This is a genomic window from Acidicapsa ligni, from assembly GCF_025685655.1.
Lineage (GTDB): Bacteria > Acidobacteriota > Terriglobia > Terriglobales > Acidobacteriaceae > Acidicapsa > Acidicapsa ligni.
In genome coordinates, this window is sequence record NZ_JAGSYG010000006.1 from 115,343 (window position 1) to 173,013 (window position 57,671).

A 57,671-nucleotide genomic window follows, 5' to 3' on the forward strand; every position below is an offset into this window, starting at 1 on the left:
ATCAAGCTACAACCGCATGACCCCAAATCGCGGCTTAGTGTTGTAACAGGTGCTGGAATTCAGATTGCCACGAGCCATTTTCACCCGTATAACCACGAGCTTTGTGTAACTGGGCGATTCGTATTCTAGGTAGGAACGGTAACTGATTTTTAGATATCTATATATTCGGCAGGTTGGTCACTCTCTTGAAGAGAGTGACCAACCTGCTCTGGAATAACTAGGCAATACGCTCGATAACAACCGACTCAAGTACGACCGGCTTGATCGGCTTGTCCTGCGAGCTACGCGGAACAGCGGTGATCTTCTCTGCGATCTCCTGGCCTTCAACAACTTCGCCAAAGATGGTGTGGTTGCCCGTCAGCCACAGCGTCGGCGCAGTCGTGATGAAGAACTGGCTGCCGTTGGTGCCTGGTCCGGCATTGGCCATAGCCAGCTTGCCCGGCTTGTCAAACTTGTGTGGCGAACCCTTGGTCTCGTCCTGAAAGCGATAGCCAGGTCCACCCATGCCAGTGCCGGCCGGATCGCCGCCCTGCACCATGAACTGCGGAATCACGCGATGAAAAATTGTTCCGTCATAGAGCTTGTCGGTGGACTTCTTCCCGGTGACCGGGTGAGTCCATTCACGCTTGCCTTCAGCGAGCTCGACAAAGTTAGACACCGTGATCGGAGCTATCTCAGGAAAAAGGCGAACAGTAATCTTGCCCTCTGTTGTGTTGAAGATCGCATAAGTTCCAACTGTCAATGCCATGAAAACTCCTCTTTGGTGCTTGCGGACATCTAAGTCCGGTTAAAGTGCAGGATACCCTGATCTATCTCCGGTATCTGGCTCTGGTATCTTGCTCTGCTATCTGCGCCTAGCTAGTTACCTTGTTGAACTACTGCTTGGGCGCTGCTGTTGCGCCTGTTGCCGCTCTCGGTTCAGCTTCTGCTGTCTTAGGTGCAGGTGGAAGCGGCTGGCCTTCGCGGACAATCGTGACCTTGCGCAGAACAACGGGTGTGAGCGGCTTATCGTCTGCATCGCGTTGAACACGCGCAATTGCCTTCACGACTTCTACGCCGTCTGCATCGCATTGTCCAAAAAGCGTGTAGTGCTGGTTGAGCGAATCGTACGGTGCCTCAGTGATGAAGAACTGGCTGCCGTCGGTATTCGGCCCGCTATTGGCCATAGCAAGGCGGCCGGGGACATCGTAGTTGAGATTGGGATCGAATTCATCCTCGAAGGTAAAGCCTGGATCACCCATTCCAGAACCCGCCGGATCGCCGCCCTGGATCATAAATCCCGGAATAATACGGTGAAACACGGTGCCGTCATACAGCGGTTTGTGGCGCATCTTCTTCTTTGAAACGGGATCGATCCAGTCCTTGGTGCCTTCCGCCAGCCCGATAAAATTCGCGACCGTGTTGGGAGCCTGCTGCTGATAAAACTGGCAGGTAATCCGGCCCATCGAGGTGTCGAAAACTACCGACGGTCCATTGGGATGGATCAGTGCGGAGGCCTGTGGTGCGGGCCCATCGGGAAGCTCCTCTTCGGCAGGCTTCGCCTGCTCTGCCGGAGCTGGCGCTGTGGTCTGCTGGGCAAACGCAACTGAGGCGGTGAAGCCCATTGCGATAGCCAACGTCATGCGAATGCGGAATCCAGCGTTCATACTGGTTGTAAGGGTAAACCAGCATGGTTGCTCCGGGCTAGTCGAGCCGCTCGCAGCGAAGATTATTTCGTGATCTGCTCGATTGATCAGCCGATCTACCCGATAATCGAATACTGTTCTTTTCGTGAACGATATATCTGGAAATTAAATTTGGATTTAGGTGGCCGATGATCACGATCCGTAGAGTAATCGCTCCTGGGTGCCTTGGCGCATCCCTGCTTTGTGTTCCGCTGCTTTGCACTCCTATGCTGCGCGCACAGGACGCGAACCCTGCGGTGCAACAGCCAACGGTGCTGAGTGCGCAATCCACCGTTGTCCTGGTGCCTGCGCTGGTGCGGGATCGGGCAGGCAGGCTCATCTTCACACTCAAGGCCAGCGACTTCACCATTACGGACGATGGAGTCGCGCAGAAAGTACGGCTCGATGAGGACTCCGACAATCAACCGCTGGCGTTGGTGGTAGTGATTGAGACGGGCGGCTCGGGCGGACGCAGGTTAGCCAGCTATCGCGACCTGGGACCAACGATTGAGGCCGTGGTCGGCGACGTGAAACATACCGCGGCTGTGGTTACTTTTGATAGCAACCCCAAAGTTGCACAGGAGTTCACCTCCGATATGAACGTGATTCAAGACACGGTGCAGGGGCTGCGGCCTGGCGATGATGGAGCCGCCATGCTGGATGGTCTGGGACTTGCCGTCGACATTTTAGCCGAACAGCCGCCCGTGTATCGGCGCGCAATTCTGCTGATCAGTGAGACGATCGATCGCGGCAGCCGTGTGCCTTTACAAGAGGCTGTGCGCAAGATCAGCGATACGAATACCGCCATTTACAGCGTGGCATTTTCAAGTACGCGTGCAGACCTTAAGCATGATGGGCCGCGTGTACTCAACAACGATACGCCCGGTCCCAAGGGCGGATGCATGAGCAAGGACAGTCCGCAGGATGGAGACACGGCAGAGCCTGGCGATACAGTTGCCGATAGTTCACAACCCGATAGCGCGGACGCTGACAATAAAACCAAGTCTGCACCGAAAGAATCGTCCAAAAAGAGAGCGGGCCAGGCGTATGACTGCCTGAGTCTGCTGGTGCCTCCGCTGGGATTTGCGAAGGTGGCCTTGATGGCGAGCATGTCTGCGATGAGGCAAAATACATCTGAGACGGTAGCGCGGTTGACGGGCGGCGAGTACTTTCAGTTCAAAGATCCACGCGGACTGGAGCAGGATTTGGTAACGATCTCGAACCATGTTCCGAACCGCTATGTATTGAGCTTTCAGCCATCTTCGCCGCACTCTGGATTACATGTGCTGCAGTTGAAATTGAAGGATTATCCAAACCTGGTTGTGACGGCAAGAAGTCATTATTGGGCCGATGGAGAAGAGGCTGCGCAGCCACATCCTTGATCCTGATCCTTACATCTGTTCTATCTGTTAACTCCACATTTGCGGCGTGGATAAGGCGCGATACGCACCTCATCTATAATCGGTTTTTGCTCGTACATGTAGCAGATCCCTATGAAACGGGGCTCAAACTCCCACATTATGCAGACCCATCATAAGCGTTTTAGTGTTATCGGCGGATTCATTCTCCTGTTGATTGTGCTGGTTGCCGCCACGCTGATGAACAAGCGCCAGTTTGAAATTCAAGCAAGTGATCGTGAAGCGCTGGCACACACCAAAGAAGTATTGCTGGAGTTGGAACGCACCGAATCTTTGCTGAAGGATGCAGAGACGGGCCAGCGTGGCTTTCTTTATACGGGTGATCCCAAGTATCTCGCCCCTTATAACACCGCTGTTTCGCAGGTCGAAGCACAGCTTGACGCTCTTGCGCAGGCGACCAGCCAAAGCCCCCATCAACAGGCGCGGATAGCGGATCTGAGGACTGTGGCGGGCCTCAAACTCAAGGAACTTGAGCAGACCATCTCCCTCTACAAATCGGGGAAGATGGACGATGCCAAGAAGCTGGTCCTGTCCGATGCGGGTCTCCGATATATGAACAAGATCCGCGCACAACTGGACACGATGGAGGCTGATGAGAATTCTCTGGCAGAGGTACGGGGAGAGGTCTTTCATCATAGCCAGCGTGTCACGCTTGCGTGTATCTACCTGTCCAGCCTGCTGGCGGTTCTGGGCTTGATTGCTTTGGGCTACTACATTCTGCGGGAGATGGATCTTCGCGAACGACATGCGCGGCAGATGGGCGAACGCGAAGAGTGGTTCCGTGTGACGTTGACCAGCCTGGGAGATGCGGTGATTGCAACCGATCAAAATGGGCTGGTGACGTTTGTGAATCCAGTGGCGGAAGAGCTGACTGGATGGAGCCTAGCAGAGGCCCAGGGAAAGACTATCTATGAAGTCTTCCCGATTTTCAACGAGTATACGCATCAGCCTGTAGACAATCCGGTGAGGAAGGTGATGGAGCTGGGTGGAATTGTTGGCCTGGCGAATCATACGGTTCTGCGCAATGCAAAAGGAGAACTGATTCCGATTGAGGACAGTGCTGCGCCTATCCGGGATGACCGGGAGAGGTTGGTCGGGGTAGTGCTGGTGTTCCGCGATGCGACTCAGGAGCGCAAGTCGCAGGAGATCTTGCGCAAGACGGAAAAGCTGGCTGCAGCGGCGCGACTCTCGGCAACCTTTGCGCATGAGATCAACAATCCGCTGGAAGCTGTGGTGAACCTGATTTACATCGTCAAGAGCATTGAAGATATGCCCGCTGCTGCTGTTCAGCCGCTGGAAATGGCGGAGCAGGAGTTGGAGCGCGTTTCGCATATTACGCGGCAGACGCTGGGATTCTATCGTGAGTCCACGATACGCGGACCGGTGGAATTGCCGGTGGTGATCGAGAATGTGATCAAGCTTTACAGCAATAAATTCAGTACGAAAAGTATTCAAGTGGAGCGAAACTTCAGCGATTGTCCGCCGGTTCATGGGCTGGCGGGCGAGTTGACCCAGGCTGTTTCCAACTTGATGTCGAATGCCGCGGATGCTGTTTCTTTAAAAGGAATCATTCGGCTGCATTTGTCTGTTGCGGAAGATGTTGGCCGCGATGGGAGGTGGATTCGACTGATCGTTGAGGATGATGGACCAGGGATTCCGAAGGAGTTGGCGGAGCGGATTTTCGAGCCGTTTTTTACGACGAAATCGGATATCGGCAATGGGCTGGGGCTTTGGGTTACCAAGGAAATTGTCGAGCGGCATGGCGGGCGAATCGATGTTGTGCAGGGTGCTGGCGCGGGTTCCTCCGGTGCTCGGTTTGCGGTGCTGCTGCCTTGCGATTTTGGCGTTTAGGGCTGCCTCGCTGACGGCTTAGTCTCGCAGCAGCATAGTCTCGCAGCACATAGATTAGAGCGAATAAAGAGCGAATTTTACCCCCCCAGGGGGCTATGTAGATTTTTGGGCGGGTGCGAGCGGCCCGGTTCTTCTCCTGCATTACGGATGGGCATTACAGATGGAAGGGCATGGGGGGAGCTGGATCGCATCTGCTGATTGTGCGCTTTGGGAGGGTAATTCTCTGCAGGTTTAGTTGCTGCGCGGGAGAATCATCTGCCTGGGGAGGATGATCAGGAGCCAGACGAAGATGCCTCCGAGCAGGGTGGCGGCTATGTCGTTCCAGTCGAAGACTCGATGGGGCATCCAGATCTGGGCGACTTCGTAGAGGGTGAGGCCGACTACGACTGCGAGGATGGTGCGGATGATTTCTCTGTTGCGTTGGGGAAATTTTACGACCATGACTGCCAGCGAGAGGATTACGACTGCCAGGAAGTTTGGCAGTGAGCCGGCGAGGACGGAGCTACTGCCGTACTTGTGGAAGAGCCAGCGGCGGAGATGCAGTTCTTCATAAAGGGTGAAGATCAGGGTTGCTGCCAGGAGGATGGCGTAGGTGGCTCTTAGTTTGGTGCTGGTTGGCATGGTTGATTTTATGGTTTTTGCTGGGTTTGGGGTGTTGGGTGGGAGAAGCAGATTCCCTGCGGGAATGACAGCCAGAAAAGCAAGTGCAACTGCAAGAGCAGGAACAAGTGCAATGGCAATGTTGCTTTTTCGTTAGCTGGTTGAGGGGCCCAGGGCTGCGAAGACTGCTGCGCTTACGGCTTTGGTTACGAGGCCGTAGCCTGCTGTGCTGGCCAGGGTTGCGAGGATGCCGGGGTTGGCGCGGCGGCCGTAGAAAACCAGGCTTGCGCCGATTAGTCCGAAGGCTAGTGTGGAGACTATGGATTGTTCCTGTTTGTCTGCCATTGGTTTCTCCTTTTTGGTTCTTTGGGACTTGCTTTAAAGGTTGGATGCATGCCTTTGGTGTTGGTGCTGTGGGAGAAGCAGATTCCCTGCGGGAATGACAGCCAGAGAGGCAACGGCAACTGCAAGAACAATTGCAACGGCAAGGGCAGCTAGAAAAGCAAGGGCAACTGCAGTTGCAGTTGCCCTTGCTTTTGCAACGATAGATGCAAATGCTGGGAGTGGTTACTTTTCGGTCTCGTTATTCTTCGGTTTCTCGGAGTTTGGCGAGGCCTTGGAAGTCTTCGAGGGTGGTGGTGTCGCCTTTGATTTCGCCGTTGGTGGCTAGTTCGCGAAGTAGTCTGCGCATGATTTTGCCGCTTCTGGTTTTGGGCAGGGTGTCGGTGAATCTTATGTCTTCAGGGCGGGCGAGGCTGCCTATCTCTTTGGCTACCCACTTCTTCAGTTCATCTTTGAGAGCAGCCAGGGCTTCGGGGGTGGTGTTGGCTGCGGCGTGAGCCAGGTCCAGACTTACGAAGGCTACGATGGCCTGACCTTTTAGATCGTCGGGGCGGCCTACTACGGCTGCTTCGGCGACTTTGGGGTGGGCTACGAGAGCGGATTCAACTTCCATAGTGCCGAGGCGGTGTCCGCTGACGTTCAGGACGTCGTCGACGCGGCCCATCAGCCAGTAGTAGCCGTCGGCATCGCAGCGGGCTCCGTCGCCGGTGAAGTAGCAGCCTTCGACATCGGACCAGTAGGTTTTCTTGTAGCGTTCGGCGTCGCCGTAGATGGTGCGGGCCATCGAGGGCCAGGGTTTGCGGACTACGAGAAGTCCGCCGTGGCCGGGCTCTACGGGGTGACCCTCTTTGTTGACCACTTCGGGCTGGATGCCGAAGAAGGGGCGGGTGGCTGAGCCGGGTTTGGTGGGGACGGCGCCGGGGATAGGGGCGATGAGGATGGCTCCGGTTTCGGTTTGCCACCAGGTATCAACAATGGGGCAGCGGCCCTGACCGACGCGGTCCCGATACCACATCCACGACTCGGGATTGATGGGTTCGCCGACGGTGCCGAGGAGGCGGAGGGAATCCAGACCATGCTTTTCTACGTGGTGGTCGCCCCACTTGATGAAGGCGCGGATGGCGGTGGGGGCGGTGTAGAAGATGGAGACTTTGTGGTCGTCGATGATCTGCCAGAAGCGGTCGAAGTCGGGATAGTTGGGCGCGCCCTCGTACATGAGGACGGTGGCGCCGTTCTGAAGTGGGCCGTAGACGACGTAGCTGTGTCCGGTGACCCAGCCGATGTCGGCGGTACACCAGTAGACGTCGTTGGGGTGGTTGGGATTGCTGAGGTCGAAGACGTACTTCGTCGTGAGATAGGTACCGACGGCGTAGCCTCCGGTGGTATGGACGAGGCCTTTGGGGGTGCCGGTGGTGCCGCTGGTGTAGAGGATGTAGAGCGGGTCTTCGCTGTCGAGAGGCTCGGCGGGGCAGGTGGCGTCGGCTTTGGCGACTAGTTCATGCCACCAGTGATCGCGGCCTTCTTTCATTTGAACGGCTGAGCCTGAGCGCTTGAGAACGACGACGTTTTTAACGCTGGGGGTTTGGGCTAGTGCTTCGTCTACGGTGCGCTTGAGTTGGATCTCGGTGCCGCGGCGGTAGCTGGTGTCCTGGGTGAGGATGGCTACGCACTGGCTGTCGTTGACGCGGTCGGCGATGGCGTGGGCGGCGAAGCCTCCGAAGATGACGGAGTGGATGGCGCCGATGCGGGCGCAGGCGAGAAGGGCGATGGCCAGTTCGGGGGTCATGCCCATGTAGATGGCTACGCGGTCGCCTTTCTGAATGCCGAGGGACTTGAGGACGTTGGCGAATTTTTGGACTTCAACATGGAGCTGGGCGTAGGTGAGGGTGCGGACTTCGGCCTTGCCGTTCGCAACGGGCTCTGCTTCCCAGATGAGGGCGGTCTTGCCGGCCTTGTCGCCGAGGGCGTGGCGGTCTACGCAGTTGTAGCTGAGATTGATTTTGCCACCTACGAACCATTTGGCTACAGGGAGCTGCCAGTCGAGGACTTTGGTCCACTTTTGGAACCAGTGCAATTCTGACGCTGCTTCGGCCCAGAAGCTTTCGGGATCGGCGATGCTACGGGCGTAGAGGGTTTCGTATTCTTCGAGGGACTTGATGTTGGCGGTGGCCGCGAACTCGGGCGGCGGGGGAAAGACGCGGTCTTCGCGGAGGGTGGATTGCAGGTCTTGACTAGCGGGCATGGAGCGGGAGGACATGGACGATCCTTTATTGTGCATATTGTGCAGCCTGTCAGCAGGCTGATCGTGACGAATTTTAGCGGGAGTCTGCGACGAAGTACACGCGCTTTTGTGGCTTGTCCCTGTTGAAGCAACGATATCTGGTGGCGCTCCGGATGGGCAAGTGGGACAAAAGCCCTAGATGACCAAGTGGAATCATTGTTTTGCGAGTGGAGCAGGAGAACTGCGCTGAATCTGATAGCCGATGTAGTCAATTTTGAGGACGGAATCTCCCAGGAGGAAGCTGTGCGAGTGAGCCTCGGCGTGGGTGGCCATAGCGAGGCCGTCGATGGTGGTGTAGTCGCGGCTGATGGTGATGTCTCCGGAGAAGATTGAGGCGCTGGCGGCGGGTTTGCCCTCGGCATGGACGATGCTTGCGTTGTCGGCGTCTACCCAGATCTTGCCGTTAAGGAGATGCGAATCCTTGCGCCTGGCCTGGAGATCGACGATGACGCAGTTGCGGTTGTTGAGGGAGACTTTGCCGGGCTCAGGCTGCATGTTGTAGTTGGCCGAGGTGAGCAGGACTCCCTCCAGCTTGGCGGGTTTGCTCATCTCTGTTTCGCTGGCGAGGACTTTGTCGATCACGGCGGCGCGGAAGAAGGCTGAGCCGCTTTTGGAGATGGTGGTGTAGGTTTTGCCGGAGTGCTGCTCGGAGACCTGCACTGTTACTTCGGTGGAGGGATTGGGATCGCCGTTGCGATAGAGGGTGTAATGCTCCTGCACGGTGTAGCCGGTGAGCGCGTCGATGCGGGCGTGGACGGCGGCGTCTACGCGTTGAACAACATCGTTCTGCTGGAAGGCGAAGGTGGTGATGGCCACACAGGCCAGGGTGCTGAGGGTTAGAAGCTTTCGAACAGGTTTTCGAATCGTCTTTCGAATCGTCATGGAGTCGGCACCGGGGTCACCTTTGTATAAGTCGCTGATTGGACTGTATCTGAATTGGATGCGGTAGCCGGGAAAGATTTCAAGAGCGCCAGATTGGATTGGGTCTTCTTCCACTTGCGTTTGTTTTTGGCGGCGAAGGCGGGCGTTTGCGGGTTCTGATAGAAGGCGAGGATGTTGGTCTGCAACTGGGGTGTGAGCCGGGCGAATTTTTCGCTGGCGAGTTTGTTCACCAGATTTGCGTAGGTTTCGTCAGTCAGAGAGTACTCACCTGCCCTGGTTTCCTTCCCGGTATCGAAGTCGCGGTTATCCAGTGCCAGGTCGTTGGATTGGACGAGTTTCAGATCCTGCTCGTAGTGATCCCTGGAGTCGTTGACGCTCTGCATGTAGAGAGTCTCTGTGGAAGTAGTGGGCATTTTGAAGTCGAGGGCCTTCAAAGGGCCGATCTTGGGCAGGATTTTGATGAGGATGGCCAGCAGGCGCGTGCCGAGGCCCGGTCCCTTGTAGTTGGTGCCAAAGTCGCGGCGGTACTGGCTGCGCTTGAGGTGATAGATGAATTTTTCGCGGGTCATGCTGGGGTCTTCCTGGAGAATCTCGTCCTTTTTCATGGCGAGGGCGACGTGGGTCATGTTGGGAATCAGAGTGCTGACCGAGTAGCGGAAGCTGCCGATGGAGAGGTCGAGATTGGGGAAGACGTCGGTGAGGGGAAGGCCGTAGGTTTGCTGGAAGGCGCGTTCGAGGAGCGGCCTGGAGACTTCAAAGCCGATGAAGTCATGAAAGGCCTGGGAGGTGAATCGGTCGCGGGCTACCTGAACGACGTCGAACCCGAATTCGGTACGGATGTGGGCGGTGGGGTTGTCGGCGTAGGTGACGATTCCACCATACTTCGCCCTGAGCTTGGGGAAGGTTTCGCCGACAGCAATGTTGACGGCGGGATGTCCGGCGAGATCGGAGGCGTAGTGCGCGAGGGAGCCGAGGGCGAAGGCGTATTCGTTGATGTCGTTGGACTCAGCCAGCATGGTCGAGACGAAATCGCCGCTGCGGACGTAATGCACCAGATCCGAGAAGAAATGGTTGCCGAAGGGGTAGTAGCCGATGTCCTGGATGAGGCAGCCGCCGTAGGCGTAGGCGTGGGCGGTGCGAATTTGATCGTCCGTCGCGTTGGGATAGCGGGCGAGGAGCATGGGGCGAAGCTCGGCCTTCCAGAGGAGATCGACGATCTGCTCGTGGGTGAGAACGGAGTAGGCCTGGGAGCTTGGGCTATTGAAAAAGAGCAGTCCGAGGATGACGGTGCAGACGAGCCATCCGCGACGGCTAAGGCTGCGCGTGAAATTCAATTCGGTCTTACGATTTGGCATCCGCAGGGAACCTTCGCTGCAAGGATACCTTGGGCGGGTGGGGCTTCGCGTGCCGCATTGCTCAGGCTGGCAGGTTGAACGTCTCTGCTTTGCCTGAATCGCTGCTGCGGCTGCGGTGCCAGGTGCGCTGATAGGCTGGTGATTGGAACAACTTATGAGCGAAACCATTTTGATTCACTACTCGGGCGCGGATCGCCCTGGGTTGACGACGCAACTTACGGGGATTCTGGCGGAGTTTGGCGCGGGCGTGTTGGATATTCACCAGGCATCTGTGCAGGGCATGCTGGTGCTGGGGCTGTTGATCGAACTGCCTGCGGGGCAAGGCTCCGAATCGCTGTGGGACCGGCTTACTCCGCATGCGGATGCGCTGAAGCTGAAGGTGATGTTTACGCGGATGGATCCGGAGGCTGTTGAGGCCTGGGTGCGGGAGCGTGACGGAGAGAGCTACGTGGCGACGGTCATGGGCCGGGAGATTTCGGCGCTGGTGTTGTCGCGGGTGGCGGGGATTCTGGCTGAGCATGGGCTGAATATCGGCAGGATCGATGAGCTTTCCGGGCCACGATCGCTGCGGCAAAAGGCATCCGAGACGGCCCAGGTCGGTTCGATCGGATATGCGTGCGTGGAGTTTCATGCGCGTGGGCAGGTGCGGGCGGAGGCTGCGCTGCGCGCGGAGTTGCTGGCGCTGGCGGACGAGCTGGCGACGGATATGGTTTTTCAGCGGGAGGACGTGTTTCGGCGCAACCGAAGGATGTTTGTCTTCGATATGGATTCGACGCTGATCCAGGGCGAGGTCATCGACGAGTTGGCAAAGATGCTGGGCGTTGGCGAGCAAGTTTCGCTGGTGACGGCGGCGGCGATGCGCGGAGAGATCGAGTTTCAGGAGAGCTTTCGGCGGCGGGTTGCGCTGCTGAAGGGGTTGCCGGAGACGCGGGTTTTTGAGCTGCTGGAGCGGATTCCTCTGATGGAGGGCGCGGAGCGGCTGTTCACTACGCTCAAACGGCTGGGATACAAGACGGCGGTGCTTTCGGGGGGATTTACGTTCTTTGGCGCTTACTTGAAGGAGCGGCTCGGGGTAGATTATGTTTTTGCCAACGAGCTGGACATTGCCGACGGCGTGGTGACGGGCGAGGTTCGCGGCGAGATTGTCGATGGGGCTCGCAAGGCCGCGCTGCTGGTGGAACTGGCGGAGCGGGAAGGGATTTCGCTGGAGCAGGTGGTGGCGGTGGGCGATGGGGCGAACGATCTTCCGATGCTGAAGCTGGCGGGGATGGGGGTTGCTTTCCATGCCAAACCAGTGGTGCGGGCCGGGGCGGCGCATTCGCTTTCGTACCTGGGGCTGGATAGTTTGTTGTACCTGGTTGGGGTTCGGGATGGGGATTTCTAATATTCGTTTCAGAATTGAGCCCGGTCTGTCCAGTCGTAAGGCATTGAAACAGGAGCTCTTTCGCTACGTTCTGGACTACAGAACCTTGGCTGACAAAACAGCGCGAATTTCTGACTCAGAATCCTAGCGGGATTTAATTTCCGTGCTGTGGGAGTTCATGTATTCGCGCAAGGCGGCGTTGATGCGGCTCTGATAACGCTTGCCCGTGCTCTTGAAGAAAGCCAAGACTTCGGCGTCAAGACGCAGGGTGATTTGTTGCTTGTTTTCTTCAGGGATAAGGGCCATCACAGGCTGGGAGGCACGCCGCCAACCAGTCTTGCCGCTCTGATCGGGGATGTCACTCAGGTCTATATCTTCGTCACGGAGATCACGCAGGGCTTGAAGCTGCTCTTCAGCCATTGTGGGAGGATTTTCTGGATCGAGCCTGAATTTAGTCATTCCAATATTGGTTGTGCTCATGTCGTGTCGCCCTCCTTGCTGAGATGATGCGGATAACTGCCTGCCGCATGGTATAGATGACGACGAGGATAAACTCGCCATGCCGTCCAATGACTGATTCTCGAATCTCGCCATAGTTCTCTGCATCTTCGATTCGCTCGATGCGATGCGGATCTAAAAAGACATTTGTGGCAAATGCGAAACTCACACTGTGTTTGCGCAGGTTGGCTTCGGCTTTCTGGGGATCCCACTCGAAGTCCACGAGCCTAATTTACTACATTTGCAGTTATGTTTGTAGCTACATTTAATCTTCGATAACGGGTCCATTTGCAGGAATCCACTTTCAAATTACTTTGGATGTAACGAGGGGCAGATGGAAATACATGAGCGGCAACTGGTGCTGGATCAGTTGGATTCGAGTGAGGCGCGGCTGCTGGAGCTGGTGCGGGAACTGACTCCTGAGCAGTGGAGCTTTCGGGAAGCGCCGGAGCGGTGGTCCATTGCGGAGAATATCGAGCATGTCATTGCGTTTGAGAACTTCATCATGGGAGTGATCGCGGATGTGATGGCAAGACCGGCGGAGTTGGATAAGAAGGCGTTTGCGGCGGAGAAAGAGCCGCTGGTGCTGGGGCTGGCGAATGCTCGCGATGTGAAGTTCAATGCCCGGGAGGTTGTTCGGCCGGTGAGGCGATGGCTGGATACGGAGGAAATGGTCGCCGAGCTGCGAAAGACGCGGGCGCGGACTGTGGCTTTTGTGGCGGAGACACAGGCGCCTCTTCGCGATCACTTCTTTCCGCATGTCGCGTTTGGAGATCTTGATTGCTACCAGTGGCTGGTGGTGATGGCGCAGCATGGGGCGCGTCATGCTGCGCAGATTGAGGAGATCAAGGCCGATCCGGTGTATCCGGTTTGGCATCTGGCTCGGCATCCGGATTGATTTTCGAGATTGAGGGGGCTTCGGGATTTGTGCCGAAGCCCGCTTTGCGGATTATTTGCTGTGGCGGATCTGGTGCCAGAGCCAGGCGGTGCGGATGATGTCGTCGATCTGGGTGTAATTCGGCTTCCAGTTGAGTTCGGCTATGGCTTTTTCTGAGGTGGCGATCAGGAAGGCTGGGTCGCCTGCGCGGCGGGGGCAGAGCTCGACTGGAATGGGGTGGCCGGTGACGCGGCGGGCGGACTCGACAACTTCCTTGACGGTAAATCCGGCGCCGTTGCCGAGGTTATAGATGAGGCGCTGCTCGGCGGCGAGGGGTGTTTCGAGGGCGGCGAGAGCGAGCAGGTGGGCGTCCGCCAGGTCGGCTACGTGAACATAGTCGCGGACACAGGTGCCGTCCTTGGTGGGATAGTCGTCGCCGAAGATTTTAATGGAGCTACGACGGCCGAGCGCTACGTCCAACACAAGCGGGATGATGTGGGACTCGGGTTCGTGGGCTTCGCCGCGGATGATTTTGCCGGTTCCGTGACCGCCTACTTCGGGTGCTCCGGCGACGTTGAAATAGCGCAGGGAGGCAGAGCGAAGGCCATGGATCCGGTGGAACCACTCCAGCATGTATTCGACGAGGAGCTTGGATTCGCCATAGGGATTGGTGGGCTTGAGCTTGGCGGTTTCGGGAATGGGAACGGCTTCTGGCTCGCCGTAAACGGCGGCGGTGGAGCTGAAGACGATGCGTTTTGGACCGCAGGCGAGGATAGCTTCCAGCAATGCCAGGGTGGAGGCGGTGTTATTGCGAAAGTAGATTTCTGGCTTCTGCATGGATTCGCCTGCTTCGATGAGGGCGGCGAAGTGAAGCACGCCGTCGAAGGAAGCGTTTACAGCCGTTGCATCGCGAAAGAGGCCTTCGATGCGGGCGCGGTCGGCGATATCTGCTTCGACGAATTCCACGCCTGCAGGTACTTGATTCCGTTGGGCATGGCAAAGGTTATCCACGACGACAACACTGTGGCCCTGCTGCGCGAGTAGTCCCGCAACGGTACCGCCTACGTATCCTGCTCCACCGGTGACCATGATCTTCATAAAAAAATGCCCTTTGTTTCCTTATCTGGTTTAAGTTTAGTTTATTACACAGGCAGAACAGGTTACCGGCGTTACTATACACTGTTCTTAGACCGTCAATACAGGCGGCGAGCCGCAGCAGGTGTAATGAATGGATCACATTTGAGAGTTAATCGAATCATTGATTTGTATTGCTCTTGATTGTGAAAGCAGGCGATATATTCTTTGGACTCATTTGAGTCGATTTTTTGGGACTGGAAGAAATTCGGAAAGTCTCGGGTCAGCGGTGCGAACGAATCCTCTTGTAATCCGTCTCTTCCAGATAGCGATTTTGTTGATCTGGACGGGGTGGATGCGAGATTTAGGACAGGCCTTTATGCACGGATTTTCCTCCCCCAGAAGGTATCCGTATAGGTTAATGCAACTCAGCCCGGCTTTCGCCGGTCATACCGCGGTTCAATTCTTCGCGATCGAGGACTGAGGACATGCAAACAAATTCCTATGCTGGACGGGCACGCTTTGGATTACTTCCGGAACCGGAACGTAACCCTGCGTCGATCGTTACTAGTTTCATCATTAACGGCGCGATACTGATTCTTCTGCTTGTGTTCGGCACGGTTGCACACCACGAACTTGAGGCGCGGAAGCTGGAGAAGACGGAGATTGTATTTCCGACTACTCCTCCGCCGGAGATCAAGGTGAAGATACCTCCTCCGCCGAAGATGCCTGCGCCGCCCAAGCCGCAGATCGTGAAGCTCGAACCGCCCAAGATTATCATGCCCAAGCTGGAAGCTAAGCCAGACGTGAAGTTGCCAATGGTGAAGGAAGCGGTCAACCTTCCGAAGGTGGCTGCGGCCAAGCCTGCGGTGGTGCTTGCTCCTCAACCGAAGGCGGCGCTATCGGCGGCGGCAGCTCCAGCATTGACTCCGCAACAGCATCCCTCGACGCAGCCTGTGCATTTCGGTGATTTGAATGGCGTTACGCCAAACCCGAATGCCAACAAGCCGGCGACGGTGGCCGCGCTGGGCAATCCTTATGGTGGTTCGCAGGGTAAGGCAGAGGCACCTCGTGGCGTTGTTGGTTCCACCGGCTTCGGAAACGGCACTCGATCCGGATCGAGTGCAGGTACGATGGGCAAGGTAGCTTCGGCAGGACTTCCAGGGGGAACAGGCACGGCTTCCAATGGCGGTTCCGGCAGTCAGGGCAAGGTAGCTTCGGCAGGAATTCCGGGGTTGTCGGCTGCTTCAAATACCCCAGCTGCTGCGGCGGTGGCAGAGGCCAAGACGACTCCTCCAGTGCTGTTGAGCCATGCGGCTCCACAGTATACGGATGAGGCCCGCCAACTCAAGATTCAAGGGGATGTTGTTCTTCGGGTCACAATTACGACGACGGGACAGATGCTGGTGCACAACGTGATTCGCGGTCTTGGGCACGGGTTGGATGAGGCCGCAACGCGGTCTGCGACGAGCTATAAATTCCAGCCGGCAACCAAGAATGGACAACCCGTGGACTACACGACGAACATCATCATCAAGTTCCAGACCGCTTAGCGATTGCCGTGTGTTTTAATCCTGGAGACAATCTCCAGCCGCAAGCCCCCAAGCCCCACAAAGGTCAGGTGAAGGCGGCCAGAACAGTAATGAGAAGACTTCACCTTAGGAGCCTGAAATGAAGTTTCGGAAGATCTCCCTCCCCATCCTGATGTTTACTCTGGGTCTCAATCTGGCATATGCCAAGAAGGAGCCCAAGTATCAACAGGCGCATGAGCTTACGCCCGAACAGTCCGCATTGGTCGAAAAGGCAATAGGCCGCGAGAAGGTCGTTATCAAGAACATCCAGGAGCGGACTCCGCTGGTGGAGACCTACATCCAGGAAATGAAGCCGGATGTGCATCTTTACCAGGTGCCGACCGGGGATACTTATATGCTGAGCCGGGTCGACTTCCGCAAGGCGTTTGTCGACAAGACTTATGCAACCCGTGCGACGAAGGGATCCGGATTTTTCAAGGGGTCGCTTGGCGCGCTGGGAAATATCGGCAAGGCGCTGCGTTTGAGCGGTGGTGAAACGTTCAATACACAGGGCTTCATGCAGATGATGTTCCTGGACCCGACCGGATTCGATCAGCAGCACTATGTGTTCAGCTATGTTCGCCGCGAGTTTCTGGGCAGCGTCCGCACATGGGAATTTGACGTTCATCCCAAGGTTGGCGGAACGGGCCGCTTTACGGGTCGCGTCTGGATTGAGGATCAGGACGGCAACGTTGTCCGCTTCAACGGAACCTATACAGAGAGCACGCGCGAAGATAGCTCCAAGGAATATTTTCACTTCGATAGCTGGCGCATGAATATGCAGCCCGATCTCTGGCTGCCAGTGGCTATCTACGTGGAAGAGTCGCAGCGCGTTGAAGGCGGCAAGACGGTTGGATTGCGCGCACAGACTCACTTCTGGGGCTATTCGCTGACACTGCCGACGCGTGAAAGCGAGAACGTTTCGGTGCAGGTGGAAGGCGCCGTGGATCAGAGCGCGGATTCGCAGGATATGACTCCGCTGCAGGCTTCGCGTGCGTGGGTTTCGCAGGCGGAGAATAACGTGATCGACCGGTTGGTGCAGGCTGGATTGCTGGCTCCGCCGAGCGACTTTGACAAGACGTTGGAGCAGATTGTCGTGAACCTCGCGGTGCCGAACAATCTCAACTTCCCTGACCCGGTTCACTGCCGTATTTTGCTGACGACTACGGTGGAAGCAACGACGGTGGGCAACACCATCCTGCTGAGCAAGGGCTTGATCGACACGCTGCCGAATGAAGAGTCGATTGCTGCGGTCGTTGCATTCCAACTGGCGCACGTTGCGCTCGGCCACCACATCGATACGCGTTATGCGTTCAATGACCGGCTGCTCTTCCCGGATGAGTCTTCTTTCCAGCGCATCAAGATGTATCACACGGATGCAGATAACGCTGAAGCGGCGAAGAAGGCAAACGAGTACATGCAGGCTTCGATGTACAAGGACCGGATTCCCAATGCGGGCCTCTACCTGACGCAGTTGGCGACATTGGGCAAGGAGCTGAAGCAGTTGAACTCGCCGAAGCTGGGCGACTCGATGCTGAAGGCCGATGGCACTCCCTGGCTGTATGAGATCGAAAAAACTGCTCCGAAGCTGAACCAGGATGACTTGACGCAGGTTGCGGCATTCCCCCTGGGTAGCTGGCTCAAGACGGATCCGTGGGACGACAAGCAGCATATGCTGAACGCGAAGCGGTATGCGCCGATGAATGCCCGCGACAAGATGCCGCTGGAAGTGACCCCGATCTACTACAAGCTGCAGCGATACGAGGATGCGCAGAAGGCTCCGGCGGGAACTGCTCCGACTGGCGCACCAGCACCCACGGGCGCTCCGGCTCCGGCGGATGCTCCGGCGCCGGCGGGAACGCCTGCTCCGACTGCACAAAACTAACTACACAGAACTCACTGCGACGCAAAACCAGTTCGCTGGGAAAACTTAACGTTTGCAGTACAAAAGCCGGGAAGGGTCAGATCGCAGGATCTAACTCTTCCCGGCTATACTTTTTAAGACAGAAATTGTGACGATCGGGCCTGGGATGCGTCCTACTCACATCCTATCTCTGAAAGACTGATTGGTATTTGCACCTGAATCTGAAACTGACTCCAAAACTCGCTGGGATGAATCGACTTTTCCGAATGAATAAAAACAAACTCTCCATTGCTCTTTTGCTTCTCATTCTGTTGAGCGCGGGTTCGGCTTCTGCTCATGCACAGGTTGTCCCATCGGCTTTTCATAACCCCATATCCTTGAATGTGGGCGCGATCGGTTCGGTGTTTTCACCCGACTACGGTCCGAATAAGCTGGCCGGATTTGGCGCTTTTGTGGATTTGAATGTCTTCCACGGCATTGGCGTCGAGGGCGAAGGGCGCTGGCTGCGTTTTAACCAGTTCGAGAATATCAACCAGGACAACTACCTGGTTGGACCGCGGGTGAAGCTGCATCCGCTCTGGCGACTACAGCCCTATGGGAAAGTGCTGGGCGGTACTTCGCATATGATTTTTCAGGATCATGTATTCAGCGGACACTTTACTACGGTTGCGTTCGGCGGCGGGGTGGATATTCATGTGCGGCGCAAGTGGACGCTGCGCGCGATCGATTATGAATACCAGTACTGGCCTAACTTTTTTGGAACGCACCTGTCTCCCAATGGGGTGAGCGCGGGCGTCAGTTATCGAATCTTCTAAATTATCTTTTAAAACAAATGGGGCGCATGGATGCGCCCCATTTGTTTTAGCTGGCTTGAAGATATCCGGCCAGCTATATTCAGCCCAACTATATCTTTGCTACTTTGCGATCACGTCGATTACTACTGGGATGGAGTGCGGGGGCATGCAGGCGTTGTTGTCGCAGGCCTGATACCGGAGCGTGGCCTCGACCAGGTGTTCGCCGCGGGTTGCGTTCAACTCGGCGTGGATGGTGAATTCGCCGGTGTAGACGCTTAGCTTCTCTTTGGGGCTGATGGGGAAGGCGAAGTCATGACCTTCTGGAAAGTTTGCGTTTGCGAGCAGTACGCCGGAGTTCTCAGGCAGCTTGAACGTGGTGGGAATCAGATCGTCGGTGTGTGGGTTGTGCGAGTTGATATGCAGACCGGCCGCGACGTTGAAATGTAGATCGACTGCGGTTGGCTTGCCTGCGGCGACGGTTACCTGTTCCGGAAAAAGATAGGTGACAACGGAAGATTTGGTTTTGCCCGCCTGTGGCTGGAGATCGCCGAAGGGATTCCTGGACTGACCGGCTGCGGACAAGGTGGAGGACAGGGCTGAGAACAAGGCTGCGCAGACGGTCAGAAGAGCGACAAGGGGAATCCGCGCCATCTACTTCCCTTCTCCGAGAGCTTTCAGGATGTTGTTTTCGAGATCAGCCTTTGAGGTGAGGCCCATTGAGGCAGAGGTGATGGTTCCGGTGCGATCGATGAAGAACGAGGTGGGAAATACTTCCACATCGCCGTAGGCTTTGCTGATGCTGTCGCCGTCGATCAGGACGGGATAGCTGATGTGGAGCTGCTCGGCGCCGTGAACGATTCCGGCTTTGTCTTTGGCGAGGATCTTGGGGTCGTCCTTATCCAGATCGTCGAAAGAAACGGCGAGGATTTCAAAGCCCTTGGGGGCGTACTGCTTTTCCAGCTCGATGAGCCAGGGAGTCTCTATCTGGCATGGCCCGCACCAGGTGGCCCAGAAGTTGAGTTGGACGGCTTTACCTTTGTAGTCGGATAGAGAAACCTTCTGTCCTTTAATATTGGTAAGAGTGAAGCCGGGGGCTTTTTTGCCGACCAGCGGCGAGGAGAAGTGCGCTGGATCGTCGGAGGTAGCGGGGACGAGTTTGGCCTCAGCCTGCTGGGCGGCGATGTGTGCGGCGGCCTGCTTGCGGTTTTGCCAGTTGGCCCAGCCAGCCAGCCCGAGCACTACGAGGACTACAACTACGATTCCGACTACGAGAACATTGCGCTTCACGATAAATCACCCCTGCTTATTGTAAGACCGTCAGGCATTGGATGTGCCGACGGGCGTCACGGTTACAGTTCCTGAGTCTGAAACTGGTACCATCGGTATCGCATGGGAAGTAAAGATATACAGAAATCGGGCATATCGCCTGCGGAGCTTGTTCGGACGGAGGCTGCGGCGCTTACGGCGCTTGCTGAGCGGCTGGATAGCATAATGGCGGCGGATTTTGAGCGGGCTGTTGAGCTGGTGCTGCGCTGTGGCGAGGGGCGCGGGCGCGTGGTGGTGACGGGCATGGGCAAGAGTGGAATTATTGCCCAGAAGATTGCGGCTACGCTCAGTTCTACGGGTACGCCGGCGCTGTTTTTGCATCCTGCTGAGGCAGTGCATGGCGACCTGGGGGTGCTGATGCCGGGGGATGTGGTGGTGGCGCTTTCGGCGAGCGGCGAGACGGAGGAGATTTTACGGCTGCTGGCAACGTTGAAGCGGAAGGGAGATGCGCTTATCTCGTTCTGCTGCAATCTGCAATCGACTTTGGCGCTTGCCAGCGATGTGGTTTTGGATGTGGGGGTTGAGCGGGAGGCTTGTGGGATGAACCTGGCTCCTACGGCTTCGACGACGACGATGCTGGCGCTTGGCGACGCTTTGGCGATTGCGGTGTCGATACGCAAGGGGTTCAAGGCTGAGGATTTTGCGGATCTGCATCCGGGCGGGAAGCTGGGCAAGAAACTCGCGCTGGTGCGGGATTTGATGCATTCGGGTGAGGCTGTTCCGATGGTGGGAGATGGGACGCTGATGACGGATGTGATCTACGAGATGTCGCGGAAGAAGCTGGGGCTGACCACGGTTCAGAGAGACGGGACGCTGCTGGGCGTGATTTCGGATGGGGATTTGCGGCGATTGCTGGAGCGCGAGGGCGGTACGGCGCTGGGCCGGACGGCTGGCGAGGCTATGAATGCTGCTCCGCGGACGATTGCCGGTTCAGAACTGGCGGCTCGCGCTTTGGCGGTGCTGGAAGAAAAGAAGATTACTTCGTTGATTGTGGTGGATAGCAAGGGCAGTGTTGAAGGCGTGCTGCATTTACATGATCTTTGGGGAATGGAATTGATCTGAAGTTTACTGGTGGCTTAATTTTTAGCAGGAGATTTTTATGTCGACTACATCTTTCAATCCGCGCGATTCGGAGCAACGCAAGGCTAAAACTACCGGGAAAGTTCGCGGGGTGATTGTCTGGTCGAGTTTACTTTTTGCGGTGTTGCAGAGCGTGTGCACGTTTTTTGCCGCCGTGGATGGGTTTCGACTGGCGATCGGAATAGGGGCCCTGGTGGTTGGCGGAGTGGCTGGAAGCACGATGCATTGGCTGCATTCGGACATGGTTCGAGTGCCGATGGTGGCCCTGGCGCTGGCTGGCTCGCTGTTGAACCTGGTGGTGCTCTGGCAGGTCAGGCGGCTGCGGGCGGCGCCTGCGGCGCAATGGAGGGTTACTTCGCCCAGCCCGCGGAAGATTCGGCTGGAGCGGATGCAGTTTTTGCTCTCGATTTTGACGCTGGCGCTGGTGGGGGTTGAGGAGTACTGGCATTTCACCTGGCATCATCATTTTTGAATTTGGGTTAGAGGCTGGGTGGGTGGTTTTTGGGAGAAGCAGATTCCCTTCGGGAATGACAGACAGAAAAACAGGGGCAACGGCTTTGGCTCAGAGCGAGAACTAAGTTTTGAACTTTGAAACTTCATGCAAACTGACTTACTACCGCAACCTGACTTACTACTTAAAACACTATGACCGCAGAACGTGTCGCCCTTATTACCGGAGCATCCAGTGGCTTTGGCCTGTTGACTTGCGTGACATTAGCTGGGCGGGGCTGGCGGGTGCTGGCTACGATGCGTGATCCTGCCCGGCGCGAAAAGCTCGATGCTGCTGCCAGTGCTGCTGGAGTCGCGGAGAGAATCGAAGTTCATGCGCTGGATGTGACGAATGCGGAGCAGATTGCTGCCCTGGTTGACGTGGTTGCGGTTCGCAGCCTGCGTGTCGACGCGGTGATCAACAATGCCGGCTTTGCTTTGGCGGGATTTGCCGAAGATACGACGGATGCGGAGTTGCGTCGGCAGTTTGAGACGAACTTCTTTGGGGCGACGGCGGTTACGCGAGCCTTTTTGCCCTTGTTGCGGCGACAGCGGTCGGGGCACATTGTGATGATTTCTTCTGTGTCGGGGCGGATGGGGTTTCCGGGGTTGGGTAGCTATGCGGCGTCGAAGTTTGCGCTGGAGGCCTGGACGGAGACGCTTCGGATGGAAGTCGAGTCGCTGGGGATCGAAGTGGTTCTGATTGAGCCAGGGGCTTTTGAGACGGATATCTGGGGACGCAATGCGATTGTTTCCGAGGGCACGATGGATGCGAAATCTCCGAACGCCGAGCGCATTGCCCGCTGGCGGAAGCGTTTTGAGAATCCCAAGGTCAGGCCCGATGCGCAGGAGGTTGCGAATGCGATTGCGCGGGTTTTGGATGATCCGAAACCGAAGCTGCGGTATGTGTTTGGCCCGGATGCAAAAATGGGTTTAAGAATGCGACGATGGCTGCCGTGGAGTATTTATGAGCGGATGGTGATCAAGGGCAGCGGGATTGATGGGTAGGCTGATGATCCGGCTGGTATTGGGCTGGGCTGGGTGATTGTTGGGTGTGGAGAAGCAGATTCCCTTCGGGAATGACAGACAGAAAAGCAAGGGCAACTGCAACAGCAACAGCAGCGGCAAAGGCAAATGCAACAGCAAGGGCAACTGCTAGGGGCAACGGCTGGCAATCTGAAAAATTTGGCGCCTCGTTTGTCTCCGTGGAAGATCGTCACTCCTTGACCGTTTAGAATTGAGGTTGCTGCTTTATGCGCCGCGTCCCCTCATCGCGGGCGGAGAGAACGTACATACTTTATGCATCGTTGGTCGAAATTGTTTGTTCCTACACTGCGTGAGGCTCCTTCGGATGCCGAAGTTGCCAGCCATAAATTTCTGCTGCGTGCTGGATATATCCGGCAACTGGGCGCGGGGATTTACAACTATTTGCCGCTTGGACAGCGTTCTCTGAACAAGATCATCGGCATTGTCCGCGAAGAGATGGACAGGATCGGGCAGGAGTTCTTTTTGCCTGCGCTGAATCCGCGTGAGGCGTGGGAAGCGAGCGGGCGATGGACGGGCATGGGCGAGAACATGTTTCGCCTGAAGGATCGCAAGGGCGCAGAGCTGTGCCTGGCCATGACGCATGAAGAGATCATGACGGAGATTGCGCGCAAGGAGCTGCGGAGCTATAAGCAGTTGCCGCAAATCTGGTACCAGATTCAGACGAAGTTTCGCGATGAGCCGAGGCCGAAGTCGGGACTGTTGCGCGTGCGCCAGTTCACGATGAAGGATAGCTATTCGTTCGACATCGATGCGGCGGGTTTGGATAAGAGTTTTGATCTGCACGATGCGGTGTATCGCACGATCTTTACGCGGTGTGGACTGAAGTTTGTGGCGGTGGATGCGGACTCGGGTGCGATGGGCGGAACGAAGTCGCAGGAGTTCATGGTGTACACCGATGCGGGCGAAGATCTGATCGCGAGCTGCCCGGTTTGCGGATACGCGGCGAATACGGAGAAGGCTACTTCGATTTTGGAAGTTGTAACGGAGATGGAAGCTACCGGTGATGGAATGCCGGAGCTTGTTTCGACGCCAGGCATGGCTTCGATTGCGGATGTGGCTACGTTCTTCAAGATCTCTGCGGCGAGCGATATCAAGTGTGTGGCTTACATGGCCCTGTTGCGTGGAGTGAAGGGCAAACCGGATGCGTGGCATGGAGTTGCAGCTTTTCTGCGTGGCGATCACCAGGTGAACGAGACCAAGCTGCAAGGGTTGATTGGTGCGGCTGAGCTGCGCACGATGAATGGCGAAGAGCTTGAGCAGTTCCTGCATGGGCCTGCCGGTTTTCTTGGGCCGGTTGGATTGACGCCTGCTGCAAAGCCTTTGGCTGGCGGTCTGACGGTCGTGATCGACAGGACGCTCGAAGGCCGCAAGAACATGGTTGCCGGTGCGAACAAGCTGGATTATCACCTGCGCAATGTTACGGCCGGGCGGGATTTTTCATGGACGATCAGTGGCGATATTCGCACGGTGAATGAGGGCGAAGCGTGCCCTACGCCTGGCTGCGATGGCAGGCTTATCGTGGGCAAGGCTGTCGAGATTGGGCACATCTTCAAGCTGGGGTACAAGTACACCGAGGCCATGGGCGCGAAGGTGCTTGATCCAAACGGCAAAGAAGTTACGCCGATCATGGGAAGTTACGGAATTGGCATTGAGCGCATTTTGACTGCAGCAATTGAGCAATCCAACGATGCGAATGGATTCTGGCTGCCTGCGAATATTGCTCCGTTCGCGGTGGTAGTGACGGTGACAAATGTTACCGACACGCTTCTAAGAGATACGGGCGAGAAGCTGGCGGCAGATCTCGAAGCGGCGGGTATCGATGTGTTGCTGGATGATCGGGATGAGCGGGCCGGTGTGAAGTTCAAGGATGCGGATCTGATTGGTATTCCGTATCGCGTGAATGTCGGCAAGAAGACAGCCGAGGGCAAAGTGGAGGTGGTGAATCGCGCTGTTCCGGGCAGTGTTGACGTGGAGATCCACGAGCTTGTGATTCATCTCAAGGCATTGCTGCAGGACGCGTAGAAACAAGCGAATCGAGTGGGCCGAGGAGGCCTGTGCAATGGCTCTAAAAATCCGGCTTCCACAATCGAGTAGAAAACAGGGATTGCGCAGCTTGCTGCTGCGAATCGTTGTTGTCGGCGTTGCGGTGGTGGCGATCGTTGTTTGTGTTGTGGGCGGCTATTACTACTACCGCTATCAAGGCATTGTGGATGAGCGGCTGAAGCATCCGCTGTTTGCGACGACGGCGAAGATTTATGCTGCTCCGCGTGAGATTCGCCCGGGGCAGAAGCTCACGATTACTTCGATTGCAAATGAGCTGCGTGCAGCGGGCTACACGACGGATGGCGCGTCCAAATCGTCGCCGCTTGGTTCGTACGATGAGGGTGGATCGAGCGTTTCTGTACACCCTGGGCCGCAGAGTTATCACTCGCAGGATGGCGCGACGATTCACTTCAGCGATGGCAAGGTCGAATCGCTGATTGATGACAAGGGGCAGAGCCTTTCGAGCTATGAGCTGGAGCCTCTGCTGATTACCGGATTGAGCGAAGATGCGAACCGCACCAAGCGCAGGCTGCTCACGTTCGATGAGATTCCATCCAACCTGGTGCAGGCAGTGCTGGCGATTGAAGATCGTCGCTTCTTTGAGCACAGCGGCGTCAACTATGGCAGCATGGCTGGCTGGGCGTGGCATGACGTGGTGGGGGATCGCAAGCATCGCGGCGGTGCTTCTACTCTCACGATGCAACTGGCGAAGCTGCTGTTCTTATCGGATAACGGCACGATCAAGTACAAGCTCATTCAGATCATGGTGGCGTTTAATCTTGAACATCGCTTCAACAAGAAGCAGATCTTTGAGATGTATGCGAACCAGATCAATCTTGGCCAGCAAGGCAGCTTTGCAATCGATGGTTTTGGCGAAGCGGCACAGGCTTATTTTGGCAAGGACGTGAAGCAGTTGAGCCTGTCGCAGTGCGCGATGCTGGCGGGCATTATTCAACGGCCGAATTACTTCAATCCATACAGGCATGCGGACCGCGTGATTGAGCGGCGCAACCTGGTGCTGGATTCGATGGTGGAAACGGGCGCGATCACGAAGGAACAGGCCGAACACGCGAAGGCGGAATCTCTGCATCTTTCGCAGCAGAGCGTGGATGCGAGCGAGGCTCCTTACTTTGTGGATCTGGTTCGCGAGCAACTTACTCAGAAGCTGGGTGAGCGGGACTTTAATCGCGAGGGCCTGCATATCTATACGTCGCTTGATCCGGACTTGCAGAGAGCAGCGAGTGCGGCGGTTGACAGCACAGTTCATGAGATTGATGAGCGTGTGGAGCGGCTGCATGCGAGGCGCATGAAGGCCGGTACTGCCAGTGCGAATGATGCTGTTACGTATCCGCAGATTGCGCTGGTGGCGCTTAATCCGCATACGGGACAGGTATTGGCGCTGGTGGGTGGACGCAACTATGGGTTGAGCCAGTTGAATCATGCGGTTGCAAATCGGCCTACTGGTTCTATCTTCAAACCGTTTGTGTATGCGACGGCATTCAATACGGCGGTTGCGGGTACGATGTTGCCGGGACACGATGGATTGTTTTCGCCGATCACGATGTTGAGCGATGAGCAGTCCACATACGAAGTTGGCGATAAGGAATATACACCGCGCAACTTTGAGGGTGAGTATCACGATGAAGTCACGGCGCGCTTTGCGTTGCAGCGGTCGCTGAATAACGCAACGATCAGCCTCGCTTCGCTGGTGGGCTTTGATCAGGTGGCGGCGTTGGCGCGTTCGGCTGGTGTGAGGAGTGCGCGTGGGACGCCTTCGGTGGCGATTGGTTCGTATGCTGCTACTCCGATGGATATGGCCGGAGCTTATACGATTTTTGCCAATGGCGGTCTGCATATCGATCCGTGGCTGCTGGACAGTGTGCGTAGTTCTTCAGGCGATATGATCACGGATTATTCGCCGGTATCGAAGCAGATCTTGGATCCGCGTGTTGCCTATCTGACAACGAGCCTGCTGCAGAATGTGTTGAGTGGTGTGGGCACGGGCGCGGGAGTACGCAGCCGCGGATTCTATGCTCCTGCGGCGGGCAAAACGGGTACGAGCCATGATGCGTGGTTTGCCGGATATACCAGCAATCTGCTGTGCATTGTGTGGGTGGGCAACGACGATTACACGGACATCAAGATCCAGGGTGCGGATGCGGCTGCGCCTATCTGGGGCGAGTTCATGAAGCGTGCGGTGGCGCTGCCACAGTATTCGGACACGCATGACTTCAATGCTCCGGAGGGCGTGCAGATTGTGGCTATCGACAAGACCTCGAATCTGCCTGTCGATAGTACTTGCCCGGACAATAGTTACAACGCGGCGTTCCTCGACGGTACGGTGCCGCAGGATACTTGCGGACACCAGACGGATAAGCGGAATTTTATTCAAAAAATCTTTGGGCTGGGCGACAAGAAACCGTTACAGCCATAGCTCCTCGCATAAACTTGTGAGGACTGAAAAATCTGAAATGGAGTTTGAGATGATCACACTGAAAGATGCAAAGCGCATTATTGAAGCCGCAGAAAAGAAGGCGGTAGAGATTGGCCAGCCGATGAACATTGCTGTTGCCGATGCCGGTGGCAACCTGATTTCACATGCGCGCATGGATGGCGCATGGCTGGGCAGCATCGATATTTCAATCAAGAAGGCTTACACTTCGCGCGCGTTTGATATTGCGACGAAGGACCTGGCGACGCACTCGCAGTCGGGCGGCCAGTTCTTTGGTATTCATGCTTCGAACGATGGCAAGATCATGATCTTTGCCGGCGGGATTCCGCTGAAGGTCGATGGCAAGGTTGTTGGTGCTATCGGTGTGAGTGGTGGTTCGGGCGATCAGGATCATGCTGTGGCTGAGGCTGGGGCTGCTGCGCTGTAGGAACTAGCAATTTTGGTTTTTTGCAGGAATGAGAAAGGAAAGTGGCAAGTCGATTATTTCGATTTGCCACTTTTTCTTTTGGGTAAGACTTCTTCGGATTCAACTGCGGGATTGAGTTCAGGTAGAGGCTGGCAGGTGGGGCACCAGTAGGTGCTTCTTGCGTCGGGGCCTTGTACGATTCGCTGGATCAGCGCTCCGCAATTGCGACAGGGTTTGCCTTTGCGCCTGTAGACCCAGAGGCCTGCGTCGGGATCGGCGTTTTGGGTGGTGCGGCGATGACCGCCTTCGCGGGTGACGATGCGGTCGCTGGAGTCTTCAAGTACATTTGCAGCGAGCAGGCGTTGTGCGGTTGCGATTATCTCCTGTGCCTGTTTGGGAGACAGCCTTCCGACTTTGCAGAATGGGCTTAGCTTGAGCACGAAACAGATCTCGGACTTGAAGACGTTGCCGATGCCTGCCATTACTCCCTGGTTGAGAAGCACGTTGGCGAGCTCTTCGTCGGGATGATCCTGGAGCCTTTGCAGGGCGGCCTTTGCATCAAACGTTGTGCCGAGTACATCGCGGTCGGTATTCGGAATCTTGCGATCTCTGAGGAGCGATTGTGCGGTATGCATTCGCGCTACGGGGACACGAAAGCCGACTGCTACATACTCCGCGGTTTCGATTACGATGCGAGCGTTGCTTGGACGATCCTGCCAGGGTTCACCGGGGCGATAGATGTGCCAGCTTCCGCTCATGAGCATGTGGGTGGCTAGAATTGCTCCGCTTGAGAAATGAATCAGCAGCCACTTTCCGCGTGACTCAGCCTGGGTGATGGTCTGACCTGCGAATGGGTTGTTGTCATTGGCGAGGGCCAGTTGTGCGTAGCTGCTTTCAAAGCGGGTGATGGTCTTGCCGGTGAGGGCTCGACCGAGAGTGCGGGCGGTGCGGAAGATTGTGTCGCCTTCGGGCATGGCTTCCTCGTTGGCTTGCTTTATTGGGCTTGCCTGCAGATTAGATGCGAGGAGCTGTTTCTCAGTCGGGGAGGGTTAGCGGTGGTCGGTTTTTGGCTGCTTCTTCGGGCGTGGGGCGCGATGGTTGCCGGTTGGCGTAACTGGTTCCGGGGGACAGGCTGGCGGCTCTTCGCAGGTGCATGCCTAGCGGGCCGGGATGGAAGCCTGCATTCTGGAGTGGTTTGAGCATGGGGTGGATGGCTACGGCCAGGCCGTTGATGGTGCTGATGAGGTAGCCGCTAGTGTGGCTGCCTGATTGATCGCTTTGCAGGCGGGTCTGGCCGAGTACGGCGAGGAAGTGCGCCAGGCCTTCGGCGACGTGGGTGCGCTCGGGTTCATCGGGTGGAAGGAAGATGAGCAGGTTGGGGTTGCCACGGCGGAGCCAGGCTACGAGGCGTCCGTTGCAGAGAACGACCTGGGCGTAGGCGGCGCGGGTTAGCTGGCGCGGGGCTGTTTCGCTGTCTTCTGCCTCGGCTGGCAGTTCGGGCCATTTCAACGTTGAGCCGTAGGGGTTGCCGGGATCGGTGGCGGCGAGCAGGACGAATTCCGGTTTTTCGGGTCGCGCGTCGGTACGCAGAGAGCGGAGAAGATCGACGGCGGCGGGCAGGGCGAACTGCGTTGCTCCGAGGCCTGCGACGAAGTAGCCGCGGCGGATGCGTCCGCTCTCTTCGAGGGCTTTGAGGATGGGATAAATTGCGCTGAAACCGCCTACGATGTTTTCGGCTGCGGCGGCTTCGCGAAGGAGAACGCCGTAGCGGTTGAGGAGTTGCAGGGCGAGGGCGTGGGTGGCTTCTGTGCTGCTAGGCAAGCTGCTCTCGGGAACTAAAGCCCTCGTCGATTCCGGTTTTTTGATGTACGAGGTGGAGTCCGCATCCGCCAGAAGGCCGGGGGTCGGCGCGTTGAGTTTTACGGCGACTTGCTGCATGGCTTTGCGGCTGTCGATCAGCGACCAACGGCCCTGGGCTGTGGCTGGGGTGGTTCGACGGGAGCGGAAAGCGGCTCTTTGCTGGCTGCTGCTGTGCTGCTTGCGATTGCCACGCGAGGACGATTCCTGACGGGTGATGTAGGCGCGCAGGGGATGCAGCGAGTCGTTGGTGACGAGACCGCGCCAGACGAGACTCCAGAGGGCGTCGAGAGATTCGCCGGGGTAGCCGCCGCCTACGGCTTCGTGCATCTGGGTGAAGAAGCTGGCGCCGCTTTGTTTGAGGACGATGAGGAGCTTTTCTTCGCGGTCGGTCATTGGCGTGATGTTCGGGCGAGGGATGGCGAGGAGCGGGAGCTTGTCGGCGAGGTAGAGGGCGATGCGGCCATCGCGTTCGCCGAGGGGCTCAACGCCGGTCCAGGCGATTTCTCCGGCGGCTATGAGGGTGTCGAGGTCGCTGGGCTGGTAGTTGGCGATTCTTGCGGGGAGGATGGCGGTTTCAAGAAGCGATGCGGCGATGGGTGCGCCCTGAAGGGCTTCGACGACATCGAGCAGGGCGTCCATACCTCGACGGGGAGTGAGCAGGCCTTGCCAGTGGGTGAGAAAGCGCGCGAGGGTTTGCTGCTCGACGGGCTCTACTTCTTTGCGCAGTTTGGCGAGGGATTTGCGGCGAATGAGGCGAAGGATTTCCGAATCGCACCACTCGCGATGGAGACCACCGGGCCGGAAGCCGCCCTCGACGATGCGGTTCTCCAGGGTGAGTTGATGCAGGACTTGTTCGACGTGGCCGGGGTCGAGGGCGAAGCGGGCGGCTACCTCCGGCAGGGTGAACGGGCCGTGGGTGCGGGCGTAGCGGCGGATGAGTTCGAGGACGGGCTGCTCTACCGATGCCAGGAGTGCTGTGGGAATGCCGGGAGGTAACGGGATGCCGAGGCCGTCTCGGTAGCGGGCTGCGTCTTCGATGGCGATGATGCGCTTTTCGCCTGCGATGCGGAGTTCGAGAAGACGGCGGGCGCGGATGAGGCGGTCGAGTTCGTCGAGGAGTTTTGGCGTTGTAATACGGACTGCGATCTCGTTCCGATTGAGGTCGCCGAGGCGCAGCATGAGGTCGTGGAGTCCGTCTGCGTTGCGGGCTTTGTAGGGATCGATGAGACATTGCTGCTGCTCCTCGATCTCGGCCATGGCATCGCCGTCGAGGAGTTCGCGGAGGTCTGCTTCGCCGAGCAATTCGCGGAGCTGATCCTGATCGATGGTGAGGGCCTGAGCGCGGCGTTCGGCTAAGGGAGCGTCGCCGTCGTAGAGGAAATTGGCCACGTAACTGAAGAGAAGCGAGGATGCGAATGGCGACGGGGTGCGGGTTTCGACGACGTGGACGCGAAGCTGGCGCTGCTCGATGGCGCGCAGGGTTTCAATGAGTGCGGGCATGTCGAAGACGTCGCGGAGACATTCGCGATAGGCCTCTAAAAGCATGGGAAATGCGGGATAGCGTGAGGCAACGCTCAGTAGATCGTAGGCGCGTTTGCGCTGCTGCCAGAGCGGGGCGCGGCCATCGGCGCGGCGGCGTGGAAGCAGGAGCGCGCGGCCTGCGGCCTCGCGGAATCTTCCGGCAAAGAGGGCGGTGCTGCCTAGCTGGCGGAGGACGAGTTGCATGACTTCGCTGGACTCGACCATGAACCAGTCGGTGGTGGGTGGTTCGTCGGAGTCGGGGAAGCGGAGAACGAAGCCGTCGTCGCCCCAGAGGGTTTCGACATCGGGACCGCCTGCGGCGCGGATGCGGGCTGAAACGGCCATAGCCCAGGGGATGTGAATGCGGCTGCCGAAGGGAGTGAGTACGCAGACGCGCCAGTCGCCGAGTTCGTCACGGACGCGTTCGATAACGATGTTGCGATCGTCGGAGACCTGGCCGGTGGCTTCTTCCTGGTCGGCGAGGAACCGCATGAGATTTTCAGCGGCTCCGGGGTCGAGATCGTGATCGGTGACGAGCCGTGTGAGCGCGGCGGGGAGAGGCATGGCGCGGAGTTCGCGGACCATGGCTCCAATGCGACGTCCGAATTCGAGTGGACGGCCAGGGCCTTCACCTTTCCAGAACGGCATCTTGCCGGGTTCGCCGGGGGCGGGTGAAACGAGGACGCGGTCGTGGGTGATTTCGTCGATGCGCCAACTGGTTGCGCCGAGGATGAAGGTTTCGCCGGGACGGCTCTCGAAGACCATCTCTTCATCGAGTTCGCCGACACGGAGGGATTTGCCTTCGCTGTTGGAGAGAAAGACGCCGTAGAGACCGCGGTCGGGGATGGTTCCGGCATTGAGGATGGCGAGCCTTGCCGCGCCCTGACGAGCGGTGATGACGTTGCGGATGCGGTCCCAGGTGAGGCGCGGGCGTAGTTCGGCGAATTCGTCGGAGGGATAACGACCGGCGAGCAGGTCGAGGACTCCTTCAAAGACGGTGCGGGTGAGCCCGCCAAATGGAGCGGCGCTGCGAACGATGCGGAAGAGTTCGTCGAAGGGAATTTCGAAGCCGGGTTGCGCTTCTTCTTCCTGGGCGACTTCGTCGAATTCTGCGAAGAGACGGCTGCTTGCGAGAGAGGTGGCGGATTGTTTTGCAGTCTTGCGCTTTGGTTTTTCGGGTGGAGGCAGATTGGGTGGGCGCGCGACTATCGCGACCATCTGCTGGCAGAGGACATCGAGCGGGTTGCGCGGAAAGCGCGTGGACTCGATGTGGACCTCGTGCATGGCGCGGGTCATGGCGGCGCAGGCGATGAGGTCGGCACGGTATTTGGGAAAGAGAATGCCTTCGCTGATGGCTCCTACGGAGTGACCTGCGCGGCCGATGCGCTGCATACCGCTGGCGACGGAGGGCGGCGCTTCGATCTGGATGACGAGATCGACGGCGCCCATGTCGATGCCGAGTTCGAGCGTGGAGGTGGCGCAGAGGCCGCGGAGCTGTCCGGCTTTGAGTTGCTCTTCGATGATGCTGCGCTGGGCGGCGGCGAGAGAGCCGTGGTGGGCGCGGACGATCTCTTCGCCGGCGAGTTCATTCAACGCGCCGGCGAGCCGCTCGGCGACCTGGCGGCTGTTGACGAAGAGGATGGTGGAGGTGCGTTCGCGAATGATTTCGAGGAGACGCGGGTGGATTGCATTCCAAATGGAGACACGTTTGGGGCCTTGTGAGGCTGGACCGGAGGGGATTTCCTCCTGCTGGCCGAGGCGTGCCATGTCTTCGACGGGCACCTCGATGTGGAGCTTGAGTTGCTTGGGGGCGCTGGCGTTGACGATGGTTACGGGGCGGTAGCGGATGCTGGTGGTTTCGACGATGTCGGCGGACCAGGAGGCTTCTTCGGGGACTTGAACGCCGTCGAGGATGTCGATGTTGACTGGGTTGACTGGGCCTGGAAGCGTGGCCGGGAGTTCGACGGGAACGTCTACTCCGCCGAGGAAGCGAGCTACTTCTTCGAGTGGGCGCTGCGTTGCTGAAAGGCCGATGCGCTGGATGGGGCGTTTGGTCAGGGCTTGCAGGCGCTCCAGTGAGAGCGCCATGTGCGCGCCTCGCTTGGTGGGGACGAGAGCGTGGATTTCGTCGATGATGACGGTGTCTACTGTGCGGAGCGACTCGGAGGCCTGCGAGGTCAGCAGCAGGTAGAGAGACTCGGGCGTGGTGATGAGGATTTCAGATGGGGTGCGGCGGAAACGGGCTCGCTCCTTTTGCGTGGTGTCGCCGGTGCGGATGCTGATCTCAGGATCGTGGACGGGGACGCCCATGCGCCGGGCCATGTTGGCGATTCCGGCGAGGGGTGAGCGCAGGTTGCGTTCCACATCGACGGCGAGCGCTTTGAGCGGAGAAATGTAGATGATGCGGCAGCCGGGAGTGGCCGGTGGGGCCTGGAGCATCAGCCGATCGAGGCACCAGAGGAATGCGGTCAGCGTCTTGCCCGTGCCGGTGGGCGCGAGGATCAGGGTGCTTTCGCCACGCGCGATGGCGGGCCAGCCGAGGCGTTGCGGGGCGGTGGGCTCTTCGAAGACTTCGCGGAACCAGCGTTCGGTGACGGGATGAAAGCTGGTGAAGGGATTTGAGGATTTGGGGAGATGCGGTTCTTCAGGGAGATGCGGTTTGCGGGGCGCTGCAGTTTTCTCTACAGGCGCGGGTTTCGAGATGGGTTTACGGGGGGCCATGCTTCTATCTCAGGATAGTGCCTGATGGGAGGATCGGCGCGATGCAAAATGGATCATCGAATCAATGAATGAATCCATGAATCATCCGGCATGGATCATCCGGCATCGGAATAAGAAGCAACCTGGAGATCTGTATTCTGGGGAGTTAGTTCGTATGCGTGAAGATATTGGCGCGAGCGGCGATGGCGCTGGGATCGAGGATGAGCGCTATGTCTCCGCTACCCAGCACGGTTGCTCCTGAATAGAGGCCGATCGACTTGAGGACGGAACTAAGAGGTCTAACTACGATTTCCTGGGGATCAGCGAGGTTGTCGACGACGAGGCCGAATCGATGGCCATCTATATCGAGCACGGCGATATAGCTATCGCTGGCGTCGTGTGATTTGATTTCGCATTGAGGCGAGAGCATGTTGTTCAGAAAGATGAGCGGCAGCAGATTGCCGCGATGCCGATAGAGTGGGTTGCTATCGATCCATTCAATGACCGTGGCTGCCTGCTGAAACGGCAGATGAATGAGTTCAAAAAGTGCGCTTTGCGGTAGAGCAAAATTTTGATCGAGACTGCGAACGATGAGTGCTGGAAGGATGGCGAGGGTGAGTGGAATGCAGAACCGGAGCGAGGTTCCCTTACCGTGCTGCGAATCGATCTCGACTTTGCCTCCGATCTTTTCGACGTTCGTGCGCACGACGTCCATGCCTACGCCGCGACCGCTGATGCTGGTGACGGCCTCGGCAGTGGAGAAGCCGGGCAGGAAGATCAGTTGCATGAGTTCGCGGTCGCTCAGGTGCGCGGCCTTTTCGGCAACGATGAGCCCGCGTTCGATTGCCTTGTTGCGTACGCGATCTACGCAGATTCCGGCGCCGTCGTCGGAGACCTCGATGAGGACTTGACCGCTTTCCTGGCTGGCGCGCAAGGTGAGTGTGCCTACGGCATCTTTGCCTGCTGCTATGCGTACGTCTGGTGGCTCGATGCCGTGGTCGAGCGAGTTGCGGACGGCGTGAATGAGTGGATCTTTGATGGCTTCGAGCAGCCTCTTGTCCAGTTCTGTTTCCTGACCTTCGAGCACCAGTCTGACGCTGCGATTGAGCGACTGCGAGAGGTCGCGGATGATGCGCGGAAACTTTGAAAAAACATTCGATACAGGCTGCATTCGCGTTTGCATTACCGACTCGCGAAGGTCGGCAGTAACCAGGTCGAGACGGCGCGATAGTGGAGTTAGATTGGGATCGTGAGAGGTAGCTTGCAGGATCTGATTTCGAGTGAGAACGAGTTCGCCGACAAGACTCATCATGCGGTTGAGTAACAGGACATCGACGCGCAGAGTGCTATCGGATGCAGTTAGGTTCGATGCATCGATAGCAGCAGCAGCACTTACATGTAAGGGTTGAGTTACAGGCATGGATGGAGTTGATGCCGGGAACGATTCCGCAATGAGGGCATGCGTGGTTGCAGAGGTTGCGGGAGCTGGCTGCTGCAGTTCCTGCAGTTGGCCGATCAGCAGCGAGTCATCGTCTTCGCCTTCGCTGTTGTTATTTTCAATCGTATGCAGAATACTGCGCAGGCCATCCATGAGTTGCAACAGGCCGGTAATGATGTTCTGGCTTGCCTGAAGCTTGCCATCGCGCAACAGGCTGAGCAGGTTTTCTCCGGCATGAGCGAGCTTTTCGAGGCGCTTGAAGCCGAGGAATCCAGTGGTGCCTTTGATGGTGTGGACGGAGCGAAAGATTTCGCTGAGCAGTTCGCTATCCGTTGGGCGCGCCTCCAGATCGGTGAGGCCGCGCTCCATACGGTCTAAACCTTCCTGGCTCTCGATTAAAAACTCTCGCGTCAGTTCGTCCATGATTGCCTGCCGAATCTGCTGCCCGCGCGGAATGCTGCGGATGAGATTTCACAAGAGTCTTATCGGAATGTAGAGAGCAAACTTGAGTTGTAAAGAAGCAGAGAAAGCCCGGCTGGAGAAGTTGCATCCAGGGCTGTGGCGATTTAGGCTAAAGCTCCGCGCTTTTCCAGCGCGGTACATGCAGGACATGAGATTGGACCGGATGCAGGCTGGGGATTTATCCATTTCGATGCAGCAACTTGTGGATGCGGCGGTGATCGCTGCGGGACATTCGTACTCGCCTTACTCGAAGTTTCGCGTGGGTGCTGCGCTGTTGTTGACCAATGGCGAGACGGTGACGGGAACGAATGTGGAGAATGTCAGTTATAGTCTGACGATCTGTGCGGAGCGTTCGGCGCTGGTGCGCGCAGTGGCAGAGTTTGGGCCTGAAATCAGGATTGCTGCGGCGGCGGTTGTGAATCTCAACGATGCGCCCAGTCCGCCTTGTGGGGCTTGCAGGCAGATGTTGGCGGAGTTCATCGATGGCGATGCACCGGTGAGTTTTCCTGCGGGTGCGGCGGGCGCGGTCAGTGCAGTTATACGACCTTTCCGCGAGCTATTGCCTTTTGCGTTCGACTTACAACTTAAATGAGGTTATGCGACTTGCAATCTAACTCACACACTCAAGATGCTTCGCCTGTTTCGGGTGAGACCGCTGCTCCTATGCATGCTATCGATGTGATCCGTAAGAAGCGGGATCGCGGTAGTTTGTCTGAGGCTGAGATTCGCTTCATGGTCCGAGGTGCTGCGAGTGAAAGCATTCCAATGGAGCAGTTGTCGGCGTGGCTGATGGCTTGCTGGCTGAATGGGCTGGCGCTGGAGGAGATTCGCGCGCTGACGGTGGCGATGCGTGACTCGGGCGTGAAGTTCGATTCGAGCCGCCTGGAGAAGGTGACTGTCGATAAGCATTCGACGGGCGGCGTGGGAGATAAGACGAGTTTTCTGGTGGCTCCGATTGCTGCTGCCTGCGGGCTTGCGGTGCCGATGATCAGTGGCCGTGCGCTGGGGCATACGGGGGGCACGCTGGACAAGTTGGAGGCTATCCCCGGCTATCGGACGGCGCTGACGCTGGAGGAGTTCGAGGCGGTGATTGTGGAGTGCGGGGCGGCGATTGTAAGCCAGACTCCTGCGCTGGTGCCTGCGGATCGAGTGCTCTATGCGCTGCGAGACAGGACAGGGACGGTGGAGAGTCCGGGGCTGATTTGTGCTTCGATTTTGAGCAAGAAGCTGGCGGCTGGATTAAATGCGCTGGTGCTGGATGTGAAGACCGGGTCGGGGGCTTTTTTGCGCAAGCGTGAGGATGCGGATTACCTCGCGGCGCTGATGGTGGCGACTGCCGAGGCGGCGGGAACGCGGACTGTTGCGGTGATGACCGACATGAGTCAGCCTCTGGGTCATGCGGCGGGTAACTGGATCGAGTTAGTTGAATCGGTGGATTTGCTTTCAGGAAAGCGACCTTCGCAGAGCGAGGACTTGCGTGAGCTTTCGCTGATTCTGGCTGGATGGATGGTGTACCTGGGCGGCAAGGCCAGTTCGGCGGAAGAGGGTTACGGCAAGGCTGAAACGACGCTGCGGGATGGGTCGGCGCTGAAGCATTTCTATGCGATGGTGGCGGCGCAGGGTGGGGATGTTTCAGCTTTTGACGATCCGGCTGGGTTTCACAAGCCGGGCGCTACGTTCGTTCTGAAGGCGAAGCAGACGGGCTGGATTGCGGCGATGGATACGACTGCCCTGGGTTGGGCGGTGCAGCGGCTGGGGGCTGGACGCGAGAAGGCTGGGGAGCCGGTCGATGCTCATGCCGGCATCGACTTTCATAAGCGGCGTGGGGATTTTGTTACGGCCGGGGAGCCGCTGGCTACGCTCTATGCGACGAATGAAAGCCTGTTGGCTGAGCCGATTGCTTTGATTGAGGGAGCGTTGACGTTCTCTGGGGTGGCTCCGGAGGCGGTGATGCTGGTGAGTCGGGTGTTTACTCGGGACGAGGCTGTGGCTTTTCTTGGGGCTGTTTGAATTTTGGGGTGGTGATTGTCTGGAGGGGAGAAGCAGATTCCCTTCGGGAATGACAGACCAGAAAAGCAAGGGCAACTGCAACTGCAAAAGCTCACAGCAGATTCCCTGCGGGAATGACAGACAGAAAAGCAAGGGCAGGGGCAAAAGCAAAAACAAGGGAAGGGATTAAGGCGGAAGTAGATTTCTTTTGGGAATTACAGACGGAAAAGCTGGGGCAAAGGCTGATGAAGTTTGCTTGATACTGTAAGGTAATAAGCAATTCATTGATAGAAGCGGCGTGATTGAGCGCGAGGGAGCAAGCCTTTTGGATAGATTTACCGGTGTGCTGGGAATTCTGGCTGTATTGATCGCGGCGTGGCTGGGCTCGACTAACCGCAGGGCTATTCGATGGCGGACTGTGGCCTGGGGGTTGGGTTTACAGCTATTGTTTGCGTTTATTGTTTTGCGCTTCGATTATGGGCAGCGGGCGATGGCCTGGGCTGGTGGCGTGATTCAGAACATGCTGGCGGCTACCTACTCCGGAACGAGGATTCTTTTTGGCGAACTGGGTTTGCCCAATGCCGGCCTGGTTGGAGAAGTACTGGCGAAGAATGGGCATCCGAATGCCGGTTCGATGTTCGCATTTCAGGTGCTGCCGACGATCATCTTTATCTCAGCGTTTTTTGCGGTGCTCTACCATATCGGGCTGATGCAGATCATTATTCGCGCGCTGGCGTGGGTGATGTTGAAGACGATGCGCATCTCGGGAGCGGAGAGCATGAATGTGGCCGCTTCAATCTTCATGGGTCAGACGGAGGCTCCGCTGACGATTCGGCCGTTTCTATCCAAGGCTACGCGCAGTGAGTTGATGACCATTATGACCAGCGGCATGGCGCATGTTTCCGGCGGCATCATGGCGATGTATATCTCCCAGGGCATCGAGGCGAAGCACCTGCTTTCGGCGGTGATCATGACTTCGCCGGGCACGATTTTGATGGCGAAGATGTTGGTGCCGGAGACGGAGGTACCTGCAACCGAAGGCCGCGTCGTGATGCCCAAAGACGAGATGCACAAGGACGAAAATCTGATTGGCTCGATTGCGCGTGGAACGCTGGATGGAGGCAAGCTGGCGTTCAATGTGGCGATCATGCTGGTAAGTTTTCTGGCGCTGGTGGCGCTGCTGGATAGCCTGCTGGGGTGGTTCCATGCGGGACATCTTTGGTTTCCGGGCAGCCTGGGGCAGATTTTAGGATTTGTGTTTGCTCCGGTGGCATGGCTGATCGGTGTTCCGTGGCATGATGCGGGGGCTATCGGCAACCTGCTGGGCACGCGCATGGCATTGAATGAGGTGATCGCTTACATTGCGCTGGGCGCGCAGAAGGCTACGCTGGCTCCGCGCTCGTTCACGATCGCGACGTTTGCACTTTGCGGATTTGCGAATCTTGGATCGGTGGGCATGCAGATTGGCGGGATTGGAGCGCTGGTTCCAGAGCGGCGCAATGATCTGGCCAAGCTGGGGATTCGGGCGATGCTGGCGGGGACGATGGCGAATCTGATTTCGGCTTCGATTGCCGGGATGTTTTTGGGGTAGCTTTCCAACGATGCAGGGCGGGCAGGTAAAGTATTTTTATGACTAGCCCGCACGCTCCTTCGTATTTCGACCAGGTGAATGAGGCTGCTGAGTTTCTTCGCGGCAAATTGGGGGCGCTTGCTCCGCGTATCGGTATTGTTCTTGGCTCGGGTTTGGGAGCTGTGGCTGAGGCGGTGATTGATCCGGTCGTTGTTCCTTATGCTGAGATTCCGCATTTTCCGCAATCTACGGTTGAGGGGCACTCGGGGCGGATTATCGCCGGGCTACTGGGCGGGACGACGGTTATCGTGATGCAGGGGCGGGTGCATTTCTACGAGGGATATACGCCGCAGCAGGTGACTTTTCCTATGCGGGTGCTGGGGCGGCTGGGGTTGGAGACGGTGATACTGACGAATGCTTCGGGCGGGATCAATGCCAATTACCAGGTCGGCCAGTTGGTGCTGATCTCGGATCATGTGAATTCGCTGGGATTTAATCCGCTGGTTGGCGCAAATGAGGCGCGGTTTGGGAATGGTTCTTCAACGGGGCTGCGTTTTTTCGATATGACTGAGGCTTACTCGATTGACCTGCGTACGCTGGCGCAGAACGCTGCGCGGGCTGAGGGCTCTGTGCTGCATGAGGGCATTTACCTGGCGACATCCGGGCCGAGTTTTGAGACTCCGGCGGAGATTCGCGCTTTTCGCACGCTTGGCGCGGACCTGGTGGGCATGTCCACTGTGCCGGAGACGATTGTGGCGCGACATATGGGGATGCGGGTGTTGGGCATCTCGTGCGTGACCAACCTGGCGGCGGGAATCTCGGCGACTCATCTGAGCCATGAAGAGGTTTTTGAGACTGGAAACCGGGTGCAGCACGAGTTGACTGCGCTGTTCAAACGGCTATTGCCGACGATTGCGACTACGATCGCTTCGACATCGGAGCGGCAGGGATGAGTGGCGATTCAATAGGGCAACTTCCCTTTCCACCGGTCATGATCGCGGTTGCCGGGGCCTCCGGTTCAGGCAAAAGTACGCTTGCTGTCGAGGTGGCGCGCGCGCTGGGCGGCATTCATTTTTCGCTGGATAACTACTATCGCGACCTTGGGCATCTCTCTTTGCCGGAGCGGGCGCGGCAGAATTTCGATGATCCGGCGTTGATCGAGAGCGCACTTCTGGCGAAGCATATCGCGGAGCTGGCTCAGGGTCATGCCATTGAGCGGCCGGTTTACGACTTTGCTACTTATACGCGGGTGGTTGGGGAGACGGAGACGATTTATCCCAGTGGTTTTGTGGTGGTGGAAGGGCTTTTTACGTTGTACTTTCCAGATCTGCGACCGTATTACCAGTTGAGTGTGTTCGTGGATACTCCGGATGATGTTTGTTTTGCGCGGCGGCTCAAACGGGATGTTGAGGAGCGTGGGCGCGATCCGGAGTCGGTGCGCGTGCAATATGACGCTACGGTGCGACCGTGCGGGCTGGCGTTTGTTCGACCGCTGATTGATTTTGCAGACCTGGTTATCGAAGGTACGGATCCACTGGATTTCAAGGTGGAGCTGGTTATCTCCACGCTGAGAAAACGGGGCCTGTTGCAGGGATCGGGCATGGCGGGTTGAGGCGTATTTTGCCGAAGATGGAGGCGTGTTGAATTTAAAGCGCCTGTGTCGATTTCGAATTGCCGCTGACAAGTTTCGTCCAATATCTACACAACTTTATCGAAGTGACGATACTCTGATGTAGTATGCAGCGGTCAATGCAACTGATCCAATCCCCCAGGATTCAGGCGGCGCTCGATAAGATTATCGAGTGGGGCAGCTATGGCTGTACGCCGCGGCAGTTGGCGTTTACGCTGGCGCTTGGATTTGCGATTGGCTGTATTCCGGTCTTTGGTGTGACAAGCGGGATATGCGCCTTGCTGGCGCTGCTGTTGCGATTGAATATGCCTGCGATCCAGGCTGCGAACTGGATTGCGATGCCGGTGCAGGTGCTGCTCCTGATTCCCTTTTTGCGGATTGGGGAGTGGCTTTTTGCTGCAACGCCGGTGGCGCTCAATCGTTCGGAGTTACTGGCGCGCATTCAAAACACGCCGTTGCAGGTGCTGGAGCAGATGGGCGGGCTTTTTGGTCACGCGATCCTGGTTTGGCTCATCCTGGCAGCACCGGCGCTGCTGGTGCTGACACTGGTGCTCACGATGTTGATCACCAGGATCAAAATGCCGAATGCGATTGGGGCGAAGCAGTCGATTACCGCTTCGCCCCAATCGACAGTTGGTCAGGACTCGTTAGTACCTGTCCTGGACGGGCTGGGCGCTGTCGATCCACGCGGTGTAGATGAGGTCGCGTAGTTCGCTGGCTCCGGCTGCAAGCCGCTCTTCGGTAAAGGCGCGGGACTCGGGCGTGCCGCCATTGACGAATGCGCCGGCCTTATCAAAGGCGTAAACCTGATCCACAAAGGTAGCGGTGTGGCGCAGGTAGGCGACGTAGCTGTCGAAGATGTCGCCGGAGATCACCTTGGGATCGGTCATCTTTTTCGCTACATCTTCAGACTTGATGCTTGCCCCGACAAACGGTCCTTCAAAACGCCAGTGAATGCCGTGTTCGGTGGTGAATCCATTGGGGTTTTCTTTGAGCACCCAGCCATCGTAGTTGATGGTGGTGTGCAGGGGCTGGGAGCCATCGCCGACGTAGTGTCCGAGCCAGCCGGAGTAGAAGAGAATGGCTTGCTCGACGGGGTGAGTGTCCTCTTTGGCGGCGAGTTGACGGCGGTATTCGCGCATGGCGGCCTTGAGGCGCTGCCATACTTCATCGGTTTCCCAGGGCTGGAGGCCGACTTTTTCGGGGCGCTGACCGTGGGCAAAAACGGCGGACTCGAAGTCGAGACGCTTGTGCGGCAGAGGTCCGAGAGCATCTGCCGGTTCCAGGTCAAGGAAATGCTCAGGGGCCTGGGCGGCGCTTAGTTCCGGTTCGGCGTGGGAGCGCCAGCGATCAGGCTCCGGGCCGAGGTATTCAATCTCGTTGATGGCGGACTGGGATTTCAGGAAAGCCGGGACGTCGGCGGGCAGGGCGCTGGCGGCAAGCCGGTTAACCATGCGATGACCTTCATTTCCCCACCCGAAGCTGGGAACCGGGGCAAAAAGGGTCAGGATCAACGCACCAGCAGCAAGTTGACGCGAAAAGGAGTGAGAACTAAATATTTCCATAGCCGAGAGTATATCCGGATGTTTTGCCGATATAGATAAATGGGGGCACCAGAAGAATGCCGAATTGCAGAAGGTGGGATTTCCTGTCACGCTCGAAAAATAACTCTTCTGAGGCTCAAAGTACCCTATACTTAGCTAACACAAAAGTTGTAGCTGATATGTATTACCTGGGCATTACCCGGAACGAAGGTAACATTCAACCCCACCGGGGAGTGCGTGGGATCGGGGCCGATCGAACTTGAAGACCAGCAGCGCTACATCAGTCCGAATCCTCATTGGATGTTTAGCCGCGTATGTTCTCGCTGCGGCGGCTGCTCGTGTGTATTGGGGCCCATCCGTCAATAATTTGATTACTGTGGGTGTGGTGGGGGCCTTGATCCCGTTATTGCTGGTGCTTTTGTTTCGCCCGTCGCCGACCAGGGGTAAACAGGAGAACACTTCGGCCGCAAAGCTGGCGGAAGCGCTGCTGCATTCCACGAATCCGATGGTGCTGGCGACGGATCTGGGCGGCAAATTCACGTATATCAATCCTTCCGCGGAACGCATTCTGGGCTTGCGCAAGTCGGCGCTGGTGGGCACGGCGCAGATCTCCGAGGTCTTTGCTCCGGGTGAACTGGAACGCGTAGGCCAGTGGCTTCGTAAATTACACCCGAACGTCGATGGCCCGGCTGCTCCGGCGGACCCGATGAGCGACTGCATCAACTATGTATTGCAGTTTCCACCGAGCCAGTTGCGCGGGATCGATCTGGAGTTACGGCGCAACGACGGCAGCACCTTTCCGGCGACGCTTTATCTTTCCGCGGTTCGCGATGGGGCGGGCAATCCTTCGGGAATTCTTACCGTGGCGCTCGATCAGACGCTGACGCATCGACAGGAGCGGGCACTGCGAGAGTCGCGCGAGCGCTACCGCGATCTCTTTGAAAACGCGAATGAGATGATCGCGACGCTGAACTCGGCGGGACAGTTTGTATACGTCAATCCGGTTTGGAAGTCGTGCTTTGGGCTTGTGGACAGCTCCTTTGAAAAGCTGGAATCGCTGGAGATGGTCTTCAGTCCCGATTGCCGGTCAGAGGTTGGGCGGCTCTTTCGGCTGGCGCTGGAAGGCGAAACGGTGGAGCATGCTCCACTGCGCACGCATACGATGGACGGGCGCGTACTGGATCTGGAACTGAGCATGAGCCGCCGCCAGAAAGCGGATAATCCGCTGGCTGTTCGCTGCCTGCTGCGGGATATTACGCCGCAGAAGCAGCGCGAAAGACGGCTGGCGCTGCAACTGGTGGTGAGCCAGATTATTGGGCAGAGCACCTCGCCGGAAGTGGCGGCGATGCGCATCCTGGAGTCGGTTTGCCTTTCGCAGGGCTGGGATGCGGCGATGCTCTGGAGCGTCAATGAGGACGAGGACCGGCTGGACTTTCACTCGGCATGGGGTGCGCCGGGCAAGAGCAGCGAAGAAATGATCCAGGAGAATATGGGCCAGGTCATCCTCCGGGGGGCTGATCTGCCGGGCCGGGTGTGGACCAGCGGGCGGGCAGTGTGGGTCGCGGATCTGACCGCGGAACGTCCGACGCCACGCATACAGGCTGCCCTGCGGCATAAGCTGGCGACGGGATGGGCGATCCCGGTACGCGTGGGCAACCGCCTGATTGCGATCCTGGAGTTTTATTGCCAGCAGCGCCAGCGGGAAGAGCGAGAGACGATGGCTACGCTGGAGACGGTCTCTGCATCGCTGGGGCAGATGCTGGCTCGTTCGCGGGAACAGGATCGCGTGGAAGGTCTGCATCGTACACAGCAGATTCTGCTCGATACGATCGACGACGGGATTTGTGGCGCGGATCGCAGCGGGATTGCCACCCTGGTCAACCCGGCGGCGGGACGACTGCTGGGGGCCATTCCTGAGGTGCTTGCCGGAATTTCGGTCCACGAGCTGCTGCATGGAAATATGCCGGGAGGCAATAACTGCGGTGAGGATTGCCCGTTGTTGCGGGCGCTGACTCACAGGATTGCCGCTGCGGGCGAAATTACGATCTATCGGCGCGATGAGACGAGCTTCCCTGCTGAATTTTCACTGACGCCGATCCTGGACCAGGGACGGTATTCGGGAACGGTGCTGAGCTTCCGCGACATCAGCCAGAGGTTTGCTCTGGACCGGATGAAGGATGAGTTTGTCTCGACGGTGAGCCATGAGCTGCGTACGCCTCTGACTTCGATTCGCGGCGCGCTGGGGCTGCTGTCGGCGGGCATATTGGGCGAGATCAATGACAAGGCTGCCAACCTGCTGCGCATTGCGCTTTCCAACTCGGACCGGCTGGTGCGGCTGATCAACGATATTCTCGACCTGGAACGCATCCAGAGTGGGCGCGAACCGCTTTCGTTCCGCCCGATAGCGCTGAGTGAGATTGTTCGACAGGCGATTGATGGCATGATGCCGGTGGCGGATGCGGCGAGCGTGCAGCTTATCCACGATACAAACCTGGTGCAGCTTATCGCCGACCCGGACAGGCTGTTGCAGGTCATCACGAACCTGCTCTCGAACGCCGTCAAGTTCTCGCCGGAGGGGTCAACCGTCTCTGTCACTCTGCGCGAGGGTTCCAGCGGAGTTACGCTTTCGGTGATCGACCAGGGACGCGGTATTCCAGCGGACAAGCTGGACTCGATCTTCGACCGTTTTCAGCAGGTGGACGCTTCCGACTCTCGGCAGAAGGGCGGCAGTGGGCTGGGGCTGGCGATTTGCCGGACAATCGTGCAGCAGCATGGCGGGCGCATCTGGGCAGAGCGTAACGCGGTGCTGGGGTCAACGTTCCGCGTTCTGTTGCCGTTTGAACCGTCGTTGGCGCTGCCCTCGGCAACTCCCATCATCGAGCCGGATCGGGGACGGATTCTGCTGGCGGATGCCAATGCTACGACGCGACCGCTGCTGGCCAATCAGTTGCGCCGCCAGGGCTATCACGTGGTTGAGGCTGCGTCTGTGGAAGAGACGCTCGCGGCGCTGGCGTTCTGCGCTGTTCCCAGCCCGGATGGAGTCGCGAGTATGGGGATTGAGGCGATATTGGTAGATATTTCGCTGGACGGGCTGAACGGATGGGAGATTTTGCCTCGTCTGCGCCAGGAGACAGCGGCCAATGGTGTGCCGATCGTCCTGCTGAGCGTGGATCATCCGAATCCGGCGCTGCCTCTACCGGCGGGGGCCGATGGGTGGGTGCCGCAATCGCCGGACGATGAAACTCTGCTCTCTGAACTGGCCCGCGTGCTATCCAGTCCAGGAGAAAAAGCCCGCATCCTGGTGGTCGAGGACGATATTGATCTTGCGCGTGTCATCGGCGCGGTATTTTCTCGTGACGGCATCGAGATCAAGCTGGTGCATACTCGCCAGGCCGCGCTGGATGCTTGCTTTACGTTCCGTCCGCAGCTCATTGTGCTCGATCTTTCGCTTCCGGACGGCGATGGTTTCAATGTGGTTGACTGGCTGCGTCAGCATGAAGAGCTGGCGAATCTGCCACTGGTGGTCTACTCCGCACGCGAGATCAGCCCGGGCGAACGGGCACATCTCAAATTGGGACCGACCCAGTTTTTGACGAAAGCGAAAGTACAGCCGCAACAGCTTGAGTCTCTGGTCTTGACGATGTTGCGCCGATCGCGTCAGATGGAAGAAACATCCAATCCGGAGCAGTTATCGAATCATCCGTCGCCGGTCGACGACGGGCAACATCGGTCCACGGCGAATTGACCTGGCTATCGTGGCCTGCACGCGGATTAGGCTGTCTGTGAGGAGTCCCTATTGTCCCGCCGAATTCTGATCATTGACGACGAAGACGATATTCGCCAGGTAGCGGCGTTGAGCCTGGAAACCATTGCCGGTTGGGATGTGATCGTTGCCAACTCCGGTGCGCAGGGACTGGAGCGCGCGGCCGAGCACCAGCCGGATGCGATTTTGCTGGATGTGATGATGCCGGGCATGGATGGGCCGACGACGTTTCGCGAACTGCGCAAAAATCCGGCAACGGCAAAGATTCCTGTCCTGTTGCTTACCGCGAAGGTGCAGGGGCCGGACCAACGGCGCTTTGCAGACCTGGGCGTGGAGGCGGTTCTTCTGAAGCCGTTTGACCCGCTGACGCTCGCCTCGCAGATGGCAAAAGTTCTGGGCTGGGAGTAGGCGCCGCGCGCTGATTGTCATGGCAACTACCCCTCCCCCGATGGCTGATGTGCTGGCCCGAATGTGGACGAAATTCCTGCCGGATATTGAGGCGCGAGTAGCGACTCTGGAAGCAGCGGCGCGAGCGCTTGATGCAGGCTCACTCCCAGAGGACGCACGCGATGCGGCTCATGCGGCGGCTCACAAACTGGCGGGGACCTTGGGCATGTTCGGGCTTCCGCGTGGCACGGAGTTAGCTCGCAGAGCGGAGTTACTACTGGTGGAGGATGTATCCGCGGCAGACGCGGATGAACTTACGGGCTGGGTAACGGAAATCAGAGATTTGATTCACAGCCGCGGATAGAGCTGGCTATATAAAGCGCAATCGTCGATTCCTGTGCGATTGCTGGCCTTCCATTCCAGCCTCTCATTTCCTGCCAGTGCCTGATCTGCAAGCGCGGGTCGATGCGGCACCCGTTACACTGCTTATTGGTGATGAGAATCCGGTGAGCCCGAAACGCACAGCCAAGCCGCAGCTCGACCTCCTGTTTGGAGCGCGCGAGGAGGCCAGTCCGACTTCTGAAACAAAGCCTGAACCGACAAGCCGAAGCAGGGATCGTGCGCGTCGAACATGGCTTGTCCATCAGCTCGTCTCTGAGGCGCGTGAGGTTGTCGAGCAGGAATTTGGAGATGTTTGGGTCGAGGGCGAAATATCCAACTATCGTCCTGCTTCTTCGGGGCATTTGTATTTCACGCTCAAGGATGCCGAGGCGCAGCTTCCGGTGGTGCTGTTTCGTCGCCAGGCGCAACTGTTGCGATTTCGCCCGGAGGATGGCCTGCATGTTCGCGTGCGGGGCAAGGTCACTATTTACGAGCAGCGCGGACAGATACAGCTCGTGGCTGAGACGATGGAGCCGGTTGGCGCGGGGAGCCTGCAGTTGGCATTTGAACAGCTTCGCGATCAGCTCAAGGCCGAGGGGCTTTTCGAGCAGGATCGCAAGCAGCCGCTGCCTGCGTTTCCGCGTAGTGTGGCTGTCATTACTTCACCGACCGGCGCGGTCATTCGTGACTTTCTGAATATTGTTGGCCGTCGTCACTCGGGTCTGGATGTTGTGGTCGTTCCGGTCAGCGTGCAAGGCGACGCAGCGGCTGCCGAGATTGAAGCAGCGCTGGTACAAATGAACGCACTTCGCATTGCAGACGTGATTGTGATCGCGCGTGGTGGCGGCTCGCTTGAGGATATGGCTGCGTTCAATAGTGAGCGTGTGGCCCGCGCGATTGCGGCGAGCGAACTACCTGTGGTCTCCGCTGTAGGGCATGAGACGGATTTCACCATTGCGGACTTTGTGGCGGATCTGCGTGCGCCTACGCCCTCTGCTGCTGCTGAGTTGATTACCGAGGCACAGCATAAGATTGCCGACTACATTGAGGCGCTTGAGCAACGGATCGACCGCGGTATTCGCTTTCAACTTTTGCAGGCACGCCAGCATTTTGCACGACTGCCTGCATCCCGCACGGAACAGCGCATGATGACGACTCTGCACCGGCTGGAGCAAAGGCTTGATGAGCTTGCGTTTCGCATGGAAAATGCAATGGTCGCACGGTTCCGCGAAGATCGACTTGCAGTTACAGAATTGCGTGCTGCGGTGCTGCGTCATGACCCGCGCCAGCAGCTTGGGGCTGCGCGTGAAGCGCTTTCCGCATGGCAATCACGGCTTCATCATGCACTCGATCGCAGCCTGACAAGCAAGCAGCATCGCACACATGCCGGAGAAGACAGGTTATATCGCGCTGCGCAGGTTCACGTGGCCAACCGGCGCGCGGCTCTTGGCACGCTGCGCGGCCAGTTGCAATCGTTGTCACCGCTGGCAGTGCTGCAACGTGGCTATGCGCTTGTTCAGGATGAGAATGGCGTGATTGTGCGCTCGATAGAGCGGTTGACTACGAATCAACAGGTCGCGACTCAGCTTGGGGACGGTACGTTTATCAGCCGTGTAGAAACAACATCCAGATCAATCAAGAAGGATCGTAAAACAAGCACATGAGACAGCTCTTCGGTACGGACGGAATACGCGGCGTTGCGGGCATTGCTCCACTCGATACAACTACGATCTATGCGGTCGGCTTGGCCCTGGCGCATTCATTGCGACCTGCGGCTATCATTCCACGCGTGATTCTTGGGCGCGATACGCGTGAGTCCAGTCCGTGGATTACAGCCATGCTGGCTGCCGGATTGCGCGCTGGCGGAGCAGAGATTGAGAGTGCGGGAATTGTGCCTACGCCTGCCATTGCTTTTCTTGCGCACACGCATGGATTCCAGGCTGGAGTTGTGATCTCGGCGAGCCACAATCCATGGGAAGATAACGGCATCAAGCTCTTTGGCAGCGACGGTTATAAATTGCCGGATAAGGTTGAGCTGGCAATTGAAGAAGTGATTTTCAAGCATGCGCTATCGACTACTGCGCCTGATCCTGCAACGCTGCCGCCAATTGAAGATCAGGCGCATTATGCGCAGGAGTACATCGACTTTTTGCTGGCGGCTGTACCTGATCTGAAGCTCGATGGGCAGAAGATCATTCTCGATTGCGCTAACGGCGCCGCGGCTGCGATTGCTCCGCGGCTCTTCGCGAAATTGGGTGGCGATGTGACGTTGCTTAATATCACACCCAATGGCCGTAATATCAATGATCATTGTGGGGCTCTGCATCCTAAGACTGTAGCTGCTGAAGTGATGAAACATGGTGCAGATCTTGGATTGACTTTTGATGGCGATGCGGATAGGTGTCTTGCTGCGGGCGCTCACGACAACGTCATTAACGGGGATGCGTTGCTGCTGATCGCTGCACGCGATCTGCAGTCTCGTGGGCTGCTTACGGATAACGTTGTGGTTGCTACCACGATGTCGAACATGGGGCTGGAGGCAGCGCTTAAACGTAGCGATATTACGATGCTGCGGGCGAATGTAGGCGATCGTTATGTGCTTGAGCTGATGCAGCAGCGTCATGCTGCGCTGGGCGGCGAGCAGTCGGGACATATTTTATTTCCGCATCTTGCTACTACGGGTGATGGGTTGTTGACTGCGCTTGTTGTGCTGGACCTGATCGCTCGTATGGGCAAGACGATTGAAGAGTTGACGGCCGATCTCAAGGTGTTTCCGCAGGTAATCGTTAACGTCAAGGTGCGTGAGAAGCGTCCGTTGGAGGAGATTCCTTTGGTGGTGGAACGCATTCAAGCGGCTGAGGCTGCGTTAGCTCATTCGGGACGCGTGGTGATTCGCTACTCCGGCACTGAGGCGCTGGCTCGCGTGATGATCGAGGCGGAAAGCGAAGAGCTGATGCGGCATCATGCCGAGGCTATTTCTGGCGCTATTCGGGCTGAACTTGGCGTTACTCCGTAGAGTAACGCCAATCCGACAAATGTTTCTCAGGCAAACGTTACTCCATATCGCGCCAGTTATGGCCGAATGCAAGGTCGGCTACTATCGGCACGCGCAGATGAATTACGTTTTGCATGGCGTCTTTGACAAGTGCGGTGATGGTTTCTGTTTCTTCTTCGGGGACTTCGAATAAGAGTTCGTCGTGAACCTGCAGGACCATCCTGGTGCGGAGTTTTTCTTCTGTCAGTTTGCGGTCGATAGTGATCATGGCCAGTTTGATCAGGTCTGCTGCTGTGCCTTGCAGGGGCGTGTTGACTGCGGTCCGCTCAGCGAAGCCACGTTGATTTGCGTTACGGCTTTCGATGTCGGGGATGGGCCGGGTGCGGCCGAAGAGAGTCTTGACGCTGCCGTCTTTGCGCGTTTGTTCCACGGTATCTTCGATGAACTTCTTCACGCCTGCGTAGCGTTCGAAGTAGCGTTCGATATAGGTCCTGGCCTCTGATTGCGAAATGCCGAGTTGCGCTGCCAGTCCAAATGCGGAGATGCCGTAGACGATGCCGAAGTTGACTGCCTTGGCGCGAGCGCGGGTCTGCTTATCCATCTGCTCGGGAGGCACACCGAAGACTTCGCTTGCAGTAAGCGTATGGATGTCGCGGTCGGTCTTGTATGCGTCCGTGAGCAACGGGTCTTCGCTGAAGTGGGCCATGAGGCGAAGCTCAATTTGAGAATAGTCGGCCGAGAGCAGACGGAAGCCTGGTGCGGCAACGAAGGCCGCGCGAATCTCGCGGCCCAGCTCGGTGCGGATAGGGATATTTTGCAGGTTGGGGTTGGTGGAAGATAACCTGCCCGTTGCTGTGGCCGCTGCGTTGAATGTCGTATGTACGCGCGAGTCGCTGTCGACAAGCAATGGCAATGCGTCGATGTAGTTTGATTTGAGCTTGGCGAGATGGCGAAACTCAATGACCAGGCGGGCGATTTCGTGTTCCTCCGCAAGACCTTCGAGTACATCCTGCGCGGTCGAAATCTTTTTCCCTTTGCCATAGATCAGTGGCTTGGGCAGGCCCATGTGGGTGAACAAAACTTCGCCGAGCTGCTTGGGAGAGTTCACATTGAAGCGTCTGTCGGCCAGTGAAAAGATTCGTTCGCTGACGCGTTGAATCTCTGAGCCGAAGCGTTGCGAGAGCTCATCGAGTGCGCCTAGATTCACTCGCACACCAACCTTTTCCATTCGGTAGAGAACGGGGACCAGCGGAAGGTCGATGGTTTCGTAAACGGAAGTAAGTCCATGTTCCTCAACCTGTGCACGCAGGGTTGGCAACAACGCTTGAATTGCGTGGGCTGCGCCTGCCAGCGATATAGGCACGGTCTGTCCGCTGCGCGCGACTACATCGACGAGAGTTTGTGTAGAGTGGGTTGGGTTCAACGAGTAGGAGAGCAGCATTGTGTCCGTGATTGGCCCGTGCAGGCTTACGTTGAACGCGTCGAGACGGTGCTGCGTCGTCTTCCAATCGTGGACGGTCTTGGCGATTTTTTCATTTTCCAATAGTGCTTTGAGTTGAGGCGATAGTGCTATGCGCATTGCGAGTTCGGGTTCGTTTTGCGCTTTGACAGAAACGCCGACGTATTCGGGAATGGCTGCAGATTGCTCCAACTTAGTATCGTCGGCCTGAGCCACCTGATCAAACATGTCCATGAGCGAAGGCATGGGCGGAAGAGACTCTTCTTCGGCTATCTCTTCGCTTGATTCGCCGGATAAGGCTGCTTCGGTCTTCGCAACTTTAGCATCTTTGTCGAGCGCGAATGCGAAGCCGTGTACGCGCGCAGCCGCATGGATAGCGGCGATTTGATCCTCTGTTGGATCGTCGACCAATTCAGCGGTCGGCTTCTGTGCGCTGGGGGCGAGTTCGCGCAGCAGCGATGTGAACTCTAGTTCGGTGAACAACTCGCGGGCTGCTTCGAGATCGGGCTCGGTGGTTTGCATTCGTGCGAGATCGAGTTCTATCGGTACATGGCAGTCGATGGTGACCAACTCTTTGGAGAGTAGAACGGTCGCTCTATTTTGCTGAAGCGATTCGCGGTAGGTCTTGCGCTTGACTTCATCGGCGCGGTCGAGGACTGCTTCGAGACTGCCGAATTGCTGGATGAGTTCGACTGAGCCTTTATCACCGATGCCGGGTGCGCCGGGGATGTTGTCGATGGAGTCGCCGCGCAGAGCCATCACGTCAATGACTTGCTCCGGCGGTACGCCGAGCACTTCAATTACTTTTGCGGGGTCGAGGATGAGGTTATCTTTTTGAGGATTGAGGACACGCACATGCTTGCTGACTAACTGCATCATGTCCTTGTCGCCGGAGACGATGAAGACTTCGTGGCCCTGCTCTGAGGCCTCACGCGCAAGTGTGCCGATGACGTCATCGGCTTCAAATCCGATGGCTTCGAGAATGGGGATGTGCAGAACTTCGAGTGAGCGGCGGATGTACGGGAGCTGTCGCGCGAGGTCTTCGGGCATGGCTTCGCGCTGGGCTTTGTAGCCCTCGTAGCTGGTCTCGACAAAGGCCTGCTCTTTACTGCTCCATCGGCGCAGCGGACCAATTTCCTGCGCCTTGGCATCGCGGAAGACTGCTCCACTCACGTCGAAGACGGCGGCAAAATAATGTGGCGAGAAATCTCGACGCAGCTTCTGGATCATGTTTACGAAAACATACGTTGCTGCCGTGGGCAGGCCTCCGCGCGTGGACATTGGGCGACTGCGCTGCATGGCGTGGTAGGCGCGGAAGATGAACGACATGGTGTCGAGCAGGAATACGGGCGGCTTTGTGTCAGCACTCATCGTCTGCGAGTCTACCAGCGTGGAGGGGTGCGCGTCAGAGCGGTTCTAGGCAATGAACATGCAGTCGCCGTAGCTGAAGAAGCGATAGCGCTCCGCAACGGCGTGGCGATAGGCTGCAAGCACCTTCTCCCGGCCTGCAAAGGCGCTCACAAGCATGAGAAGGCTGGACTGCGGAAGATGGAAGTTGGTCAGCAGGCCACCTACCAGCCGGAATTGGAAACCGGGCGAGATAAAGATGGCGGTTTCGCCGGTGTGCGCAACGAGCGGGGCTCCGTTGGCGGCCTCGGCGCAGTGCTCCAGGGTGCGAACTGCGGTGGTGCCTACGGCGACGATGCGGCGGCCTTCTTGATGCGCACGATTGAGGGCGTCTGCTGCATTCGTGGAGAGTGTGTAGCGTTCGCGATGGAGATGGATTTCGTCCAGGTTTTCGACGCGCAGAGGAGCGAAGGTTCCGAGGCCTACGTGCAGGGTTACTTTGGCAATTTCCACGCCTTTGGATTCGAGCGATTGCAGTACTGTGGGCGTGAAGTGCAGGCCTGCGGTGGGAGCAGCCACGGAACCGCGTTCGGCGGCGAAGACGGTCTGATAGCGCTCGCGGTCTGCGTTCGCATCGTCGCGATGGATGTAGGGTGGAAGCGGCATGTGGCCGATCTCGTCGATGGCTGCGAAGAAATCCTGGACAGGCTCAAAACGCAGCAGACGTTCCCCGAATTCGTCGCGATGGAGCACCTCGGCACGGAGTACGACTTCGCCCTTCGCAGAGGAAAATTCAAGCTGGTCTCCTACGCGCACTTTGCGACCGGGACGTACGAGGGTGTTCCAATTCCCTGCTGCATCGGGAGATGTGAGCAGTACCTCGATCTGGCCGGTAGGCTGCTGTTTGCCGCGCGATGTAGCGCGTTGTGCGTAAAGGCGTGCAGGGATGACGCGGCTATCGTTGAGCACGAGCACGTCGCCGGGTTGCAGCAGTGAGGGTAGAGTCGCAAAGCTGGAGTCGGTGTGTGCTCCGGAGGCTCTGTCGAGCACGAGCATTCGGCTTGTACCGCGCTCTGCGGGGGGCTGCTGCGCGATCTGATCTTCAGGGAGATCGAAATCATAATCCGCGACTCGTGAGCCCTTTTCCGGCGATGGATTGTTCTGAGGGTTGCTCACGATGTGACCTCGGGCGCGAGGCCGAGATGCCGGCCGGCCGATAGACGAGCGCGTTCCAGCGTTGCGTCGAGTTGCTGGCGAGAGGCTTCCAATGTGCCGCTATCAGCAGACTCGGGTACGTGCGTCCATTGGCCCCAACTGACGGCTATTCGCGTGAAGGGCATGGGCACGAGAAAGCGGTCCCATGAGCCTAGTCTCCACGTATGTTTTGGTTCGAGATGAAATGCGCCGATGGGAACACCTGTTAGTTGGGCAAGCTTGATGGGACCGAGCTTGGATTTATAGATGGGGCCACGTGGGCCATCGGCGGTAAAGATAGCTGGTGTGCCGGAGTCAAGCACGCGGCGCAGGCCGAGTAAACCTTCGCGTCCACCGCGCGAGCTTGAGCCACGAACAGCGCGGAAACCGAAGAGTTCGAGGGTGCGGGTAATCAGTTCTCCGTCAAAGCTCTGGCTGATAAGAATCGTTGCGTGGGTACTGCGGAAATAGAAGGCGCAGGGCAGGACACACTGGTGCCAGAAACAGTAGATTTCTCCGCGTGGGGTGAAGCCGTGGAAGGCTGGAGTTACGCCGTCCTCGGCAATAACTTCAAAGCGCCAGGTGCGACCCACAACCATCAGCAAAGCCCAGACGAGACGCGGCACGACGGCCAGCGTCAGGCGTTGGCCGAGGGTGAATCTGCTTAGGCTACTGGTCCTGTGTTCGGTTGCCACTCTGTTGATTGTAGCGAAACGGGCAATGATAGCGGGCAATGAGCCGGAGTTAGCTGTAGCGCAGCCAGCGCAGGATTTCCGGGATCGTCGCTCGTTTGCCGTACATGAGAATGCCGATGCGATAGAGGCGCGTGGCAAACCAGATTACGGCCAGAACTGCAGCGAGCATCAATCCAATTGAAAGCCAGATCTGCCATGCCGGCGGCATCTGTGAGCCCATGCGAAGAAACATAACGATGGGTGTGCAGGGAGGAAAGAGCGATACCAGCAACACCCATTTTGAGCTGGGGTTGGTGGAGATCAGCATGATCATGCTGAAGCTGAGCCAGACGGGTACGGCGGCCAACGGCGAATACTGCTGCAGCTCCTGCTCGGTCTCAAGCGTTGCTCCGAGACCCGCGAAGAGTGCGGAGTTAAATGCGTAGCCAAGCAGAAAATAAACGGCAAAGAGAACGATCTGTATCCATGAAATATGAATAGCCAGGTCGACGGTGAGAAGTCGTTCGCCCAGGGCAGTTGCCGCGAAGATGGAGGCTGTAACCATCCAGATGGCGATCTGAGTTAGACCTACAGTGCCTACGCCGATGAGTTTACCGGCGAGCATTTCGCTGGGCTTGACGGTAGCGAGCATGACCTCGAAGATGCGCGAGGTCTTCTCCTGAATGACGGAGCGGCCTACGTTTAACCCATAGACCATTGTGGTCATCGTGAGCAGAAAGGCCATTGCATATGCGGTGTAGATGGATGACAGGGCATTGCTCTTCACTTCCACGCCATTTTTGATTTGCGCTGTGTCGATATCCACTTTTTTCATGAGCGACTCGACGTCAGCCTCAGGCACTCCGCGCTGGGTGATACGGCGGCGGATCAAGGCGTGATTCAACGCGGATTCAAGGCGGTTCGCAGTGATGAAGTCGCCGGAGCTTTGCGCATCATAGATAGCTTTGGGACTGGCGTCTGCGTGCGTATCGACCCATAGGAAGCCGTCGATTTGCTTCTCGTCCACTTGATGAATGAGGGCGGCTTTATCGTTGGCGGTGAGTTCGCCTGCGGCTATCGGCGCATAGATATCGACGGTGGATTTCGAATCTTTATCTTCGAGCAACTGTTTACGGATCTCGGTAGCGAGAGTTGTATCGGCTGAAGCGACTACGACATGCTTATCGTTGCCAGAGATCTCGCCCGAGATGAATCCGACGAAGATTGCAAGGGCGAAGAGGCCGGGCACGAGAACAGTTGTGATGCGGAAGGTGCGGCTGCGTATCTGCTCAAGGTACTCACGCTTTGCGATTAGAACGATATTACGCATCGGCTCTGCCTCCCACGGTCTGGATGAATATTTCTTCGAGCGATGGCTCTACCAGTTCGAAGCGATAAATCGTAGCTACGGAAGCAGCCTGGGCGAGCAGTTTCTGTGCGTCGCCGCCGTCTTTCAGCTTGATCTCGACGTGGCCGGAGTAGTTCCTGGCATCGGCGATCTCGGGGCTATCGAGGAAGCTCGCGCTACCCTCGAACTCGATCACTACGCGATCGCGTTTATAGCGGCTTTTAATCTCACGCATCTTGCCGGAGAGCACGACATCGCCCTTGTTGATGAGCGCTATGGCGTCGCAGAGTTTCTCTACCTGATCCATGCGGTGCGTTGAAAACAGGATTGCTTTGCCCTGTGCTTTGAGTTCGAGGAGCGTGTCCTGCAAGAGCGTTGCGTTGACTGGATCGAGGCCGCTGAAGGGCTCGTCCATGATGATCAGGTCGGGCTCGTGCATGAGAGCCGCGATGAACTGAATCTTCTGCTGCATCCCCTTGGAGAGCTCTTCGGTTTTCTGCGAGAGGGAGCCGCCAATGTCCATGCGCGTGGCCCAGGCAATGGCGCGCTTCTGCGCTTCGACGGAGGTAAGGCCGTGCAGGCTGCCCATGAAGACAAGCTGATCGAGCACCTTCATTTTTTTGTAAAGGCCGCGCTCCTCGGGCAGGTAGCCGACGCGAACCAGATTTTTGCGATCGAACGGCTGGTCAAACAATCGGATGTTTCCCGAGTCAGGAACGGTGATTCCAATCATCATTCGGATGGAGCTGGTTTTGCCTGAACCGTTAGGCCCGAGCAGACCGAACATCTGTCCTGGCTCGATAGAAAGACTCAGATTATTGACCGCTATTTTATCTCGATATGCCTTGGTTACTCCTGCTAATTCTACAACTGGCATGTACACTCCCAGACCTTTGCCCGCGTGAGCAGTGTAGCAAAATTGGGCCACTGCTCTGACTCAATCAGATCGTAGCCAGGTACGCAGCGAGTTGGTCAAACGTTCCCGTCCAGCCTTGTTTCATCGATTCATGGCCTGCGTCAAAGCTTTGGATCTCGGCATCTGTGGCGTAGATGGGCGACCATTTCAAGCGGATGGTTGTGCCGCCATTGTGCTCGGCGAAATGCGTGGTGCTCAACATTTGCAGAGGCCACTGATCGGCGAAGGGGTGGCGCGTGAGCTCGCCATCCGCGTTTGAAAATGAGTTGATCAGAACAATTTGCTCAGGCGGCACGATCTCGCGGAAGACCCATTTCCCCCACATTTCAACGCCGTCGGGCATACGCATGCAGAACAGAAATGTGCCGCCGGGCCGCAGATCCATTTCTGCTATGGGGATGGTCACGCCCTTGGGTCCGAACCAGTGCATGAGGTGATGCTTTTCGGTCCAGGCGCTGAAGACCAGTTCGCGCGGGGCGTGCAGGTGGCGTTCGATCGTGAATTGATGCATTGCTGCGGACATGACCTGTCTCCTGTTTCGGGCCTACTCCTACAATACTTGCGGAGACTGTGTTGCGTCTTATCTTCCGGTGGGGATGCTGCTCTGGTGGGGTTGGGATTTTCTTTTTTGGGTGGGAGACGGAAAGACACGGCTAAGAACAGAAGCAGATTCCCTTCGGGAATGACAGCTAGAAAAGCTAGGGCAAAGACAAAAGCTAGGGCAACGGTTGAGGGTGCCTGACTTTATGAGGCTGCCGGTTGTAACATCCAGAATGTGCCTGCTCTCGATACCCCAGTTATGTACGTACGCGGCGTTGGTCCGCGTCTGGCGGAAACCCTTGCGGGCAAAGGTGTTCTGCTGGCAGAAGACCTGCTGTATCATCTTCCCTTTCGCTATGAAGACCGGCAGAATCCGCGCAGTCTGGATGAACTGAAGCCGGGCGAGATGGCTTCCGTGATAGCCGAGGTGCGTGGCAGCGGGCTGCTGGCGACCAAGCGTGCTCCCATCTTTGAAATGACCGTTGGACAGGGGAACCTGGCGATGAAGTGCGTCTGGTTCAACGGTGGATATTTGCAGGGGCGTTTTCATGCCGGGCAGACGGTTGCGCTGTTTGGCAAGGTCGAGCCTTCGCGCACGACTCGCGATATGAAGATGATTCAGCCGCAGTTTGAGCTGCTGCCGGGTGAGGGCGAGGACGAAGAGACGCGGCTGCTT

The 57,671-nt window shown here is 57.5% G+C and carries 49 protein-coding genes (2 of these 49 running past the window's edge); 27 read left to right on the forward strand and 22 right to left on the reverse strand.

All coding sequences use genetic code 11. The annotated features are described in order from the left end of the window. Positions 1 to 129, forward strand: partial view of a hypothetical protein gene (locus OHL19_RS18820; RefSeq protein WP_263359370.1) — the 3' portion only. The gene continues 726 nt to the left of window position 1, outside the view; 129 of the gene's 855 nt are visible here — the last part of the coding sequence; its start codon lies beyond the left edge, outside the window; the stop codon is at positions 127 to 129. A gap of 88 nt (positions 130 to 217) precedes the next feature. Here the strand turns inward: OHL19_RS18820 and OHL19_RS18825 are convergent, their stop codons facing one another. After that, the gene (locus tag OHL19_RS18825) at positions 218 to 748 is read right to left on the reverse strand and encodes a peptidylprolyl isomerase (protein ID WP_263359371.1); all 531 of its coding nucleotides are present in this window, start codon (positions 746 to 748) and stop codon (positions 218 to 220) included. Between the two features lie 127 nt (positions 749 to 875). After that, complete coding sequence (locus OHL19_RS18830) at positions 876 to 1,622, reverse strand: peptidylprolyl isomerase (RefSeq protein ID WP_263359372.1); 747 nt, start codon at positions 1,620 to 1,622, stop codon at positions 876 to 878. 191 nt (positions 1,623 to 1,813) lie between these two features. Here OHL19_RS18830 and OHL19_RS18835 point away from each other — a divergent pair, with 191 nt between their 5' ends. Further along, positions 1,814 to 3,046: a vWA domain-containing protein gene (locus OHL19_RS18835; RefSeq protein WP_263359373.1), complete on the forward strand. Its 1,233-nt coding sequence runs from the start codon at positions 1,814 to 1,816 to the stop codon at positions 3,044 to 3,046. Positions 3,047 to 3,157: 111 nt separating this feature from the next. Then, on the forward strand, positions 3,158 to 4,933 hold the full coding sequence (locus OHL19_RS18840) for a CHASE3 domain-containing protein (RefSeq protein ID WP_263359374.1): 1,776 nt from the start codon (positions 3,158 to 3,160) through the stop codon (positions 4,931 to 4,933). A 231-nt stretch (positions 4,934 to 5,164) separates the two neighbouring features. Here OHL19_RS18840 and OHL19_RS18845 read toward each other — a convergent pair whose 3' ends face one another. The 5 genes from OHL19_RS18845 to OHL19_RS18865 form a co-directional block, all read right to left on the reverse strand. After that, a complete protein-coding gene (locus OHL19_RS18845; RefSeq protein ID WP_263359375.1) occupies positions 5,165 to 5,554 on the reverse strand; it encodes a VanZ family protein in 390 nt (129 codons plus the stop codon). A 132-nt stretch (positions 5,555 to 5,686) separates the two neighbouring features. Beyond that, positions 5,687 to 5,878, reverse strand: a complete 192-nt coding sequence (locus tag OHL19_RS18850) for a hypothetical protein (protein WP_263359376.1) — start codon at positions 5,876 to 5,878, stop codon at positions 5,687 to 5,689. 238 nt (positions 5,879 to 6,116) lie between these two features. Then, on the reverse strand, positions 6,117 to 8,132 hold the full coding sequence (gene acs / locus OHL19_RS18855) for an acetate--CoA ligase (RefSeq protein WP_263359377.1): 2,016 nt from the start codon (positions 8,130 to 8,132) through the stop codon (positions 6,117 to 6,119). 177 nt (positions 8,133 to 8,309) lie between these two features. After that, entirely contained in the window at positions 8,310 to 9,038 is a 729-nt protein-coding gene (locus OHL19_RS18860) for a hypothetical protein (protein ID WP_263359378.1), read from the reverse strand. Beyond that, complete coding sequence (locus OHL19_RS18865; RefSeq protein ID WP_263359379.1) at positions 9,035 to 10,393, reverse strand: zinc dependent phospholipase C family protein; 1,359 nt, start codon at positions 10,391 to 10,393, stop codon at positions 9,035 to 9,037. Before OHL19_RS18865 ends, OHL19_RS18860 begins: the two co-directional genes overlap by 4 nt. Before the next feature lie 154 nt (positions 10,394 to 10,547). Here OHL19_RS18865 and serB point away from each other — a divergent pair, with 154 nt between their 5' ends. Next, positions 10,548 to 11,777: a phosphoserine phosphatase SerB gene (gene serB, locus OHL19_RS22970; RefSeq protein WP_317890596.1), complete on the forward strand. Its 1,230-nt coding sequence runs from the start codon at positions 10,548 to 10,550 to the stop codon at positions 11,775 to 11,777. A gap of 123 nt (positions 11,778 to 11,900) precedes the next feature. Here serB and OHL19_RS18880 read toward each other — a convergent pair whose 3' ends face one another. Both OHL19_RS18880 and OHL19_RS18885 read right to left on the reverse strand, forming a co-directional pair. After that, positions 11,901 to 12,236, reverse strand: a complete 336-nt coding sequence (locus OHL19_RS18880; RefSeq protein WP_263359380.1) for a BrnA antitoxin family protein — start codon at positions 12,234 to 12,236, stop codon at positions 11,901 to 11,903. Further along, positions 12,208 to 12,477: a BrnT family toxin gene (locus OHL19_RS18885; RefSeq protein ID WP_263359381.1), complete on the reverse strand. Its 270-nt coding sequence runs from the start codon at positions 12,475 to 12,477 to the stop codon at positions 12,208 to 12,210. Before OHL19_RS18885 ends, OHL19_RS18880 begins: the two co-directional genes overlap by 29 nt. Positions 12,478 to 12,588: 111 nt before the next feature. On the opposite strand from OHL19_RS18885, the gene OHL19_RS18890 reads away from it, so the two are divergent. Next, positions 12,589 to 13,152: a DinB family protein gene (locus OHL19_RS18890; protein WP_263359382.1), complete on the forward strand. Its 564-nt coding sequence runs from the start codon at positions 12,589 to 12,591 to the stop codon at positions 13,150 to 13,152. Positions 13,153 to 13,203: 51 nt separating this feature from the next. On the opposite strand, the gene galE is transcribed toward OHL19_RS18890, so the two are convergent. Beyond that, the gene (gene galE / locus OHL19_RS18895; RefSeq protein ID WP_263359383.1) at positions 13,204 to 14,229 is read right to left on the reverse strand and encodes a UDP-glucose 4-epimerase GalE; all 1,026 of its coding nucleotides are present in this window, start codon (positions 14,227 to 14,229) and stop codon (positions 13,204 to 13,206) included. A gap of 464 nt (positions 14,230 to 14,693) precedes the next feature. On the opposite strand from galE, the gene OHL19_RS18900 reads away from it, so the two are divergent. The 3 genes from OHL19_RS18900 (at position 14,694) to OHL19_RS18910 (ending at position 18,455) form a co-directional block, all read left to right on the forward strand. Continuing rightward, positions 14,694 to 15,758, forward strand: a complete 1,065-nt coding sequence (locus OHL19_RS18900) for an energy transducer TonB (RefSeq protein ID WP_263359384.1) — start codon at positions 14,694 to 14,696, stop codon at positions 15,756 to 15,758. A gap of 118 nt (positions 15,759 to 15,876) precedes the next feature. Next, positions 15,877 to 17,661: a M48 family metalloprotease gene (locus OHL19_RS18905; protein WP_263359385.1), complete on the forward strand. Its 1,785-nt coding sequence runs from the start codon at positions 15,877 to 15,879 to the stop codon at positions 17,659 to 17,661. A 245-nt stretch (positions 17,662 to 17,906) separates the two neighbouring features. After that, a complete protein-coding gene (locus OHL19_RS18910; protein ID WP_263359386.1) occupies positions 17,907 to 18,455 on the forward strand; it encodes a porin family protein in 549 nt (182 codons plus the stop codon). A gap of 99 nt (positions 18,456 to 18,554) precedes the next feature. On the opposite strand, the gene OHL19_RS18915 is transcribed toward OHL19_RS18910, so the two are convergent. Both OHL19_RS18915 and OHL19_RS18920 read right to left on the reverse strand, forming a co-directional pair. After that, the gene (locus tag OHL19_RS18915) at positions 18,555 to 19,085 is read right to left on the reverse strand and encodes a protein-disulfide reductase DsbD N-terminal domain-containing protein (protein WP_263359387.1); all 531 of its coding nucleotides are present in this window, start codon (positions 19,083 to 19,085) and stop codon (positions 18,555 to 18,557) included. Continuing rightward, complete coding sequence (locus OHL19_RS18920) at positions 19,086 to 19,721, reverse strand: TlpA family protein disulfide reductase (RefSeq protein ID WP_263359388.1); 636 nt, start codon at positions 19,719 to 19,721, stop codon at positions 19,086 to 19,088. It abuts the gene before it with no gap. 102 nt (positions 19,722 to 19,823) lie between these two features. Here OHL19_RS18920 and OHL19_RS18925 point away from each other — a divergent pair, with 102 nt between their 5' ends. The 6 genes from OHL19_RS18925 to OHL19_RS18950 all read left to right on the forward strand — a co-directional run bounded on the left by OHL19_RS18925 (position 19,824) and on the right by OHL19_RS18950 (position 27,298). Next, entirely contained in the window at positions 19,824 to 20,822 is a 999-nt protein-coding gene (locus OHL19_RS18925; protein WP_263359389.1) for a KpsF/GutQ family sugar-phosphate isomerase, read from the forward strand. Positions 20,823 to 20,859: 37 nt separating this feature from the next. Next, the gene (locus OHL19_RS18930; RefSeq protein WP_263359390.1) at positions 20,860 to 21,312 is read left to right on the forward strand and encodes a hypothetical protein; all 453 of its coding nucleotides are present in this window, start codon (positions 20,860 to 20,862) and stop codon (positions 21,310 to 21,312) included. 173 nt (positions 21,313 to 21,485) lie between these two features. Next, complete coding sequence (locus tag OHL19_RS18935; protein ID WP_263359391.1) at positions 21,486 to 22,337, forward strand: SDR family oxidoreductase; 852 nt, start codon at positions 21,486 to 21,488, stop codon at positions 22,335 to 22,337. 291 nt (positions 22,338 to 22,628) lie between these two features. Further along, positions 22,629 to 24,398 carry a proline--tRNA ligase gene (locus tag OHL19_RS18940; protein ID WP_263359392.1) on the forward strand — a complete coding sequence of 590 codons (1,770 nt, stop codon included), beginning with the start codon at positions 22,629 to 22,631 and terminating at the stop codon, positions 24,396 to 24,398. A gap of 37 nt (positions 24,399 to 24,435) precedes the next feature. Further along, positions 24,436 to 26,853, forward strand: a complete 2,418-nt coding sequence (locus OHL19_RS18945; protein ID WP_263359393.1) for a transglycosylase domain-containing protein — start codon at positions 24,436 to 24,438, stop codon at positions 26,851 to 26,853. 49 nt (positions 26,854 to 26,902) lie between these two features. Continuing rightward, entirely contained in the window at positions 26,903 to 27,298 is a 396-nt protein-coding gene (locus OHL19_RS18950; protein WP_263359394.1) for a GlcG/HbpS family heme-binding protein, read from the forward strand. A 53-nt stretch (positions 27,299 to 27,351) separates the two neighbouring features. On the opposite strand, the gene OHL19_RS18955 is transcribed toward OHL19_RS18950, so the two are convergent. The 3 genes from OHL19_RS18955 to OHL19_RS18965 form a co-directional block, all read right to left on the reverse strand. After that, positions 27,352 to 28,251, reverse strand: a complete 900-nt coding sequence (locus OHL19_RS18955) for an Fpg/Nei family DNA glycosylase (RefSeq protein ID WP_263359395.1) — start codon at positions 28,249 to 28,251, stop codon at positions 27,352 to 27,354. Between the two features lie 61 nt (positions 28,252 to 28,312). Next, positions 28,313 to 33,379 (reverse strand): Lhr family helicase, encoded by a 5,067-nt coding sequence (locus OHL19_RS18960; RefSeq protein ID WP_263359396.1) that lies wholly within the window; start codon positions 33,377 to 33,379, stop codon positions 28,313 to 28,315. Positions 33,380 to 33,524: 145 nt separating this feature from the next. Next, positions 33,525 to 35,219 (reverse strand): chemotaxis protein CheA, encoded by a 1,695-nt coding sequence (locus OHL19_RS18965; RefSeq protein ID WP_263359397.1) that lies wholly within the window; start codon positions 35,217 to 35,219, stop codon positions 33,525 to 33,527. Positions 35,220 to 35,301: 82 nt separating this feature from the next. On the opposite strand from OHL19_RS18965, the gene OHL19_RS18970 reads away from it, so the two are divergent. The 7 genes from OHL19_RS18970 (at position 35,302) to OHL19_RS19000 (ending at position 41,157) form a co-directional block, all read left to right on the forward strand. Continuing rightward, complete coding sequence (locus OHL19_RS18970) at positions 35,302 to 35,850, forward strand: cytidine deaminase (protein ID WP_263359398.1); 549 nt, start codon at positions 35,302 to 35,304, stop codon at positions 35,848 to 35,850. An 11-nt stretch (positions 35,851 to 35,861) separates the two neighbouring features. Then, positions 35,862 to 37,268: a thymidine phosphorylase gene (locus OHL19_RS18975; protein ID WP_263359399.1), complete on the forward strand. Its 1,407-nt coding sequence runs from the start codon at positions 35,862 to 35,864 to the stop codon at positions 37,266 to 37,268. Positions 37,269 to 37,381: 113 nt separating this feature from the next. Further along, positions 37,382 to 37,507, forward strand: a complete 126-nt coding sequence (locus tag OHL19_RS18980; RefSeq protein WP_263359400.1) for a hypothetical protein — start codon at positions 37,382 to 37,384, stop codon at positions 37,505 to 37,507. Positions 37,508 to 37,572: 65 nt separating this feature from the next. Beyond that, entirely contained in the window at positions 37,573 to 38,838 is a 1,266-nt protein-coding gene (locus tag OHL19_RS18985) for a NupC/NupG family nucleoside CNT transporter (protein WP_263359534.1), read from the forward strand. A gap of 38 nt (positions 38,839 to 38,876) precedes the next feature. Then, complete coding sequence (locus OHL19_RS18990) at positions 38,877 to 39,770, forward strand: purine-nucleoside phosphorylase (protein WP_263359401.1); 894 nt, start codon at positions 38,877 to 38,879, stop codon at positions 39,768 to 39,770. Beyond that, positions 39,767 to 40,429 carry a uridine kinase gene (udk, locus tag OHL19_RS18995; RefSeq protein WP_263359402.1) on the forward strand — a complete coding sequence of 221 codons (663 nt, stop codon included), beginning with the start codon at positions 39,767 to 39,769 and terminating at the stop codon, positions 40,427 to 40,429. The genes OHL19_RS18990 and udk overlap by 4 nt, the downstream gene beginning before the upstream one ends. A gap of 137 nt (positions 40,430 to 40,566) precedes the next feature. Beyond that, positions 40,567 to 41,157, forward strand: a complete 591-nt coding sequence (locus OHL19_RS19000; protein ID WP_263359403.1) for a DUF2062 domain-containing protein — start codon at positions 40,567 to 40,569, stop codon at positions 41,155 to 41,157. Here the strand turns inward: OHL19_RS19000 and OHL19_RS19005 are convergent. Next, the gene (locus OHL19_RS19005; RefSeq protein WP_263359404.1) at positions 41,095 to 42,012 is read right to left on the reverse strand and encodes a S1/P1 nuclease; all 918 of its coding nucleotides are present in this window, start codon (positions 42,010 to 42,012) and stop codon (positions 41,095 to 41,097) included. The genes OHL19_RS19000 and OHL19_RS19005 overlap by 63 nt on opposite strands. 238 nt (positions 42,013 to 42,250) lie before the next feature. Between OHL19_RS19005 and OHL19_RS19010 the strand changes: the two genes are divergently transcribed. From OHL19_RS19010 to glmM, 5 genes are all read left to right on the forward strand, one after another. Further along, the gene (locus OHL19_RS19010; RefSeq protein WP_263359405.1) at positions 42,251 to 45,736 is read left to right on the forward strand and encodes a PAS domain S-box protein; all 3,486 of its coding nucleotides are present in this window, start codon (positions 42,251 to 42,253) and stop codon (positions 45,734 to 45,736) included. 51 nt (positions 45,737 to 45,787) lie between these two features. Then, positions 45,788 to 46,162, forward strand: a complete 375-nt coding sequence (locus OHL19_RS19015) for a response regulator (protein WP_263359406.1) — start codon at positions 45,788 to 45,790, stop codon at positions 46,160 to 46,162. A 19-nt stretch (positions 46,163 to 46,181) separates the two neighbouring features. Further along, positions 46,182 to 46,505, forward strand: coding sequence for an Hpt domain-containing protein (locus tag OHL19_RS19020; protein WP_263359407.1), 324 nt, complete (start codon positions 46,182 to 46,184; stop codon positions 46,503 to 46,505). A 142-nt stretch (positions 46,506 to 46,647) separates the two neighbouring features. Further along, positions 46,648 to 48,186, forward strand: a complete 1,539-nt coding sequence (gene xseA / locus OHL19_RS19025; RefSeq protein ID WP_263359408.1) for an exodeoxyribonuclease VII large subunit — start codon at positions 46,648 to 46,650, stop codon at positions 48,184 to 48,186. Continuing rightward, complete coding sequence (gene glmM, locus OHL19_RS19030; protein ID WP_263359409.1) at positions 48,183 to 49,538, forward strand: phosphoglucosamine mutase; 1,356 nt, start codon at positions 48,183 to 48,185, stop codon at positions 49,536 to 49,538. The genes xseA and glmM overlap by 4 nt, the downstream gene beginning before the upstream one ends. Before the next feature lie 37 nt (positions 49,539 to 49,575). On the opposite strand, the gene polA is transcribed toward glmM, so the two are convergent. From polA to OHL19_RS19060, 6 genes are all read right to left on the reverse strand, one after another. Continuing rightward, positions 49,576 to 52,347 (reverse strand): DNA polymerase I, encoded by a 2,772-nt coding sequence (polA, locus tag OHL19_RS19035; protein ID WP_263359410.1) that lies wholly within the window; start codon positions 52,345 to 52,347, stop codon positions 49,576 to 49,578. A 45-nt stretch (positions 52,348 to 52,392) separates the two neighbouring features. Next, positions 52,393 to 53,499, reverse strand: a complete 1,107-nt coding sequence (queA, locus tag OHL19_RS19040) for a tRNA preQ1(34) S-adenosylmethionine ribosyltransferase-isomerase QueA (protein ID WP_263359411.1) — start codon at positions 53,497 to 53,499, stop codon at positions 52,393 to 52,395. Beyond that, positions 53,496 to 54,212: a lysophospholipid acyltransferase family protein gene (locus OHL19_RS19045; protein ID WP_263359412.1), complete on the reverse strand. Its 717-nt coding sequence runs from the start codon at positions 54,210 to 54,212 to the stop codon at positions 53,496 to 53,498. The genes queA and OHL19_RS19045 overlap by 4 nt, the downstream gene beginning before the upstream one ends. Before the next feature lie 49 nt (positions 54,213 to 54,261). Next, the gene (locus tag OHL19_RS19050) at positions 54,262 to 55,521 is read right to left on the reverse strand and encodes an ABC transporter permease (RefSeq protein ID WP_263359413.1); all 1,260 of its coding nucleotides are present in this window, start codon (positions 55,519 to 55,521) and stop codon (positions 54,262 to 54,264) included. Next, complete coding sequence (locus OHL19_RS19055) at positions 55,514 to 56,416, reverse strand: ABC transporter ATP-binding protein (RefSeq protein ID WP_263359414.1); 903 nt, start codon at positions 56,414 to 56,416, stop codon at positions 55,514 to 55,516. Before OHL19_RS19055 ends, OHL19_RS19050 begins: the two co-directional genes overlap by 8 nt. A 64-nt stretch (positions 56,417 to 56,480) precedes the next feature. Then, positions 56,481 to 56,978, reverse strand: a complete 498-nt coding sequence (locus tag OHL19_RS19060; RefSeq protein ID WP_263359415.1) for an SRPBCC family protein — start codon at positions 56,976 to 56,978, stop codon at positions 56,481 to 56,483. Between the two features lie 252 nt (positions 56,979 to 57,230). Here OHL19_RS19060 and recG point away from each other — a divergent pair, with 252 nt between their 5' ends. Then, a protein-coding gene (gene recG / locus OHL19_RS19065; RefSeq protein WP_263359416.1) for an ATP-dependent DNA helicase RecG crosses the window boundary here: on the forward strand, positions 57,231 to 57,671 show its 5' end (the start). 1,830 nt of this gene lie beyond the right edge of the window; 441 of the gene's 2,271 nt are visible here — the first part of the coding sequence; its start codon is at positions 57,231 to 57,233; its stop codon lies beyond the right edge, outside the window.

What these genes read in the sequence shown, in the direction of transcription:
- OHL19_RS18950 (WP_263359394.1), top strand. Translation starts at nt 26,903, where the DNA reads ATGATCACACTGAAAGATGCAAAGCGCATTATTGAAGCCGCAGAAAAG.
- OHL19_RS18960 (WP_263359396.1), bottom strand. Translation starts at nt 33,379, where the DNA reads ATGGCCCCCCGTAAACCCATCTCGAAACCCGCGCCTGTAGAGAAAACT.
- OHL19_RS19005 (WP_263359404.1), bottom strand. Translation starts at nt 42,012, where the DNA reads ATGGAAATATTTAGTTCTCACTCCTTTTCGCGTCAACTTGCTGCTGGT.
- OHL19_RS19060 (WP_263359415.1), bottom strand. Translation starts at nt 56,978, where the DNA reads ATGTCCGCAGCAATGCATCAATTCACGATCGAACGCCACCTGCACGCC.
- OHL19_RS18860 (WP_263359378.1), bottom strand. Translation starts at nt 9,038, where the DNA reads ATGACGATTCGAAAGACGATTCGAAAACCTGTTCGAAAGCTTCTAACC.
- serB (WP_317890596.1), top strand. Translation starts at nt 10,548, where the DNA reads ATGAGCGAAACCATTTTGATTCACTACTCGGGCGCGGATCGCCCTGGG.
- OHL19_RS18930 (WP_263359390.1), top strand. Translation starts at nt 20,860, where the DNA reads ATGTCGACTACATCTTTCAATCCGCGCGATTCGGAGCAACGCAAGGCT.
- OHL19_RS18850 (WP_263359376.1), bottom strand. Translation starts at nt 5,878, where the DNA reads ATGGCAGACAAACAGGAACAATCCATAGTCTCCACACTAGCCTTCGGA.
- polA (WP_263359410.1), bottom strand. Translation starts at nt 52,347, where the DNA reads ATGAGTGCTGACACAAAGCCGCCCGTATTCCTGCTCGACACCATGTCG.
- OHL19_RS18965 (WP_263359397.1), bottom strand. Translation starts at nt 35,219, where the DNA reads ATGGACGAACTGACGCGAGAGTTTTTAATCGAGAGCCAGGAAGGTTTA.
- OHL19_RS18915 (WP_263359387.1), bottom strand. Translation starts at nt 19,085, where the DNA reads ATGGCGCGGATTCCCCTTGTCGCTCTTCTGACCGTCTGCGCAGCCTTG.
- OHL19_RS18905 (WP_263359385.1), top strand. Translation starts at nt 15,877, where the DNA reads ATGAAGTTTCGGAAGATCTCCCTCCCCATCCTGATGTTTACTCTGGGT.
- OHL19_RS18910 (WP_263359386.1), top strand. Translation starts at nt 17,907, where the DNA reads ATGAATAAAAACAAACTCTCCATTGCTCTTTTGCTTCTCATTCTGTTG.
- OHL19_RS18835 (WP_263359373.1), top strand. Translation starts at nt 1,814, where the DNA reads ATGATCACGATCCGTAGAGTAATCGCTCCTGGGTGCCTTGGCGCATCC.
- glmM (WP_263359409.1), top strand. Translation starts at nt 48,183, where the DNA reads ATGAGACAGCTCTTCGGTACGGACGGAATACGCGGCGTTGCGGGCATT.
- OHL19_RS18990 (WP_263359401.1), top strand. Translation starts at nt 38,877, where the DNA reads ATGACTAGCCCGCACGCTCCTTCGTATTTCGACCAGGTGAATGAGGCT.
- galE (WP_263359383.1), bottom strand. Translation starts at nt 14,229, where the DNA reads ATGAAGATCATGGTCACCGGTGGAGCAGGATACGTAGGCGGTACCGTT.
- OHL19_RS19000 (WP_263359403.1), top strand. Translation starts at nt 40,567, where the DNA reads ATGCAACTGATCCAATCCCCCAGGATTCAGGCGGCGCTCGATAAGATT.
- OHL19_RS18935 (WP_263359391.1), top strand. Translation starts at nt 21,486, where the DNA reads ATGACCGCAGAACGTGTCGCCCTTATTACCGGAGCATCCAGTGGCTTT.
- OHL19_RS18955 (WP_263359395.1), bottom strand. Translation starts at nt 28,251, where the DNA reads ATGCCCGAAGGCGACACAATCTTCCGCACCGCCCGCACTCTCGGTCGA.
- OHL19_RS18890 (WP_263359382.1), top strand. Translation starts at nt 12,589, where the DNA reads ATGGAAATACATGAGCGGCAACTGGTGCTGGATCAGTTGGATTCGAGT.
- OHL19_RS18840 (WP_263359374.1), top strand. Translation starts at nt 3,158, where the DNA reads ATGAAACGGGGCTCAAACTCCCACATTATGCAGACCCATCATAAGCGT.
- OHL19_RS18900 (WP_263359384.1), top strand. Translation starts at nt 14,694, where the DNA reads ATGCAAACAAATTCCTATGCTGGACGGGCACGCTTTGGATTACTTCCG.
- OHL19_RS18880 (WP_263359380.1), bottom strand. Translation starts at nt 12,236, where the DNA reads ATGAGCACAACCAATATTGGAATGACTAAATTCAGGCTCGATCCAGAA.
- OHL19_RS18865 (WP_263359379.1), bottom strand. Translation starts at nt 10,393, where the DNA reads ATGCCAAATCGTAAGACCGAATTGAATTTCACGCGCAGCCTTAGCCGT.
- OHL19_RS18925 (WP_263359389.1), top strand. Translation starts at nt 19,824, where the DNA reads ATGGGAAGTAAAGATATACAGAAATCGGGCATATCGCCTGCGGAGCTT.
- OHL19_RS18845 (WP_263359375.1), bottom strand. Translation starts at nt 5,554, where the DNA reads ATGCCAACCAGCACCAAACTAAGAGCCACCTACGCCATCCTCCTGGCA.
- udk (WP_263359402.1), top strand. Translation starts at nt 39,767, where the DNA reads ATGAGTGGCGATTCAATAGGGCAACTTCCCTTTCCACCGGTCATGATC.
- OHL19_RS19050 (WP_263359413.1), bottom strand. Translation starts at nt 55,521, where the DNA reads ATGCGTAATATCGTTCTAATCGCAAAGCGTGAGTACCTTGAGCAGATA.
- OHL19_RS18940 (WP_263359392.1), top strand. Translation starts at nt 22,629, where the DNA reads ATGCATCGTTGGTCGAAATTGTTTGTTCCTACACTGCGTGAGGCTCCT.
- OHL19_RS18945 (WP_263359393.1), top strand. Translation starts at nt 24,436, where the DNA reads ATGGCTCTAAAAATCCGGCTTCCACAATCGAGTAGAAAACAGGGATTG.
- OHL19_RS18825 (WP_263359371.1), bottom strand. Translation starts at nt 748, where the DNA reads ATGGCATTGACAGTTGGAACTTATGCGATCTTCAACACAACAGAGGGC.
- OHL19_RS18830 (WP_263359372.1), bottom strand. Translation starts at nt 1,622, where the DNA reads ATGACGTTGGCTATCGCAATGGGCTTCACCGCCTCAGTTGCGTTTGCC.
- acs (WP_263359377.1), bottom strand. Translation starts at nt 8,132, where the DNA reads ATGTCCTCCCGCTCCATGCCCGCTAGTCAAGACCTGCAATCCACCCTC.
- OHL19_RS19020 (WP_263359407.1), top strand. Translation starts at nt 46,182, where the DNA reads ATGGCAACTACCCCTCCCCCGATGGCTGATGTGCTGGCCCGAATGTGG.
- OHL19_RS18980 (WP_263359400.1), top strand. Translation starts at nt 37,382, where the DNA reads ATGACAGACAGAAAAGCAAGGGCAGGGGCAAAAGCAAAAACAAGGGAA.
- OHL19_RS19055 (WP_263359414.1), bottom strand. Translation starts at nt 56,416, where the DNA reads ATGCCAGTTGTAGAATTAGCAGGAGTAACCAAGGCATATCGAGATAAA.